At 69.9% G+C, this 56,261-nt stretch carries 53 protein-coding genes, 1 tRNA gene and 1 pseudogene (1 of these 55 running past the window's edge); 37 read left to right on the top strand and 18 right to left on the bottom strand.

From position 1 onward, the window contains the following. From B2K11_RS16900 to B2K11_RS16890, 3 genes are all read left to right on the top strand, one after another. Positions 1-696, top strand: partial view of a helix-turn-helix transcriptional regulator gene (locus tag B2K11_RS16900; protein WP_239526190.1) — the 3' portion only. 783 nt of this gene lie to the left of the window's left edge; 696 of the gene's 1,479 nt are visible here — the last part of the coding sequence; its start codon lies off the left edge, out of view; the stop codon is at positions 694-696. 145 nt (positions 697-841) lie between these two features. Beyond that, entirely contained in the window at positions 842-2,389 is a 1,548-nt protein-coding gene (locus B2K11_RS16895) for a glucoamylase family protein (protein ID WP_163619985.1), read from the top strand. A gap of 63 nt (positions 2,390-2,452) precedes the next feature. Continuing rightward, positions 2,453-3,076 (top strand): TetR/AcrR family transcriptional regulator, encoded by a 624-nt coding sequence (locus B2K11_RS16890; protein ID WP_163619983.1) that lies wholly within the window; start codon positions 2,453-2,455, stop codon positions 3,074-3,076. Between the two features lie 144 nt (positions 3,077-3,220). On the opposite strand, the gene B2K11_RS16885 is transcribed toward B2K11_RS16890, so the two are convergent. From B2K11_RS16885 to B2K11_RS16860, 6 genes are all read right to left on the bottom strand, one after another. Then, the gene (locus B2K11_RS16885) at positions 3,221-4,378 is read right to left on the bottom strand and encodes a family 1 glycosylhydrolase (protein WP_204260168.1); all 1,158 of its coding nucleotides are present in this window, start codon (positions 4,376-4,378) and stop codon (positions 3,221-3,223) included. A gap of 53 nt (positions 4,379-4,431) precedes the next feature. After that, positions 4,432-5,325 carry a carbohydrate ABC transporter permease gene (locus tag B2K11_RS16880; protein ID WP_163619981.1) on the bottom strand — a complete coding sequence of 298 codons (894 nt, stop codon included), beginning with the start codon at positions 5,323-5,325 and terminating at the stop codon, positions 4,432-4,434. A 1-nt stretch (position 5,326) separates the two neighbouring features. After that, positions 5,327-6,187 (bottom strand): sugar ABC transporter permease, encoded by an 861-nt coding sequence (locus B2K11_RS16875; protein ID WP_163620000.1) that lies wholly within the window; start codon positions 6,185-6,187, stop codon positions 5,327-5,329. 80 nt (positions 6,188-6,267) lie between these two features. Further along, the gene (locus B2K11_RS16870; protein ID WP_163619979.1) at positions 6,268-7,566 is read right to left on the bottom strand and encodes a sugar ABC transporter substrate-binding protein; all 1,299 of its coding nucleotides are present in this window, start codon (positions 7,564-7,566) and stop codon (positions 6,268-6,270) included. 300 nt (positions 7,567-7,866) lie between these two features. Beyond that, positions 7,867-9,306 (bottom strand): FAD-binding oxidoreductase, encoded by a 1,440-nt coding sequence (locus B2K11_RS16865; protein WP_204260167.1) that lies wholly within the window; start codon positions 9,304-9,306, stop codon positions 7,867-7,869. 145 nt (positions 9,307-9,451) lie between these two features. Then, the gene (locus tag B2K11_RS16860; RefSeq protein WP_163619977.1) at positions 9,452-10,987 is read right to left on the bottom strand and encodes a PucR family transcriptional regulator; all 1,536 of its coding nucleotides are present in this window, start codon (positions 10,985-10,987) and stop codon (positions 9,452-9,454) included. A gap of 93 nt (positions 10,988-11,080) precedes the next feature. Here B2K11_RS16860 and gabT point away from each other — a divergent pair, with 93 nt between their 5' ends. The 15 genes from gabT to B2K11_RS16785 all read left to right on the top strand — a co-directional run bounded on the left by gabT (position 11,081) and on the right by B2K11_RS16785 (position 25,324). Continuing rightward, the gene (gene gabT, locus B2K11_RS16855) at positions 11,081-12,442 is read left to right on the top strand and encodes a 4-aminobutyrate--2-oxoglutarate transaminase (protein WP_163619975.1); all 1,362 of its coding nucleotides are present in this window, start codon (positions 11,081-11,083) and stop codon (positions 12,440-12,442) included. A 199-nt stretch (positions 12,443-12,641) separates the two neighbouring features. Continuing rightward, positions 12,642-14,003 carry an NAD(P)/FAD-dependent oxidoreductase gene (locus B2K11_RS16850; RefSeq protein ID WP_163619973.1) on the top strand — a complete coding sequence of 454 codons (1,362 nt, stop codon included), beginning with the start codon at positions 12,642-12,644 and terminating at the stop codon, positions 14,001-14,003. Then, positions 14,000-14,920, top strand: coding sequence for a universal stress protein (locus B2K11_RS16845; protein ID WP_163619971.1), 921 nt, complete (start codon positions 14,000-14,002; stop codon positions 14,918-14,920). The genes B2K11_RS16850 and B2K11_RS16845 overlap by 4 nt, the downstream gene beginning before the upstream one ends. Continuing rightward, the gene (locus B2K11_RS16840; RefSeq protein ID WP_163619969.1) at positions 14,917-16,479 is read left to right on the top strand and encodes an APC family permease; all 1,563 of its coding nucleotides are present in this window, start codon (positions 14,917-14,919) and stop codon (positions 16,477-16,479) included. The genes B2K11_RS16845 and B2K11_RS16840 overlap by 4 nt, the downstream gene beginning before the upstream one ends. Before the next feature lie 40 nt (positions 16,480-16,519). Then, positions 16,520-17,881 carry an NAD-dependent succinate-semialdehyde dehydrogenase gene (locus B2K11_RS16835; RefSeq protein WP_163619967.1) on the top strand — a complete coding sequence of 454 codons (1,362 nt, stop codon included), beginning with the start codon at positions 16,520-16,522 and terminating at the stop codon, positions 17,879-17,881. Positions 17,882-18,083: 202 nt separating this feature from the next. Further along, on the top strand, positions 18,084-18,521 hold the full coding sequence (locus B2K11_RS16830; protein ID WP_163619965.1) for a pyridoxamine 5'-phosphate oxidase family protein: 438 nt from the start codon (positions 18,084-18,086) through the stop codon (positions 18,519-18,521). Between the two features lie 173 nt (positions 18,522-18,694). After that, positions 18,695-18,767: transfer RNA gene (locus B2K11_RS16825), tRNA-Trp, on the top strand. A gap of 82 nt (positions 18,768-18,849) precedes the next feature. Beyond that, the gene (gene secE / locus B2K11_RS16820; RefSeq protein ID WP_163619996.1) at positions 18,850-19,119 is read left to right on the top strand and encodes a preprotein translocase subunit SecE; all 270 of its coding nucleotides are present in this window, start codon (positions 18,850-18,852) and stop codon (positions 19,117-19,119) included. An 85-nt stretch (positions 19,120-19,204) separates the two neighbouring features. Continuing rightward, entirely contained in the window at positions 19,205-20,365 is a 1,161-nt protein-coding gene (gene nusG, locus B2K11_RS16815; protein WP_163619963.1) for a transcription termination/antitermination protein NusG, read from the top strand. A gap of 173 nt (positions 20,366-20,538) precedes the next feature. Continuing rightward, positions 20,539-20,970: a 50S ribosomal protein L11 gene (gene rplK, locus B2K11_RS16810; RefSeq protein WP_163619961.1), complete on the top strand. Its 432-nt coding sequence runs from the start codon at positions 20,539-20,541 to the stop codon at positions 20,968-20,970. A gap of 14 nt (positions 20,971-20,984) precedes the next feature. Continuing rightward, positions 20,985-21,677 (top strand): 50S ribosomal protein L1, encoded by a 693-nt coding sequence (gene rplA / locus B2K11_RS16805; RefSeq protein ID WP_163619959.1) that lies wholly within the window; start codon positions 20,985-20,987, stop codon positions 21,675-21,677. Between the two features lie 121 nt (positions 21,678-21,798). Further along, complete coding sequence (locus tag B2K11_RS16800) at positions 21,799-22,860, top strand: DUF561 domain-containing protein (RefSeq protein WP_163619957.1); 1,062 nt, start codon at positions 21,799-21,801, stop codon at positions 22,858-22,860. Between the two features lie 117 nt (positions 22,861-22,977). Continuing rightward, positions 22,978-23,778 carry an amino acid ABC transporter substrate-binding protein gene (locus B2K11_RS16795; RefSeq protein WP_163619955.1) on the top strand — a complete coding sequence of 267 codons (801 nt, stop codon included), beginning with the start codon at positions 22,978-22,980 and terminating at the stop codon, positions 23,776-23,778. A 72-nt stretch (positions 23,779-23,850) separates the two neighbouring features. After that, on the top strand, positions 23,851-24,522 hold the full coding sequence (locus tag B2K11_RS16790; RefSeq protein WP_163619953.1) for an amino acid ABC transporter permease: 672 nt from the start codon (positions 23,851-23,853) through the stop codon (positions 24,520-24,522). Beyond that, positions 24,509-25,324 (top strand): amino acid ABC transporter ATP-binding protein, encoded by an 816-nt coding sequence (locus tag B2K11_RS16785; protein ID WP_163619951.1) that lies wholly within the window; start codon positions 24,509-24,511, stop codon positions 25,322-25,324. The genes B2K11_RS16790 and B2K11_RS16785 overlap by 14 nt, the downstream gene beginning before the upstream one ends. Before the next feature lie 30 nt (positions 25,325-25,354). Here the strand turns inward: B2K11_RS16785 and B2K11_RS16780 are convergent, their stop codons facing one another. Further along, a complete protein-coding gene (locus tag B2K11_RS16780; RefSeq protein WP_163619949.1) occupies positions 25,355-25,630 on the bottom strand; it encodes an acylphosphatase in 276 nt (91 codons plus the stop codon). A gap of 59 nt (positions 25,631-25,689) precedes the next feature. On the opposite strand from B2K11_RS16780, the gene B2K11_RS16775 reads away from it, so the two are divergent. Next, entirely contained in the window at positions 25,690-26,043 is a 354-nt protein-coding gene (locus B2K11_RS16775; protein ID WP_163619947.1) for a DUF1801 domain-containing protein, read from the top strand. Positions 26,044-26,050: 7 nt separating this feature from the next. Here B2K11_RS16775 and lysE read toward each other — a convergent pair whose 3' ends face one another. Further along, complete coding sequence (lysE, locus tag B2K11_RS16770) at positions 26,051-26,812, bottom strand: L-lysine exporter (protein ID WP_239526182.1); 762 nt, start codon at positions 26,810-26,812, stop codon at positions 26,051-26,053. A 71-nt stretch (positions 26,813-26,883) separates the two neighbouring features. On the opposite strand from lysE, the gene B2K11_RS16765 reads away from it, so the two are divergent. Next, entirely contained in the window at positions 26,884-27,774 is an 891-nt protein-coding gene (locus B2K11_RS16765) for a LysR family transcriptional regulator ArgP (protein WP_163619943.1), read from the top strand. Between the two features lie 137 nt (positions 27,775-27,911). On the opposite strand, the gene B2K11_RS16760 is transcribed toward B2K11_RS16765, so the two are convergent. Both B2K11_RS16760 and B2K11_RS16755 read right to left on the bottom strand, forming a co-directional pair. Further along, positions 27,912-28,937: an NADP-dependent oxidoreductase gene (locus B2K11_RS16760; protein ID WP_163619941.1), complete on the bottom strand. Its 1,026-nt coding sequence runs from the start codon at positions 28,935-28,937 to the stop codon at positions 27,912-27,914. A gap of 234 nt (positions 28,938-29,171) precedes the next feature. After that, positions 29,172-30,365, bottom strand: coding sequence for an ROK family transcriptional regulator (locus B2K11_RS16755; protein ID WP_163619940.1), 1,194 nt, complete (start codon positions 30,363-30,365; stop codon positions 29,172-29,174). Positions 30,366-30,478: 113 nt separating this feature from the next. Between B2K11_RS16755 and B2K11_RS16750 the strand changes: the two genes are divergently transcribed. From B2K11_RS16750 to B2K11_RS16705, 10 genes are all read left to right on the top strand, one after another. Then, the gene (locus B2K11_RS16750) at positions 30,479-31,585 is read left to right on the top strand and encodes a Gfo/Idh/MocA family oxidoreductase (protein WP_163619938.1); all 1,107 of its coding nucleotides are present in this window, start codon (positions 30,479-30,481) and stop codon (positions 31,583-31,585) included. Beyond that, a complete protein-coding gene (locus B2K11_RS16745) occupies positions 31,582-33,159 on the top strand; it encodes a sugar ABC transporter ATP-binding protein (RefSeq protein ID WP_239526180.1) in 1,578 nt (525 codons plus the stop codon). The genes B2K11_RS16750 and B2K11_RS16745 overlap by 4 nt, the downstream gene beginning before the upstream one ends. Further along, positions 33,156-34,274 (top strand): ABC transporter permease, encoded by a 1,119-nt coding sequence (locus B2K11_RS16740; protein WP_163619936.1) that lies wholly within the window; start codon positions 33,156-33,158, stop codon positions 34,272-34,274. The genes B2K11_RS16745 and B2K11_RS16740 overlap by 4 nt, the downstream gene beginning before the upstream one ends. Next, on the top strand, positions 34,271-35,353 hold the full coding sequence (locus B2K11_RS16735) for an ABC transporter permease (protein WP_163619934.1): 1,083 nt from the start codon (positions 34,271-34,273) through the stop codon (positions 35,351-35,353). The genes B2K11_RS16740 and B2K11_RS16735 overlap by 4 nt, the downstream gene beginning before the upstream one ends. 2 nt (positions 35,354-35,355) lie before the next feature. Beyond that, on the top strand, positions 35,356-36,564 hold the full coding sequence (locus B2K11_RS16730; RefSeq protein WP_163619932.1) for a substrate-binding domain-containing protein: 1,209 nt from the start codon (positions 35,356-35,358) through the stop codon (positions 36,562-36,564). Positions 36,565-36,687: 123 nt separating this feature from the next. Continuing rightward, a complete protein-coding gene (locus B2K11_RS16725; protein WP_163619930.1) occupies positions 36,688-37,548 on the top strand; it encodes a sugar phosphate isomerase/epimerase in 861 nt (286 codons plus the stop codon). Positions 37,549-37,574: 26 nt separating this feature from the next. Beyond that, on the top strand, positions 37,575-38,582 hold the full coding sequence (locus tag B2K11_RS16720; RefSeq protein ID WP_163619929.1) for a sugar phosphate isomerase/epimerase: 1,008 nt from the start codon (positions 37,575-37,577) through the stop codon (positions 38,580-38,582). 55 nt (positions 38,583-38,637) lie between these two features. Then, positions 38,638-38,934, top strand: a complete 297-nt coding sequence (locus B2K11_RS16715) for a Dabb family protein (RefSeq protein WP_163619927.1) — start codon at positions 38,638-38,640, stop codon at positions 38,932-38,934. Positions 38,935-39,079: 145 nt separating this feature from the next. After that, positions 39,080-39,991, top strand: a complete 912-nt coding sequence (locus B2K11_RS16710) for a sugar phosphate isomerase/epimerase (RefSeq protein ID WP_163619924.1) — start codon at positions 39,080-39,082, stop codon at positions 39,989-39,991. 109 nt (positions 39,992-40,100) lie between these two features. Further along, positions 40,101-40,703: a TetR/AcrR family transcriptional regulator gene (locus B2K11_RS16705; protein ID WP_163619923.1), complete on the top strand. Its 603-nt coding sequence runs from the start codon at positions 40,101-40,103 to the stop codon at positions 40,701-40,703. Between the two features lie 40 nt (positions 40,704-40,743). Here B2K11_RS16705 and B2K11_RS16700 read toward each other — a convergent pair whose 3' ends face one another. The 3 genes from B2K11_RS16700 to B2K11_RS16690 all read right to left on the bottom strand — a co-directional run bounded on the left by B2K11_RS16700 (position 40,744) and on the right by B2K11_RS16690 (position 43,848). After that, positions 40,744-41,208, bottom strand: coding sequence for a MarR family transcriptional regulator (locus tag B2K11_RS16700; protein ID WP_163619921.1), 465 nt, complete (start codon positions 41,206-41,208; stop codon positions 40,744-40,746). A gap of 11 nt (positions 41,209-41,219) precedes the next feature. Beyond that, on the bottom strand, positions 41,220-43,001 hold the full coding sequence (locus B2K11_RS16695; RefSeq protein ID WP_163619919.1) for an MDR family MFS transporter: 1,782 nt from the start codon (positions 42,999-43,001) through the stop codon (positions 41,220-41,222). Between the two features lie 160 nt (positions 43,002-43,161). Continuing rightward, positions 43,162-43,848 (bottom strand): TetR family transcriptional regulator, encoded by a 687-nt coding sequence (locus B2K11_RS16690; RefSeq protein WP_163619917.1) that lies wholly within the window; start codon positions 43,846-43,848, stop codon positions 43,162-43,164. A 167-nt stretch (positions 43,849-44,015) separates the two neighbouring features. Between B2K11_RS16690 and B2K11_RS16685 the strand changes: the two genes are divergently transcribed. The 6 genes from B2K11_RS16685 to B2K11_RS16660 all read left to right on the top strand — a co-directional run bounded on the left by B2K11_RS16685 (position 44,016) and on the right by B2K11_RS16660 (position 51,940). Continuing rightward, complete coding sequence (locus tag B2K11_RS16685) at positions 44,016-45,800, top strand: amidohydrolase (RefSeq protein WP_204260166.1); 1,785 nt, start codon at positions 44,016-44,018, stop codon at positions 45,798-45,800. 63 nt (positions 45,801-45,863) lie between these two features. Next, the gene (locus tag B2K11_RS16680; RefSeq protein WP_163619916.1) at positions 45,864-47,528 is read left to right on the top strand and encodes an ABC transporter substrate-binding protein; all 1,665 of its coding nucleotides are present in this window, start codon (positions 45,864-45,866) and stop codon (positions 47,526-47,528) included. A 66-nt stretch (positions 47,529-47,594) separates the two neighbouring features. Next, on the top strand, positions 47,595-48,551 hold the full coding sequence (locus B2K11_RS16675; RefSeq protein ID WP_163619914.1) for an ABC transporter permease: 957 nt from the start codon (positions 47,595-47,597) through the stop codon (positions 48,549-48,551). Next, positions 48,548-49,465, top strand: a complete 918-nt coding sequence (locus B2K11_RS16670) for an ABC transporter permease (RefSeq protein ID WP_163619913.1) — start codon at positions 48,548-48,550, stop codon at positions 49,463-49,465. Before B2K11_RS16675 ends, B2K11_RS16670 begins: the two co-directional genes overlap by 4 nt. Beyond that, a complete protein-coding gene (locus B2K11_RS16665; protein WP_163619911.1) occupies positions 49,462-51,387 on the top strand; it encodes an ABC transporter ATP-binding protein in 1,926 nt (641 codons plus the stop codon). Before B2K11_RS16670 ends, B2K11_RS16665 begins: the two co-directional genes overlap by 4 nt. 49 nt (positions 51,388-51,436) lie before the next feature. Beyond that, a complete protein-coding gene (locus B2K11_RS16660) occupies positions 51,437-51,940 on the top strand; it encodes a 2'-5' RNA ligase family protein (RefSeq protein ID WP_163619909.1) in 504 nt (167 codons plus the stop codon). Between the two features lie 31 nt (positions 51,941-51,971). Here B2K11_RS16660 and B2K11_RS16655 read toward each other — a convergent pair whose 3' ends face one another. Both B2K11_RS16655 and B2K11_RS16650 read right to left on the bottom strand, forming a co-directional pair. Continuing rightward, positions 51,972-52,679, bottom strand: coding sequence for a YqaJ viral recombinase family protein (locus B2K11_RS16655; RefSeq protein WP_163619907.1), 708 nt, complete (start codon positions 52,677-52,679; stop codon positions 51,972-51,974). A 107-nt stretch (positions 52,680-52,786) separates the two neighbouring features. Continuing rightward, a complete protein-coding gene (locus B2K11_RS16650) occupies positions 52,787-53,353 on the bottom strand; it encodes a dihydrofolate reductase family protein (RefSeq protein ID WP_163619905.1) in 567 nt (188 codons plus the stop codon). A gap of 178 nt (positions 53,354-53,531) precedes the next feature. Here B2K11_RS16650 and B2K11_RS16645 point away from each other — a divergent pair, with 178 nt between their 5' ends. Beyond that, positions 53,532-54,167 (top strand): VOC family protein, encoded by a 636-nt coding sequence (locus tag B2K11_RS16645; RefSeq protein ID WP_163619903.1) that lies wholly within the window; start codon positions 53,532-53,534, stop codon positions 54,165-54,167. Between the two features lie 67 nt (positions 54,168-54,234). Here the strand turns inward: B2K11_RS16645 and B2K11_RS16640 are convergent, their stop codons facing one another. From B2K11_RS16640 to B2K11_RS16630, 3 genes and pseudogenes are all read right to left on the bottom strand, one after another. Further along, positions 54,235-54,633 carry a heme-binding protein gene (locus B2K11_RS16640; RefSeq protein WP_163619901.1) on the bottom strand — a complete coding sequence of 133 codons (399 nt, stop codon included), beginning with the start codon at positions 54,631-54,633 and terminating at the stop codon, positions 54,235-54,237. 55 nt (positions 54,634-54,688) lie between these two features. Continuing rightward, positions 54,689-55,909 (bottom strand): formaldehyde dehydrogenase, glutathione-independent, encoded by a 1,221-nt coding sequence (gene fdhA / locus B2K11_RS16635; protein ID WP_163619899.1) that lies wholly within the window; start codon positions 55,907-55,909, stop codon positions 54,689-54,691. A gap of 167 nt (positions 55,910-56,076) precedes the next feature. Continuing rightward, positions 56,077-56,261, bottom strand: a pseudogene (locus B2K11_RS16630) (aminopeptidase); the annotation flags it as partial.

The raw sequence follows: 56,261 nt of genomic DNA, 5'->3' as shown, positions 1-56,261 counted from the left end.
TTCCTGCGCCAGCGCGTGGAGACGAACTATCTGACGGGTGCCCTCCTGATCCCCGAGGCGCACGCGGTGCCGTTCCTGCAGGAGGCGAAGAAGGACCGCTCGATCTCGATCGAGGATCTCCGCGACGCCTACTCGGTGTCGTACGAGACCGCCGCGCACCGCTTCACGAACCTCGCGACCGTGCACCTGGGCCTGCCGGTGCACTTCCTCAAGGTGCACGAGTCGGGCGTCATCACGAAGGTGTACGAGAACGACGACGTCAACTTCCCGACCGACCGCCTGGGCGCGATCGAGGGGCAGATGTGCTGCCGCAAGTGGACCTCGCGCGTCGTCTTCGACGTCGACGACCACTTCAACCCGTACTACCAGTACACCGACACCGGCAACGGCACGTACTGGTGCACCGCGCGCGTCGAGCTGTCGAGCGAAGGCGCGCACTCGGTGAGCGTCGGCGTGCGGTTCGACGACACGAAGTGGTTCCTCGGCCGCGACACTCCCAACCGCGGCGTCTCGACCCACTCGGTGGAGGCGTGCTGCCGCCGCGCGCCGGCCGAGCTCGAGGCCGCCTGGCGCGAGCAGTCGTGGCCCAACGTGCGCACCCCGCGCACCCTCCTCGCGACCCTGCCGACCGGGTCGTTCCCCGGCGTGGACACGACCGACGTCTACGAGTTCCTCGAGGCGCACGCTCCGCGCTGAGACCGGTCCGGGCGCGGCGCAGCGGCATCCCGTGAGAAGCGCATGAGAGACCGGATGCCGGGGGTTCAGCCAATACCTGACGCGTGTTAGGTTTTGCGCACCGACGGTTCCGTCCGACGGAGCCGCTTTCGACGAGGAGAGCGCGATGAAGCGATGGGTGAGCACGGTGGCTGCGGCCGGACTGGTGGTCGCGGGACTGGCGGTCGGCGGATCGGCCCAGGCTGTCGGCGGTCATGGCAACGGCGGCGGCAGACCCGGCAACGAGACGCTGCAACGGTGGGCGGAAGACACCTGGGCATCTCTCGCCGCCATGACGGACCGTGCCACGGGGTTGCCCTCCGACAACGTCACGGGCGATCTGCAGACCGTTGGCGCCTACACGTCTCCCACCAACATCGGCGGCTACCTCTGGTCGGCCGTGACGGCGCGCGACCTCGGCATCATCGGCGCCGACGAGGCGCGCGACCGCATCGCGACGACTCTCGACACCCTCGAGACGCTGGAGCGAAACGACGCCAGCGGCATGTACTACAACTGGTACGACCCGGCAACGGGCGCCAAGCTCACCACGTGGCCGGACTCCGGCGATCCGGTGCACCCGTTCCTCAGCACCGTCGACAACGGCTGGCTCGCCTCGGCGCTGCGCATCGTGCGCGAGGCGGAGCCCTCGCTCGCGGCCCAGGCGGACGCGCTGTACCGGACGATGGACTTCTCGGCGTTCTTCAACCCCGAGGGCGCGCCCGCGCTGCCGGCCGGCACCAACCGCGGCGGGTTCTGGGAGGTGCCGCCCCCGGACTGCAGCGTCGCGGCGCCGATGTACAACGGCTCCGGCGAGACGGCGTACTACACCTGCCACCACTACGACACGACGGTGAGCGAGAGCCGCATCGCGACGTACCTCGGCATCGCCAACGGACAGATCCCGCCGACCGCGCTCTACGGCACGCACCGCACGATGCCGCCGGGCTGCGACTGGGACTGGCAGGAGCAGCTGCCCACGGGTGAGTACCGCACATACGACGGCTTCCAGGTGTGGGAGGGCGTGTATTCCTACGCCGGCATGTCGTTCGTGCCGGCCTGGGGCGGCAGCATGTTCGAGGCGCTCATGCCCGACCTGCTCGTGCCCGAGACGACCTGGGGTCCGCGCTCGTGGCGCCTCAACCACCCCATCACGGTTGCGGTACAGGAATACCACGGCCTGGAGGACGCGGGCTACGGCTATTGGGGCTTCTCGCCTGCGAGCAACCCGTTCGGCGGCTACTCCGAATACGGCGTGGACATCACCGGCATGCGCTCCGACGGGTACTTCTCGGATGTCGAGCACACCGACATCGACGTCGACCACCCCGGCTGCAGCACCGGCACGAACCCCGATCCGGAGTACGGCGACGGCGTCGTCACGCCGCACGCGGCGTTCCTCGCGCTGCCGTACGACCGGGAAGGGGCCATCGACAACCTCAGCCGGATCGAGACCGACCTCGGCGCGTACGGCCCCGGCGGCTTCTACGACGCCGTCGCGACGGGCACCGGCACGATCGCCGAGCGATACCTGTCGCTCGACCAGGCCATGGTCATGGCGGCGATCGGCAACGCCCTCACCGGGGATACGCTGAAGGACTACTTCGTGGATCGTGACATGGAGCGGCTCCTGCGGCCCGCGATGCGCCAGCAGGACTTCGGGTCGACGTGGTGAGCGGACGCCCGCGGCAGCGATGAGTGACCCGCCGGTGTGTGGCGCCGGCGCGGACGGGAGGCAATGGTGACCGCGGACGAGCAGGTCGACAAGGCGGCGCCGCGCGGCCCGCGCGGCAGCTATGCCAAGGGGCAGGCACGCCGGCAGGCCATCGTCGACGAGGCGCTGGCGGTGTTCTCCCGCACCGGGTTCCACAGCGGATCCCTGCGCGAGATCGCCAAGCGGGTAGGGCTCACGCCTGCCGGGCTGATGCACCACTTCGCCGACAAGGAGGAGCTGTTCGCCGAGGTGCTGCGCCAGCGCGACGAGAAGGTGCGTGCCGCCGCGGGCGACCCCGCCGAGCACACGCTCCTCCAGCAGGCCGAACGGGTGGTGGCGTACAACAAGACCACGCGCGGGCTCACCTCGCTGTACGCCATCGTGTCGGCCGAGGCCACCGACTCGGAGCATCCTTCGCACGAGCAATTCGCCGACCGGTATCGCTCAACGGCTCAGCGCGCGAGGGATCTCCTGCGCGCGGGCCAGGAGGCCGGCGAGGTGCGCGACGACGTCGACCCTGCCCTGGCGGCACGCCTGATCAGCGCCGTCATGGACGGCATCCAGCTGCAGTGGCTGCTCGACGAGTCCGTCGACATGGTGCCGCTCTTCGAGGAGTTCGTGCGCGGCTACCTCGTCCCACGCGACTGACGGTGCGGCCGGTCTGTACGCACCGCCGCAGGTGTTCGCAACTCAGGCAGCCGTAGGGCGCGGCGTCTCGGCCCCCGCAGCCGGGTGGCATCCTGCCTGAGCTGCGAACACCCGACCGCGCATCCCCGGGAGCGGGCTCGCGGGTCAGGCGGGCAGTCCGTTCGCGCGCGCCACCCGACCGAGCCACGCGAGGCTCGCCTTCGGCCGGCGCTCGAATGTCTCGGGGTCCCAGCCGATCAGCCCGAACGTCGGTCGGAAGCTGCCCCACTCATAGTTGTCGAGGGCGCTCCAGTGCAGATACCCCTGAACGTCGATGCCCTCGGCGATGCACTCCCGCACCGCCTCGAGCGCCCCGGTGGTGTAGTCGATGCGGCGGGCGTCGTCAGCCGTGGCGATGCCGTTCTCGGTGATGTACACCGGGGCTTTCGCCCGGGCCCAGGCGTTGCGGATGCCGTCGCCGACCGCCGGGGGGAAGTACTCCCACCCGGTGAGGGTGCGCTCCGCGTCGTCGGGGATCGGGAGCGGGCCGCCCTGCCCGATCTTCGTGCGCGTGTACGCCTGCACGCCGATCCAGTCGTCGCCCTCCGCGGCGTCGAGAAAGACGTCCTCGCGCGACCGGCCGTAGTCCGCCGCGACCTGCTCGGCGCCGGGCTCCGGCTGATAGGCCTGGGTCGCGACGGACCAGCCCGCCCGTGCACCCGCCGACCGGACGAGCTCGAGCGCGCCCCGATGCGCGGCGATCAGCCGGTCCGTCACGTCCGGAACGCCGGGCGGCAGGCCGATCGACGGGAAGCCCACCTCCGGGTCGGCCAGCACCGAGACCATGTTCGGCTCGTTGATGGTGCAGACGAGCTCGACGTCCTCGAGCACGGGAAGGGCGGCCTCGACATAGCGCCGGAACGCATCGACCGAAGCATCCGTCAGCCATCCGCCCTCCCGGGCGAGCCAGGCCGGATTGGTGAAGTGATGGAGGGTGATCACCGGCTCGAGGCCGAGGTCGCGTGCCGTCGCCACCATGCGGCGGTAGTGGTCGATCGCCGCGCGTGAGACCCAGCCCTTCTCCGGCTCGATCCGCGCCCACTCGATGCTGAAGCGGTAGGCGGCCAGGCCCGCGTCGGCGAGCAGCGCCATGTCCTCGGGGTAGCGGTGGTAGCTGTCGGCCGCGTCGCCCGACGGCGCCTCGACCGGTGGCCCCGGGAGGTGCCCCCACTCCCGCTGCCACCAGTCCGAGTTGACGTTGCCGCCCTCGATCTGGTGCGCCGCGGTCGACGCACCCCACAGGAACCCTTCGGGGAACTCCATCGTGTCGATGATCCTTTCTTTTCGAGACGACGGATGCCGCGGCATCCGTCAGCTCACTTGATGCCGGTGAGCGAGATGCCCTGCACGAAGTAGCGCTGCAGCGCGACGAACACGATCAGCACGGGCACGACGACCACGACGGCGCCCGCCATCATGAGGCCGTAGCGTGCGGCGTTCTGCCCCACCGAGTACAGCGCGAGCGCCACCGGGAGGGTGTACATGTCCTCGGTGGTGGCGACGACGAGCGGCCAGAGGAAGTTGTTCCAGCTCGCGAGGAACGTGAGGATCGTCAGCGTCGCGATCGCCGGCCCGCACAGCGGCATGATGACGCGCAGGAAGATGCGCCATTCGCTCGCCCCGTCGATGCGCGCCGCCTCGATCAGCTCATCGGGGAGCCCGAGCATGAACTGCCGCATGAGGAACACGCCGAGCGGGGTGATGAGGAACGGCAGGATGAGTCCGGGATACGAATTGACCAGACCAAGGTTCGCCGTGAGGACGAACAGCGGGACGAAGGTGACCACGCCCGGAACCATCAGCGTCGACAGCACGAGCGCGAACAGCAGCTTCTTGCCGCGGAACTCCAGCTTGGCCAGCGCGTAGCCCACCATCGAGCAGAAGACGATGTTGCCGAGCGTGACGAAGACGGCGACGACGACGCTGTTGAAGAAGAACGTCGCGAAGTCGAGGCGCGCGAACAGCGTCACGAAGTTGTCGAGCGTGGGCTCCTTGGGCCAGAAGTCCGTCGGGTACTGGCGGATCTCGGCATCGGTCTTGAACGCGCCGAGGATCATCCAGATGAACGGCATGATCATCGCCACGAGGCCGAGGCCGAGGACGATGTACAGCCACCAGCGGGTGCGCCCCTCGAGGCGGCGCCGGCGGCGTGCTGGCCTCGTCGGCTCGGAGTCGGGCGCCGCCACGGGCACGGGTGCGACCGCGGTCATGTCAGTCCCTCCTTCCGAGCAGGCGGAATTGGACCAGCGAGAGCAGCACGATCGCGAGGAACAGCACGTAGCTCGCGGCGGCTGCGTACGAGTAGTTGCCGAAGCCGAACTGCTGGTACGTGTACATCGCGGTAGACAGCGTCGCGTCGAGCGGTCCGCCGCGGGTCATGACGAACGGCTCCTCGAAGAACTGCAGGAACCCGATGCCGGTGATGACCGCCGCGAACAGCAGCGCCGGACGCATCTCGGGGATCGTGATGCTCCAGAAGCGCTGCCAGGCGTTCGCGCCGTCGACCATCGCCGCCTCGTGGTGCTCGCGCGGCACGCCCTGCAGGGCGGCCAGGAAGATCACCATCAGCGTGCCGATGTTGCGCCAGACCGCCATCATGATGAGCGACGGCAGCGCCCAGGTGGTCGACTGCAGCCAATCCGGACCCTGGATGCCGAACCAGGCGAGGAAGCCGTTCAGAAGGCCGTCCGGCTGGAGGATGAAGCGCCACACGATCGCGATCGCCACGATGCTGGTGACGACCGGCGTGTAGAAGCCCACCCGGAACACGGTGCGGAACTTGCGGATGCCCTTGTCGAGTGCCAGGGCGACGACCAGCGCCAGAGCGATGGTCAGCGGCACCGCCACGATCACGAAGGTCAGCGTGTTGCCCAGGGACCGCAGGAACCGCGGGTCCTGGAAGAGTCGCACGTAGTTGTCGAACCCGACGAGGTCGACCTGGAACGGCGTCTGCAGGTCGCGCGTCGTCATGTCGGTGAAGCTCATGCCGAGCGACGCGATGATCGGCCCCGCCATGAAGACGAGGAACAGCACGACGAACGGGGCGGCGAACAGCCACGCCGTGAGCGTCATGCGCCGGGCGCGCCGTGACGCCCCCGAAGGGGGAGCGCCACGGCGGGTGGCCGGCGGAGCGAGAGTGGCCACGCGCGGACCTACTCTCCGGTGCCGATCGACGACGCCTGCTGCTGGATCGCCGCCACGGCGTCGGCGGGTGTGGTCTCACCGCGTGTCGCCTTCTCGAGCTCCTGGTCGATCACGGCCGACACCTGCGCCCAGGTCGCGATCGCCGGCGGTGCCTTCGAGTCCTGCAGCTGCTCGCCGAACACACTAAGGTACGGGTCTTCGGCGAACGTCGCGTCGTCCCAGGCCGACTGGACGCTCGGGAGGTCGGTCGAGATGTCGTACCACTCGATCTGCGTCTCGGGCTCGCTCAGCCACCGGACGAACTTCCACGACGCATCGCGGTTGTCGGTCTCTTCGAACACCGCGAGGTTGCCGCCGCCGGTGAAGCTGGTACGGCTGTCGGCGCCCGGCACCATGGCGACCCCGAACTTGTCGGCGAACTCCTCGCCGCCCTGGTCGAGCAGCAGACTGACGTGGAACGGGCCGCTGTAGAAGGCGCCGACCTCGCCGTTGATGAAGGCCTGCTCGATCTCGCCGCCCTCGAGGCGACGCGGTTCGGCGATCCCCTCTTCGAAGAAGCTGGTGTAGAAGGCGAAGGCCTCCTCCCATTCCGGACTGTCGAGGGTGAACTCGGTGCCGTCGTCGTTGAGGATGTCGCCGCCCTGCTGCCAGGCCAGCGGCGTCACGTACTGCCACGAGTCGAATCCGCCCGGGGGCAGCGAGACGCCCCACTGGGCGCCGGCCGTCTGCAGGGCCTTCGTGAACTCCTTGTACTCGTCCCACGTCGTCGGCGGCTCGACACCCGCCTGCTCGGCGAAGTCGGTGCGGTAGTAGAGCACGCGCGTGTCGACGTACCACGGCACGCCGTAGGCGACGTCGTCGACGACGGCGGTGTCCCACGAGCCCTCGAAGAACGACGACTCGTCCACCAGTCCGTCGGGCGTCGGCTCGAAGGCGCCGGTCGCGGCGAACTCGCCGACCCAGGTGGTGCCCAGCATCGTGATGTCGGGGGTCTCGCCGCCGGCGATCGCGGTCGCGATGCGGTCGTGGGCGCTCTCCCACGGCACGGCCGTCACCTCGATCGTGACATCCGGGTTCTCCTCCTCGAACCGGGCGGCGAGCTCGTCGAGGACTTCGCCCTCGTTGCCCATCGCCCAGACCTCGACGGTGCCCGAAGCAGGGGAGTCGTCGATCGCCTCGCCGCCCCCGCCGTCTCCTCCGCCACCACCGTCGTCCGTGCGCCCGCAGCCTGCGAGCACCAATGCGCCCACGAGCGCGGTCGCTCCGACCGCCGCCCATCGTGAGGTCCTGCGTACTGATCGTGTCATCGGTCCTGACGCCTCCATCGGTCGTCGCCGCATCCGCGCGGCGTCCTTGCCTCCGCTGTGTCGGCGCACGCGGCGCCGCCCTCTGACGATAGCGCTAATACCTGACACATGAAAGGTATTAGGGATGAGAATCGCCTCATCAGGCAGGATGCCTCCGCCCGGCGCGCCGACGAACCGCCTGGCGCGGCAGGCACCGAGGTGCTAGCAGCGGCGCCCCGACGACCCGCCCGCAGCCGGGGGAGACCGCCAAAGCCTGTTCTGAGCGACGGATGTGGGGCGCCGCGCGGCGGCGCGCGCGCGTCAGTGGCGGCCGGCGACGACGTCTGCGACGTGGGCGGGCCAGGCGGTGCGCGCAGACGACCCAGCTGCCTCGAACCGGTCGGCCATCCGGTATGCGGTGTAGATCGCGTTGACGGCGGTCCAGCGCAGGGGCTCGATCTCCCAGCGCTTCGCTCGATGCCCGACCCACGGCAGCCGGGTGAGTTCGGTGTCGCGCTCGAGCACCAGGTCGGCGAGCGTGCGGCCGGCGAGGTTCGTCGCCGTCACGCCGGTGCCGACATAGCCGCCCGCCCAGCCGAGGCCGCTGGCTCGGTCGTGGACGACGGTCGCGGCCCAGTCGCGCGGCACTCCGAGCACCCCGGCCCAGGCGTGGGCGATCGGGAGGGAGGCGGCATCCGGGAAGAAAGCGCCCGCGGCCTGAGGAAAGAAAGCACCCGCGGCCTGAGGGAAGAAGCCGTGCAGCAGCGCCGCGAGCGACCGGATGGTGCGCTCCTGCGTCGCTCCGTCGGTGTCGACGCGCGAGCCGTAGCGGTACGGCACGCCCCGCCCGCCGAAGGCGATGCGGTCGTCGGCGGTGCGCTGCGCGTACATGTAGACGTGTGCGAAGTCGCCGAGGGTCTCGCGGCCGTTCCAGCCGACGGCCGCCCAGAACGCGGGCGGCAGCGGCTCGGTGACGATCATCGACGAGTTCATGGGCAGCCAGGTGCGATGCTCGCCGCGGAGGTCGGCCGTGAAGCCCTCGGTCGCCCGCAGCACGTGGGCCGCCCGGACCGTGCCCCGGTCGGTGACCGCCCTGCCCGCCGAGATCTCGCGCACCTGCGTCTGCTCGTAGATCGGCACGCCGAGCCGCTCGACCGCTTCGGCGAGCCCGCGCACGAGCTTGCCCGGGTGAACGCGCGCGCAATGCGGGTGCCAGGTGGCGCCGAGCGCGCCGGCGATGCGGATACGGGATGCCGCGGCCGCGGCATCCATCACCTCCACATCGGTATGGGGCCACGACTGCTCGGCTGCCGCGCTCGCCCGAAGCCGCGCGAGCTGTGCGGGCGTGCGGGCGACGCCGAATTCGCCGCCCTTGACGATGTCAGCGTCGATGCCCTCGCGGGCGGCGACGGCGATGACCTCGTCGACCGTCTCGTTGAGGGCGCGCTGCTGGGCGATCGCGGCGTCGCGACCATGGGTCTCGGCGTAGCGCTCACGCCCGCCGGTCACGGTGTTCGTGAGCCATCCGCCGTTGCGACCGGATGCCCCGAACCCGGCGAACCGCTGCTCGAGCACGACCACCCGCAGGGACGGCTGGGCGCGCTTGAGGTAGTACGCGGTCCAGAGGCCGGTGTAGCCGGCGCCCACGATCGCGACGTCGGCGTCGAGGGCGTCGGGCAGCGGTGGTCTCGACGCCGGCAGGCCGCCGAGGCTCCGCCACCACCACGACACGTCACCATTGCGCACGGGGCTCAGAGGCATGCGCCCATCCTCGCGCGTCCCGCCCGTGCGGCGTCCCGATGATCTGTCGCGAGTATCGGTCGGACCGCGACAGGCTGCCCCGATGTCCAGGACGAGTTCGCGCGATCTCGACGCGGAGCGAGAGCCGGCGACGACTCGAGCAGGGTCAGGCGTCGAGGGCGCGCAGGGCCGCCCACAGCTCGGCGCGGGTCGCGAACGACGAGAGGTCGCGGCCGAGCACCCGTTCGATGAGCGCGAGACGGGTGCGGACGGTGTGGCGGTGCACGCCGAGGGACTGAGCGGATGCCTCGTGCGAGCAGTCCGCGTCGAGCCAGACCTGCAGCGTCTGGACGAGGTGGGTCCCCTGTGCGGCGTCGTGGTCGTGCAGCGGCGCCAGCTCGGCGCGCGCGAGCGCCCGTGCGTCGTCGGTGAGGGCCGACAGCACGCCGCCGCGCGAGACCTCGGCGAATGCCGTGACGGCACCGACGCCGCGGTCGCGGGCGACGCGCGCCTGCCCGAGTGCGGCGGCGAAGGCGTCGTAGGCCGCGGGGTCCGACATCCCGATCCGGACGTCGAAGCGGTCGACGAGGTCGTGGAGGCTCGAGGGGTCGTCCGCCGGCACCACCAGCACGAGCCCGTCGTCCCCGCGCCCGAAGAACAGCGCACCGCGCTTCTCGTCGGCCCAGAGCTCGAGCAGCTCGGCGATGCCGTCGACACGGGCGGCTGCGGCATCCGTCACCGCCACGATGACCGGCGCGGCCGGAAGCGGCCCCCACAGCTCGCGCGACGTGCGCCGGGCGAGCCCCGGGTCGCCGCTGAGGAGCGACTGCACCAGGCCTGCGCGCAGCGCGCTGCGGGCACGGCCGAGGCCCTGCTGCTGCTCGAGGGCGAGGCCCGCCATCGCGATGACGGCGGTGACCACGACGCGCCCCTCCTGGTCGAGGTCGCCCGCGGCGATCGCGATCACGCCGCGGAGATGCCCGCCACGGCCCAGCGTCTGCAGCGTGAAGGGCGTCTCGCCGATGTGCAGCGACGACCCCGCCCGGGCTCCGCGATGCAGCACGCCGGTCACCTCCCGCTGCAGTGCGGCGGCCGTGTCGGCGTCGAGCGCGCCGGCGGGGTGCTCGCGCGCCAGTTCGCCGGCGGCGTCGAACATGCCCACCCACGTGTCGAGCTGCTTGGCGAGCTCGGCCACAGTCGCACCGAGGCCGTCGGGGCGGAGTGCCGCCAGCGCGATGGCGCGCTGCGCGGCGAGCGCCCAGCTGCGGCGGGCGTACGCCTCGGCGGCGATCGCCTCGGCATTGGCGCGGGCCACCGCGATGAACGGCGTGCGGTACGGCACCTCGAACAGCGGCATCTGCTCGTCCCGGCACGCGTCGACGAGGGCGGGCGGGATGCCGGCGCGCACCACCTCGGTGCCGAACCCGAGGCCGACCACGCCGCGGGCCGCGAGGCGGCCGACGTACGCGCGGTAGACGTCGGGCGCGTCGTCCCCGTGCGGGAACTGCGTGCCCGTGGTCAGCAGCACGAGCCCCTCCGAGAGGAACGGCGTCGGGTCGGCGAGATCCGAGCTGTGCACCCAGCGGATCGCCTTGTCCAGAGCGCTGTCGGGGGCGCTGGGCTCCAGGTCGTCGCCGGCAAGGGAGAGCCGCAGATCGCGCCGGGCGAGCAGGGCACGAAGAGTGGGGGCGTCGGCATCCATGATGATCCGAGTGTACGGTTCGTACAGCAAGGCGGACAGAATGTACAGCGGGGAGGGTGCGAGCGCTCCGCGGAGCGACATACGCTCCCCACCATGAGCAGCGCAGCCGACATCGTCACCGAAACGCCCCTCGGCGGTCCGACCCTTCCGCAGGAGCGTCGCCTGGTCACCAGCATCCCCGGTCCTCGCTCCCTCGAGCTGATCGACCGCAAGGCCGATGCCGTCGCCGCGGGCGTCGGCCACACGGCACCGGTGCACGCCGTCGCCGCCGGGGGCGGGGTGATCGTCGATGCCGACGGCAACTCGCTCATCGACCTCGGCTCGGGCATCGCCGTCACCACGATCGGCAACGCGCACCCGAAGGTCGTCAAGGCGGTGCAGGAGCAGGTGGCCCAGTTCACCCACACGTGCTTCATGATCGCGCCGTACGACTCGTACGTGTCGGTCGCCGAGGCCCTCAACCGCCTCACGCCGGGCGACCACGCCAAGAAGAGCGCCCTGTTCAACTCGGGAGCCGAAGCGGTGGAGAACGCCGTCAAGATCGCCCGCAAGTACACCGGCAAGCAGGCGGTCGTAGCGTTCGACCACGGCTACCACGGCCGCACCAACCTCACGATGGCGCTGACCGCGAAGGCCATGCCGTACAAGAGCGGGTTCGGGCCGTTCGCCTCAGAGATCTACCGGGCACCCCTGTCGTACCCGTACCGTGACGGGCTCACCGGCGCCGAGGCGGCGAAGAAGGCCATCTCCGTCATCGAGAAGCAGGTCGGCGCCGACAACCTCGCTGCCGTCGTCATCGAGCCCATCCAGGGCGAGGGCGGGTTCATCGTCCCCGCCGAGGGCTATCTCCCCGCCCTGGTCGACTGGTGCCGGGCCAACAACGTGGTCTTCATCGCCGACGAGATCCAGACCGGGTTCGCCCGCACCGGCCGCATGTTCGCGAGCGAGGTGTTCGGCATCGTCCCCGACCTCATCACCACCGCCAAGGGCATCGCCGGGGGCCTGCCGCTGGCGGCCGTGACCGGCCGTGCCGAGATCATGGATGCCTCCCACGCGGGGGGCCTCGGCGGCACCTACGGCGGCAACCCCATCGCCTGCGCCGCGGCGCTCGCGGCGATCGACGTGTTCGAGAATGACGGCATGCTCGAGCGGGCGCGCGAGATCGAGATGCTCCTCAAGGGACGCCTGCAGCAGCTGCAGGCCGCCGACCCGCGCGTCGGCGACGTGCGGGGCCACGGCGCGATGATCGCCGCAGAATTCGTCGACCCCGCGACGGGTGAGCCGGATGCCGCGCTCACCGCCGCGGTCGCGAAGGCGTCCATCGCACAGGGCGTCATCGTGCTCACCTGCGGCACCTATGGGAACGTGATCCGTTTCCTGCCGCCGCTGTCGATCACCGACGACCTGCTCCACGAGGGCCTGGATGTCGTCGCGGCAGCGCTCGCCGACAGCTGATTCCGATGCCGCGGCCGGTGCAGATCCGCCGGCCGCGGCATCCTTCCCCGCCCCGCTCTGGCACGATGTCCCGATTTCTCGCCCTCATGTCCCGGTTTCGCCCGAAACAGGGCCTCAGAGCGGTGGATTTCGGGACACGGATGCTGCACACCCCCGCTCTTGCGCTCACCCCGGCGCAGAACCTGACGAAGGAGCCCCAATGACCGAGCTGACCCGTGACGTCGTGATCGTCGGCGCCGGCGCCGCCGGCACCACCGCCGCCAACGAGCTGAAGAAGGCCGGCCTCTCCGTCGTCGTCCTCGAGGCGCGCGACCGCGTCGGGGGGCGCCTCTGGACCGACGTCATCGACGGCGCCATGCTCGAGGTCGGCGGGCAGTGGGTCTCGCCCGACCAGGACGCACTCAAGGAGACCCTCGCCGAACTGGGCCTCGAGACCTACAGCCGCTACCGCGAGGGTGACTCCGTCTACATCGGCCGCGACGGCGAGCTCCAGCGGTTCACGGGCGAGATCTTCCCGGTCGCGCCCGAGACCGAGAAGGAGATCGTGCGGCTCATCGACGTGCTCGACGGGCTCGTCGCGCAGGTCGACCCCGACAAGCCGTGGGAGCACCCGGATGCCGAGGCCCTGGACCGCATCTCGTTCGAGGCGTGGCTCGAGGAGCAGACCGACGACCAGGAGGCGCGCGACAACATCGCCCTCTTCATCGCCGGGGCCATGCTCACCAAGCCCGCGTACGCGTTCTCCGCGCTGCAGGCACTGCTCATGGCGGCCAGCGCCGGCAGCTTCTCGCACCTCGTCGACGCCGACTTCATCCTCGACGAGCGCGTCGTCGGCGGCCTGCAGCAGGTCCCGCTGCTCCTCGCCGAGCGCCTGGGCGAGGACGTCATCCTCGGCCAGCCGGTCACCGAGGTGCACTGGTCCGACGACGGGGTCCGGGTCGTCACCGACAACGGCCTCGCGGTGCGTGCGCGCTTCGTCATCCTGGCGCACGCGCCGATCCTCTATCCGTGGATCGAGTTCCAGCCCGCCCTCCCGCGTCTGAAGCAGCAGATGCACCAGCACATCTCGATGGGCTTCGTCATCAAGGTGCACGCCGTCTACGACCGCCCGTTCTGGCGCGAGCAGGGGCTGTCGGGCACAGCCTTCAGCCCGTACGAGATCTCGCACGAGGCGTATGACAACACCAACCACGGCGACGACCGTGGAACCCTCGTCGGCTTCGTCTCGGACCGCAACGCCGACGACCTGTTCCGCGTACCCGCCGAGGAGCGCAAGGAGCGCATCCTCGAGTCGCTGTCGCACTACTACGGCCCTGAGGCGAAGAACCCGCTGGTGTACTTCGAGAGCGACTGGGGCGCCGAGGAGTGGACGCGCGGCGCGTACGCCGCCAGCTTCGACCTCGGCGGTCTGGCCCGCTACGGCGCCGACCTTCGCACCCCCGTGGGCCGGATCCACTTCGCGTGCAGCGACATGGCCGGCGCCGGCTACCAGCACGTCGACGGCGCCATCCGCATGGGTCGCCTGGTCGCCGCCGACATCGTCGAAGCGGCGCGCCGATGACCGCGCGCATCGTCGTCGGCTACACCGCGACGGATGCCGGGGCCGACGCGGTCGCGCTGGGGGTGCGTCTCGCCGCCGCGACGTCGGCAGCGCTCGACGTGGTGCTCGTGCTGCCGGGGGAGGACCGCAGCGTCATCACCCCGCCGGACGCGAGCTACGACCGCTACCTCCAGGGGCAGGCCGAGACGTGGCTCGCCGAGGCGGCGGCGTCGATTCCGGATGCCGTGGCCCACAGCTCCCACGTGCGGTTCGGCGACTCGTTCGCCGAGGGCCTGATCGCCGCCGCGCACGAATTCGAGGCATCCCTCGTCGTCGTCGGCGCGGCGAACGGCGGACTCCGCGGCCGCCACCGGCTGGGGACCGTCGCCACCGAGCTGCTGCACTCCGCCGACGTCGCCGTCGCACTCGCACCCGAGGGCACACGCCGGACGCAGATCACCGGCGTCAGCCGCGTCACCGCCGCGATCGGCACACGCCCCGGCGCGAGCGCGCTGCTCGATGCCAGCGTCGCGATCGCCACGGCTACCGGCGCGCAGCTGCGGCTGCTGTCGCTCGTGTCGGTGGACCTGCCGGCCGGCGTCGACACCGGTGTGATCCGCATCGCCGGCGCCGCCCACGCCGACGACGTGCTGGGCAAGGCCCTCGACGCCCTTCCCGCCGGCCTGGACGCAGATGTGGTCGTCGCGCGCGGCGAGAGCATCGAAGACGCCGTCGCCCATCTCGCCTGGGAGCCTGGCGAGCTCGCCGTCGTCGGATCCAGCCGCCTCGCGCAGCACCGGCGCCTGTTCCTCGGCTCGACCGCGGCCAAGATGCTGCACGAGCTTCCCGTCCCGATGGTCGTGGTGCCGCGCACGTACGACAGGGAGAGCGCCCGCGCACTGTCGCGCGCCGGCGCCGAAGAAGGAGGACGCGCATGAGCACTTCCCAGCCCACTGGCGCCGTGGCGCCACCGGCATCGGGTGCGGGCGCCCGCGGACTGTCGAAGAAGGGTCTGAGCGCCGGCGCCGTCGGCGTCGTGGGTGCCGTCGTCATCGGCATCTCGACGATCGCCCCGGCCTACACGCTCACCGCCTCGCTCGGTCCGACGGTCGCGGTGGTCGGCACGCAGGTGCCCGCCATCATCCTCGTCGGCTTCATCCCGATGCTGCTGACGGCGTTCGGCTACCGCGAGCTCAACCGGGCGATGCCCGACTCCGGCACCTCCTTCACGTGGGGCGTGCGGGCCTTCGGCCCGTGGATCGGCTGGATGACGGGCTGGGGCCTCATCGCCGCCACCGTGATCGTGCTGTCCAACCTCGCCGGCATCGCTGTGGAGTTCCTGTTCCTGCTGATCTCGCAGCTCACGGGCAACCCCGACATCGCCGACCTCGCTTTCAACCCCTTCATCAACGTGGCCGTGTGCCTGCTGTTCATGCTCGGCGCGACGCTCGTCTCGTACCGCGACATGCAGACGACACAGAAGTTCCAGTACGTCCTGGTCAGCTTCCAGATCGTCGTGCTGGTGCTCTTCGCGGTCGTCGCGATCATCAAGGCGGTCGACGGTGAGGCGCCCGACCCCACCGCGTTCTCCTGGTCGTGGTTCAACCCGTTCGAGGTGCCGACGTTCAGCGCGTTCGCCGCCGGCCTGTCGCTCTCGATCTTCATCTTCTGGGGCTGGGACGTCGTCCTCACCATGAACGAGGAGACCAAGAACCCGGAGAAGACCCCCGGTCGAGCGGCGATGCTCACCGTCGTCATCGTGGTCTCGCTGTACCTCCTGCTCTCGATCGGCCTCATCATGTTCGCGGGCGTCGGCACGGGACCGCTGGGACTGGCGAACGAGGACATCTCGGCGAACGTGTTCTTCGCGCTCTCCGACCCGATCCTCGGCCCGCTGGCGTTCCTCGTGTCGCTCGCGGTGCTGTCGAGCTCGGCCGCCTCGCTGCAGTCGACGGCCGTCGGCCCGGCGCGGACGCTGCTGGCGATGGGCCACTACGGCGCACTGCCGAAGAAGTTCGCCCGGGTGAGCCCGCGGTTCTTCACCCCCGGCTACGCCACGGTGGTCTCGGCGGTCGTGGCGTCGGTGTTCTACGCCGTCATGCGCGTGGTGAGCGAGAACGTCCTCACCGACACCATCCTGTCGCTCGGCATGATGATCTGCTTCTACTACGGCCTCACCGCGTTCGCATGCGTCTGGTACTTCCGCAAGCAGTGGTTCGACTCGGTGCGCAGCTTCTTCTTCACCTTCCTGTTCCCGCTGGTGGGCGGGGCCATCCTCGCGGTGCTGTTCGTCACGACGCTCATCGACTCGATGGACCCGGCGTACGGCAGCGGATCGAGCATCTTCGGCCTCGGCCTGGTGTTCGTGCTCGGGGTGACCGTCATCCTGGTCGGCGTCGTGATCATGATCTGGCAGGCGATCAAGCGTCCGGCGTTCTTCCGCGGTGAGACACTCGGTATCGATGCCCCCGAAAGCCTTCGACGCGCCCGCCGCTGACGAGCAGACTGTCCACAATCCATCCGATCGGAGTGCAAGCATGACCGACTACGCCGTCGTCAACCCGGCCACGGGCGAGACCCTGGCCACGTATCCGACCATCACCGACGAGGCTCTCGAGACCGCGATCGCGCACGCGGATGCCGCCTACCGCACGTGGCGCGATCAGCCGGTCGCCGAGCGCGCAGCGCGCATCCGCAAGGTCGCCGACCTGCACCGTGAGCGCCGCGACGACCTCGCCGCGATCATCGTGCGCGAGATGGGCAAGCCGCTCGAGGCAGCACTCGGCGAGGTCGACTTCGCGGCCGACATCACCGAGTACTACGCCGACCACGCCGAGAAGATCACCGGCGACCAGCCGATCGACATCGACGGCGAGGGCACCGCGGTCATCCGCCGCACGCCTCTCGGCGTGCTGCTGGGCATCATGCCGTGGAACTTCCCGTACTACCAGGTCGCCCGCTTCGCGGCGCCCAACATCGTGGTGGGCAACACGATCCTCCTCAAGCACGCACCGCAGTGCCCCGAGTCGGCCGCTGCGATCGCGGCGATCTATGCCGACGCAGGGCTCGTGGGCGTGTACACGAACGTCTACGCGACGAACGACCAGGCTGCCACCGTCATCGCGGACCGCCGGGTGCAGGGCGTGTCCGTGACGGGCTCCGAGCGCGCCGGTGCGGCCGTCGCCGAGATCGCGGGGCGCAACCTCAAGAAGGTGGCGCTCGAGCTCGGCGGGTCGGACCCGTTCATCCTGCTCTCGACCGACGATCTCGACAGCGCGGTGGAGGCCGCGGTCGCCGCCCGCCTCGACAACACGGGGCAGTCGTGCAACGCGGCCAAGCGCTTCATCGTGGTCGACGGCCTGTACGACTCGTTCCTGGAGAAGTTCACGGCGGCGATGTCGGGTGCGAAGGTCGGCGACCCGTTCGCCGACGACACCGTGCTGGGTCCGCTGTCGTCGCTCACGGCCGCCGAGCGCCTGGCCGAGCAGGTCGACAAGGCGGTGTCGCAGGGCGCCACCCTCGTGACCGGCGGCACGCGCGACGGCGCGTTCTACCCCGGTACGGTCCTCGCCGACGTCACGAGCGACATGGACGCGTACCGCGAGGAGTTCTTCGGCCCCGTCGGCGTCGTCTACCGGGTCGCCGACGAGAACGCCGCCGTGGCGCTCGCCAACGACACCAGCTACGGCCTGGGGTCGTACGTCTTCACGACGGACGAGGAGCAGGCGAAGCGGGTCGCCGACAAGATCGACGCCGGCATGGTCTACGTCAACGTCGTGCTCGCCGACGAGCCGGGGCTGCCCTTCGGCGGCGTCAAGCGCTCCGGCACCGCGCGCGAGATGGGTCTGCTCGCCGCCGACGAGTTCGTCAACAAGAAGCTCATCCGCATCGGCGTCTGAGGTTCCTCGTCAGCTCGGCGCGTTTCGTCTCGCTCGCTGGCGCTCGCTCGCTCAACGACCGAATCCCGGTCGTTGAGCGAGCGAAGCGAGACGAAACGTGTCAGAGCCCCGCGCCCCGGCGAGAGCTTTGTCGGCGCCGCCTTCGCACGATGCCGCCTTCCCGGGGGTGTCGCGAGACACCCGGGCGCGCGAGGATGGAGTCATGGCAGACACACCGGATCCCGTCGTCGCCCTCTCCGATGAGCAGTGCTGGGAGCGCCTGCGCACGCAGGAGCTGGGGCGCCTCGTGACGCACGTCGGCGAGGTGCTCGACATCTTCCCCGTGAACTACGTCGTCGACGGCGAGAGCGTGCTGTTCCGCACGGCGCAAGGCAGCAAGCTGTTCGAGCTCACGGTCAACGACGAGGTGCTCTTCGAGGTCGACGACCACACCGACACCGACGCTTGGAGCGTGATCCTCCGTGGTCGCGCCCATCCGCTGGACCGCTCGGAGGAAGTCGAGCGCGCGGACGGACTGGGGCTCCGCCCCTGGATTCCGACGCTCAAGTACACGTATGTGCGCGTCGAACCGACCTCGCTGTCGGGCCGCGCGTTCGAGCGTGCGCCCGAGCCGGACCGCTACGGCGTGCAGCAGTACTGACCCCCGGACGCCCCGCCCGGGAGTGGCCTCGGTTCGCGGGTCCTGCGGGCATGCCGTACACTGGAACGTGCAGTTGAAGTCTGCATTCTTTCGCTGTGCCCGTTGTCGGGCGCGGATCCTCAAACCACGGTGAGAGGTGAAGAGTGCGGACTTCACGAGACCTCCGGGTCTCTAGGGCGGTAGCTCAATTGGCAGAGCAGCGGTCTCCAAAACCGCAGGTTGCAGGTTCGATTCCTGTCCGCCCTGCGCGTCAGCGCAACACATCCTGCGTTGATAACAAAATGTGGTCGACCCGTGTCGGCTCACGGAAGGTAATCAGGTGGCATCGATGGTTCAGGACGAGCCGAAGGGCGAGGTCGTCCCCGCTGAGGGAACGGCGGCACCCCGCGAGAAGAAGCCCAACGTCTTCGCTCGTATCGCCCTGTTCGTTCGTCAGGTCTTCGCCGAGCTCCGCAAGGTCGTCACCCCGACGCGCCAGGAGCTGCTGAAGTACACGGCGGTGGTGCTCGGCTTCGTCGTCGTCATGATGGCACTCGTCTACGGCCTGGACGTGCTGTTCGTGTGGATCACGACGTACGTCTTCGGAGTGCCCGCCTGATCCCCGAGCGCTTCGGCTTGACGCCAGGAGCCACGACACGGGCGGACCGCAGGTCCGGCAGCGGACGGAACGGAAGAGAACTCACGTGACTGAAAGATATGTCGACGACGCCGATTGGGCGACCGCCGCAGAGCAGTCCTCGGAGGACGACGAAGCCCAGGAGGGCAACGTCCTTGCCGAGGAAGAGCGCTCGGTCGAAGCGGCCGAGCACGTCGCGATCCACATCGTCGACGACGGTGATGACGAAGACGACTCCGACCTGGACGACATCGACATCGACGACCCGGAGGCGGACGCGATCGTGAACGACGCTCTCAATCTTGACGAGACGGCAGAGACCGAGGCAGCAGCCGAGGTGATCAACGACTCCCTCGCGGAGGAGGTCGCCGAGCGTGCGGCCGAGGCCGCCGACGAGGTGACCCCGTACGACGGTCCCGACGTGAACGGCGACGAGGACGAGCCCGAGCTGGACGAGGACTTCGTCGAAGAGGTGGATGCCGCAGCCGCCGTCGTGGACGAGGTCGAGGCGAGTGTCTCCCCGGCTGACGCAGCAGAGGCTCCCGAGCTCGAGGACGAGGCCGACGAGGACTCGGACGACGAGGGCTCGGACGACGACGAGGACGAGGACCCCTACGAGGCGTTCCGCGCCGAGCTGCGCACCCTCCCGGGCAAGTGGTACGTCATCCACTCCTACGCCGGCTTCGAGCGCAAGGTGAAGGCCAACATCGAGCAGCGGAAGTCGACGCTCGAGGTCGAGGACGACATCTACCAGATCGAGGTCCCCATGGAGGACGTCGTCGAGATCAAGAACGGTCAGCGCAAGATGGTCACGCGCGTCCGGATCCCCGGCTACGTGCTTGTGCGCATGGACCTGAACGAGGACACCTGGTCGGTCGTGCGTCACACGCCCGGCGTCACCGGCTTCGTCGGCAACGCCCACAACCCGACGCCGCTGCGCTTCGAAGAGGCCTTCAACATGCTGAAGAGCCTCGTGGAGGTCAAGGAGGTCGCCGGCGCCAAGGGCGGTGCGGCCAAGAAGGGCGCCGCCGCCGCGACCCGCGTCATCCCGGCCGAGGTCGACTTCGAGGTCGGCGAGACCATCACGATCAAGGAGGGCTCGTTCGCGGGCCTGCCCGGCACGATCAGCGAGATCAAGCCCGAGAGCGGCAAGCTCACGGTTCTCGTCTCGCTCTTCGAGCGCGAGACCCCGGTCGAGCTCAGCTTCGACCAGGTCACCAAGCTGTAGCGAAGCTACAAGGTTCAGCGAGGCCGCGAAGCGGCCGAGTCGAAACCCACAACACCAGACTTCCCGGGTCTCCCGGGGGAACCGCTGCTCGGAAACGCCGAGTGCGCGGGAGAACGGATGCTTCACAGGTCACTGAGCCTGTCGAAGTGCCGCTCGAATGAAAGGAAAGAAGAATGGCACCGAAGAAGAAGGTGACCGGCCTGATCAAGCTTCAGATCAACGCCGGCGCCGCCAACCCGGCGCCGCCGATCGGGCCCGCGCTCGGTCAGCATGGCGTCAACATCATGGAGTTCTGCAAGGCGTACAACGCCGCGACCGAGTCGCAGCGCGGCAACGTCATTCCCGTGGAGATCACCGTCTACGAGGACCGCAGCTTCACGTTTATCCTGAAGACCCCGCCGGCCGCTGAGCTCATCAAGAAGGCTGCGGGCGTCCAGCGCGGTTCGGCCACCCCTCACACGGTCAAGGTCGCCAAGCTCACCAAGGAGCAGGTGCGTCAGATCGCTGAGACGAAGCAGCCCGACCTGAACGCGAACGACATCGAGGCCGCCTCGAAGATCATCGCCGGCACCGCCCGTTCCATGGGCATCACGGTCGAGGACTGAGGGGAAGAGGAAACATGGCTACCAAGTCCAAGGCCTTCAAGGCCGCTGCTGCCAAGATCGAGGCAGACAAGTTCTACAGCCCCACCGAAGCCGTCGCGCTCGCGAAGCAGACCGGCTCGGCCAAGTTCGACTCGACCGTCGAGGTCGCGCTGAAGCTCTCGGTCGACCCCCGCAAGGCCGACCAGATGGTGCGCGGCACCGTCATCCTCCCGCACGGCACCGGCAAGACCGCCCGCGTCATCGTGTTCGCGACCGGTCCGGCCGCTGAGGCCGCGATCGCCGCGGGTGCGGACGAGGTCGGCGGCGCCGAGCTCATCGAGCGTGTCGCCGGTGGCTGGACCGCGTTCGACGCGGCCGTCTCGACGCCCGAGCTCATGGGCCAGGTCGGTCGACTGGGTAAGGTGCTCGGCCCCCGTGGCCTCATGCCGAACCCCAAGACCGGCACCGTGACCCCCAACCCGGCCAAGGCCGTGGAGGAGATCAAGGGCGGCAAGATCGAGTTCCGCGTCGACAAGCACGCCAACGTGCACTTCGTCGTCGGCAAGGCGTCCTTCTCGGAGGAGCAGCTCGACGAGAACCTGAAGGTCGCTCTCGAAGAGATCGTGCGCCTGAAGCCCTCGAGCTCGAAGGGTCGCTACATCCAGAAGGGCGCCGTGTCGACCACGTTCGGCCCCGGCATCCCGCTGGACGTCAACGCGATCGTCTGACGCTTCGTCGGATTCGCACGCAAGGGGCTCCACCTTCGGGTGGGGCCCCTTCGTCGTACCGCCCTTTCGTCGTGCCGCCCTAGGTGCCCGGCCACCCGGTCGGGCGGGGTAGCGTCGGGGCATGGCCAGGACGCTGCAGGACTTGTTCGGGATCGACGCGCCGATCGTGCTCGGCCCTTTCGGCGGGCTGTCGTCGGTCGAGCTGACGGCGGCGGTCAGCGATGCCGGAGGGCTCGGCTCGTACGGACTCTACGGCTACGACGCCGACCGCATCAGCGACACCATCGCCGCACTGCATTCGGCGACCTCGCGCCCGTTCGCCGTCAACCTCTGGCTGCCGACCGGCGATGAGGTCACCCCGGCGGAGGTCGACCTCGGCCCCGCGATCGAGGCGGTGGCGCCGCTCTTCGACGAGCTGGGACTCGCCCACCCCGCCCCGCCGCTCGAGTTCCTCCCCGACGTCGCCGCGCAGCTGACCGCAGTGCTGGATGCCGCGCCCGCGGCGCTGAGCGTCGTCTTCGGCGTCCCGTCCGAGCGTCTGGTGGCGGCAGCGCACAGCCGCGGCATCCGTGTCATCGGCACCGCGACCACCGTCGCCGAGGCGGTCGCGCTCGACGCCGCGGGCGTGGACGCGATCGTGGCCACAGGTGCTGAGGCGGGAGGTCATCGCGTCTCGTTCCTTCGCCCGGCGGAGCAGTCGCTCGTGGGCACCTTCGCCCTCGTGCCGCAGGTGGTCGACGCCGTCGGAGTTCCCGTGATCGCGGCCGGCGGGATCGCCGACCGCCGGGGCGTCGCCGCCGCGTTCGCACTCGGCGCGGCGGGGGTGCAGGTCGGCTCGGCGTTCCTCCGCACGCGCCAGTCGGCTGCGACCGACGCGCACCGCCAAGCGATCCAGGGCGCCGAGGACACCGCCACCGTTCTGACGCGGGCGATGAGCGGTCGGCTGGCTCGCGGCATCCCGAACCGCGCGATGCGCACGATCGAGACGTCGGGCGTCATCGCGCCGTTCCCTGCGCAGAACTGGCTCACCGGGCAGTTCCGTGCGGAGGCCGGGCGACGCGGCGACGGCGATCTCGTCTCGCTGTGGGCCGGCCAGGCTGCAGGCCTCTCGACGAGCGACGATGCGGCAGAGGTCTTCGCAGAGTTGGCGGAAGGCCTCCCGGGTGGCCCGGACCGGCGGTGAGACGCCCACAGGTCCAGCAACGGAGCGTCACACGGCCGCCCAGGGCGCCGCAGGCCGTGTTGTACTGGAACGTCCCCGCGGATCACCCTTCCGCCGCCACGACCCCAGGAACCACTCATGTCGCGTCGCCTCACCGCCCTCGTTCTCACAGCCACCGCCGCGCTTGCTCTCACGGCGTGCAGCGGCGGCTCCGCCGATCCCGCCTCGACCTCAGAAGGCGACGACCTCGGCCTCGTGACCGAGGGCACGTTGACGGTTGCCACCGAGGGCACCTACCGCCCGTTCACGTTCCACGACGAGTCGGGTGAGCTCGTCGGCTTCGACGTCGAGATCGCCGAGGCCGTCGCCGACAAGCTCGGGCTGGAGGTCGAGTTCCAGGAGACGCAGTGGGATGCGATCTTCGCGGGCCTCGACGCCGGGCGCTTCGACGTCATCGCGAATCAGGTGTCGATCAACCCCGAGCGCGAGGAGAAGTACCTGTTCAGCGAGCCGTACACCGTCTCGCCCGGCGTGATCGTCGTGCTCGAGGACGACGACTCGATCACGAGCTTCGCCGACCTCGAAGGCAAGACCACGGCCCAGTCGCTCCAGAGCAACTGGTACGAGCTCGCCCAGGAGAGCGGCGCCACCGTCGAAGCCGTCGAGGGGTGGGCTCAGGCCGTCGCTCTGCTGCAGCAGGGGCGCGTCGACGCGACGATCAACGACAACCTCACCTTCCTCGACTACGAGAAGAGTGAGGGTCCGACCGGTCTCAAGATCGCGGCTGAGACCGACGACCCCGCACACAACGCGTTCGCCTTCACCAAGGACAAGACGGCACTCGTCGACGCGGTGGATGAGGCGCTCGCCGAGCTGCGTGAGGAAGGCGTGCTCGCAGAGATCAGCGACAAGTACTTCGGGGCCGACGTCACTCAGTAGACCATCCGGCGTGAGCCGCCTGCCGTCGGATGCGGCCCGGACGGCGCGCCGACTGCGGGGAGGGGATCGTCCATGGATGACGCGAACACCTGGACGCTGGTCGTCGACTCGTTCCTGCCGCTGTTGGGGGCAGGTCTGACGGGCACGATCCCACTCGCGCTGGCCTCGTTCGCGATCGGACTCGTGCTGGCGCTCGCAGTGGCGCTCATGCGGCTGTCGTCGAACCCCGTCGTGTCGAGCATCGCCAGGTTCTACATCTCGGTGATCCGTGGGACGCCGCTGCTCGTGCAGCTCTTCGTGATCTTCTACGGGCTGCCGTCGGTCGGCATCGTCATCGATCCGTGGCCGGCCGCGATCATCGCCTTCTCGCTCAACGTCGGGGGATACGCGGCCGAGGTGATCCGCGCCGCGATCCTGTCGGTGCCCAAAGGGCAGTGGGAGGCCGGGCACACGGTGGGCTTCTCGCACGGTCGCACGCTCGCACGCATCGTGCTTCCGCAGGCGGCGCGCGTCTCGGTGCCACCCCTGTCGAACACCTTCATCTCCCTGGTGAAGGACAGCTCACTGGCATCGCTGATCCTGGTCTCGGAGCTGTTTCGTGAGGCGCAGCAGATCGCTGCGTTCACGTTCGAGTTCATGGTGATCTATCTGGAGGCCGCGTTCATCTACTGGATCTTCTGCCTGATCCTCTCGACCGGGCAGAGCGCCGTGGAGAGGAGGCTCGACCGATATGTCGCCCACTGAGTTCCCGGCCGATCCGCTCGCGCCGCCGGCGCCGGCCGACGATCGGCCTCTGCTGGAGGTCACCGGCCTCACGAAGAGCTTCGGCTCGAATCGCGTGCTCGACGGTGTCGACTTCTCCGTGAGGCGTGGCGAGGTCGTGGTGCTCATCGGCCCGAGCGGGTCGGGGAAGACCACCGTCCTGCGCTCGCTCAACGGCCTCGAGGCACCTGACGCGGGCGTCGTGAACTTCGACGGCGGCCCCTCGCTGGACTTCTCGACGCGAGTCTCGAGGGCCGACCGAGCGGCACTGCGCGACCGATCGGCGATGGTCTTCCAGCACCACAACCTCTTCCCGCACCGCACCGTGCTGCAGAACGTGATCGAAGGGCCGGTGCACGCCCATCGTGTGCCCAAGGCCGAGGCGATCGCGAGGGCCGAGGCACTCCTCGAGCGCGTCGGGCTGACGGAGAAGCGCGACGTCTTTCCGTTCCAGCTGTCGGGAGGTCAGCAGCAGCGGGTCGGAATCGTCCGCGCGCTCGCTCTGCGGCCGCAGCTGCTGCTCTTCGACGAGCCGACCAGTGCGCTGGATCCCGAACTCGTGGGCGAGGTGCTGGTCGTGCTCAAGGAGCTGGCAGACGAGGGCTGGACGATGGTGATCGTGACGCACGAGCTCGGATTCGCGCGCCAGGTCGCCGATGAGGTGCTGTTCTTCGACCACGGCGTGGTCGTCGAGCGCGGTGCCCCGAGGCAGCTCTTCACCAACCCGCAGGAGGAGCGCACGCGTCGTTTCGTCGACCGCATCCTCCACCCGCTCGACGACTGAAACCGTGCGGATGCGCGCCTCGGGTGCGTGTCAGCGGGTCGGCCGCACCTCGAAGCCGCGCTCCGCGGTGGGGTCGGCATCCGTCACCGTCGCGCTCTCGACGACCGACCCGGGCGGGCCCTCGGCCATCCAGGCGAGTACCTCGTCGACCTGCCCGGGCGTGCCCTCCAGCTCGGCCTCGACCGAGCCGTCGGCGCGATTGCGCACCCAGCCGGCAACCCCCGCGTCGCGCGCGATCATGCGCAGCGTGTAGCGGTAGCCCACCCCCTGCACTTCGCCGCGAACCGTCACGTGCACGCGTCTCATGCCCCCATCGTGCCGCGCGCAGGGTGTCGCGAGCGAGAGGGGAATGACAGGATGCCGGAATGGGAACCGTCGACGACCTCCTCGCAGAACTCGACCCGGCAGACCGGCCATCGATCGAGCAGATCTACGCGATCGCCCGCGACGTCGCGCCCGACGCCGAACAGGGACTCGGATACGGGATGCCGGCGCTGGTGTACCGCGGCAAGCCGCTGGTGTCGGTCATGCGCGCCAAGAAGCACATCGGCGTCTACCCGTTCAGCCCGGCGGCGGTGACGGCGGTGGCCGACGCGCTGGCGGAGCATCCCGGGATCGGGCTGGACAAGGGGACGATCCGCTATCAGCCGGAGCATCCGCTGCCCGACGAGGTCGTGCGCACCCTCGTGACCGCCCGCAAGGAGCAGATCGAGGCCTGACCCCCGATCAGCCCGCGGTCGGGAGCACGAGCGAGACGCCCAGTGCGATCATCACGACGGCGATCACCCCGTCGAGGATGCGCCATGCGCGGGGAGTCGACAGCCAGCGGCTCAGCAGTCGCGCGCCGAAGGCGAGGCCGAAGAACCAGATCAGGCTCGCGGCGATCGCCCCGGCGGCGAACAGCCAGCGCGCGTCGCCGTGCGTGCTGGCGACCGTGCCGAGCAGGAACACCGTGTCGAGGTACACGTGCGGGTTGAGCCAGGTGAGCGCGAGGCCGGTGAGGATCACCGAGAGCAGGGCTGTGCGGGCGGGAGTGGCTCGACGCGAGGACGCCCCCACGCTCGCGCCGTGCACCGGTTGTGCGTCGGGGGCACCGGCGGCGCTCGGCGAGGCAGCCGTGGCCGGCGCTCCCGAGCGAAGCGCGGGCTCGGGATCGACCTCGGTGCCGGCATCCGGCCCGTCCGACGCGCTGAGCGCGGCGCCGGTGGGCTTCCAGGCGCGCCGTGCGGCCAGCACGCCGTACGTCACCAGGAACAGTGCGCCGGCCCAGCGGACCACGTCGACCAGCCACGGCACCGCCTCCAGCACCAGGCCGATGCCCGAGACGCCCAGGGCGATGAGGATCGCGTCCGAGATCGCGCAGATCGCCGCCACGGCGAGCACGTGCTCGCGGCGCAGGCCCTGGCGCAGCACGAAGAGGTTCTGCGCGCCGATGGCGATGATGAGCGAGAAGCCGAGGCCGAGGCCGGACAGAACGGGGGTGAGCACTCTTCGACGGTACGAGCCGGGGCTTCCGTAGTCCAGCTCATGGATCTTCAGTACCATTAGCGAGACTGAAGATGCGCATTCCGTTCGAACTTGCCGAGACCCTGGCCCTCGTCGTCGACGAGGGCACGCTCGACGCGGCCGCCCGGCGCCTGCACGTCACACCGTCGGCGGTGAGCCAGCGGATCAAGGCCCTCGAGGAGCAGCTCGGGCGTCTCGTGCTGGTGCGCTCCAAGCCGGTGCGGCCGACGGAGGCGGGCATGTCGGTGATCCGCCTCGCCCGGCAGCTGGCGCTGCTCGAACACGACGCGCTCGCCGAGCTCGGCGCGGATGACGGCGAGACCGCGCTCACCAGCGTGCCGCTCGCGGTCAACGCCGACTCGCTCGCCACGTGGTTCCTCGAGCCGCTCGCACGGCTGGCGGAGCGGCATCCCGTCGTCTTCGATCTGCATCGCGACGACCAGGACTTCACCGCCGGACTGCTCGAATCGGGAACCGTGATGGGCGCGGTCACCTCGCGCGCCGCGCCGGTGGCAGGATGCCGCGCCTCGGTGCTCGGCGCCATGCGCTACGAGGCCGTCGCCACGCCGTCATACGTCGAGCGGTGGCTGGGAGGCGATCGCCGAGCGGCGCTGGCGGACGCGCCACTCGTGGACTTAGATCGCCGCGACGACCTGCAGAACGAGTGGCTCGCACAGCAGGGCGTCGATCCTGCGCACCCGCCACGGCACTACGTGCCGGCCTCCAACGACTTCGCCACGTCTGTGCGGCTCGGACTCGGCTGGGCCATGCTGCCGCGCTTCCAGTCCCACGACGCGCTCGACCGGGGCGAGCTCGTGCTGCTCGGCGGCGCGCCCGTGGACGTCGCGCTGCACTGGCAGCAGTGGAACCTGCGCTCTCCGCTCCTCGACGCGATCGCCGAGACGATCGTCGCCGAGGGCCGCCGTGTACTCACGCCCGCCTGAATCAGTTCACTTGCGCTGAACGTACGCCGAACGGGCGTTCTGGCGTGCATCCAGCGCAAGTGAACCGATTCAGCGAGACGACGGCCAACGGAACGACGGCGAGGGGCGAGGAGGCGAGGGGTGAGGGGGCGAGGGGGTCAGCCGTCGCTGACGCGGAGGACGACCTTGCCGCGGGTGTGGCCGGTCTCGATCGCGCGGTGCGCGTCGGGCGCCTCGGCGAGCTCGAAGACGCTCTCGATGTAGACCTGCACCGAGCCGGAGTCCAGCAGCCGGGCGATGGTCGCCAGCGCCCCTCCGTCGGGGATGACCTTGTACGACGTGGCGCGCACCCCCGCGTCGACCGCGGCGTCGGCGTAGCCCGGCCACGAGCCGGTCGGCACGAGCACGTACAGCCCGCCGGGTCGCAGCACGCTCAGCGAGCGGGTGCCGGTGTCGCCGCCGACGTTGCCGACCAGGTCGATGACGACATCCACCTCGCCGACCACCTCTTCGAACCTCGTCGTCGTGTAGTCGATGACGACCGAGGCTCCGAGCTCGCGAAGCCAGGGGGCGTTGCGCGCCGATGCGGTGACCGTGACGTGGGCGCCGAAGTAGGCGGCGAACTGCACGGCGAAGTGGCCCACGCCGCCGCCGCCGGCGTGGATCAGCATCCGCTGGCCCTCGTGCGCGTGCGCGGTCTCGACGACCAGCCCCCAGGCGGTGAGCGCGGCGAGCGGCACACCTGCCGCCTCGACGTGCGAGAGGGCCGCGGGCTTGCGCGCGACCGACAGCGACGGCGCCACGACGTACTCGGCGTACGTGCCGCCCGTACGCGGGAAAGACGCCATGCCGAACACCTCGGTGCCGGGCGGGAAGGGGTGCGACTCGTACGGGCTCTTCACCACGATGCCGCTGAAGTCGTAGCCCGGCGTCGCCGGGTAGGCGTCGATCGCGCCTGACACGCCCGCTCCGGCGCGCGTCTTGGCGTCGATCGGGTTGACCCCCGCGGCGACCACCCGCACAAGCAGTTCACTGAGCACGGGGGAGGGGACGGGAACGGATGCCGCGCGCAGCGCGTCCGGCTCGCCCGGGCCATCCACGACCATCGCCCGCATCGCGGCGGGCGGCTCAGCCACCGGCGCGAGCGGCGCATCGGGTGTCGATCGCAGCGGTCGGATCCTCATGACGCACTCCTTCCGCGGGCGTGCCGTCATCGGCACCAGAACGTGACCCGGTGAAGCCCAGTCAACCCTGCGTTCGTCTCGCCCGTGTTACGCCGGTGCTACCGTGCCGCGAACGCATCGACCGACACCCCACGCGCGAGGACGCGCCGCCGGGCGCGCTCCCGGACGAGCGTTGGCCGCGCGCCGACCCGGGACGCGGCATCCGTCCTCCGCCGGCTCGCCGGCGCGCCGGTGTCAGGCTCGCGGCGCCCGCCGCTCGACGGCCTCGGGCGAGAGCACCTGCTGCATCACCATGATCGCCGCGCCGAGCACGCCGGCGGTCTCGTCGGCCTGGGACTGCACGATGCCCAGATGCTGCGTCGCCAGCGGAATGGAGCGCCGGTACACGACTTCGCGGGCGCCGGCGAGCAGGTGCTCGCCCGCCCGGGCCACGCTGCCGCCGATGACGATCACCGACGGGTTGAGCATGTTGACGACCGTGGCGAGGACCTCGCCGACCTCGCGACCCGCCTGTCGTGTCGCCGTGATCGCCGCCGGGTGGCCGGCCCGCACGAGCGCCACGACGTCTGAGCTTCCGGCGGCGTCGATGCCCTGAGCGCGCAGGTCGGCCGCGATCGCCGTGCCGCTCGCGATCGCCTCCAGGTCGCGCTGGTCGCCCGGCGGCCGGGGGGAGTCGTGGCTGTAGGGCACCTGCACGTGCCCCATGTCGCCTGCGGAACCCTGGGCCCCGCGCTGCAGCGAACCGCCCGAGATGACGCCGGCGCCGATGCCGGTCGACACTTTCACGAAGATGAGGTCGGCGACCCCCGGCCAGCTGAGGGCCTGCTCGCCGAGGGCGAGGATGTTCACGTCGTTGTCGACGAGGACCGGCACGTCGAAGGTGCGCTGCACGTAGTGCGGCACATCGAACCGGTCCCAGCCGGGCATGATGGGCGGATTCGTCGGGCGGCCCGTGGAGTGCTCGACGGGGCCGGGGACCCCGATCCCGACGCCGACCACCTGCGACGCGACGATGCCGCGTGCCTCGAGCAGCGCGGCGCCCTCGGCGATCACCGTGTCGAGCACGGTCTCGGGTCCGTCGGCGATGTCCAGAGGATGCGTGTTGGTGGTGAGGATGTTCGCCGCGAGGTCGGCGAGTGCGACCGTGGCGTGCGTGGCGCCGAGGTCCACGGCGATCACGATGCCCGCCATCGGGTTGAAGGCGACACGGGCGGGCGGGCGTCCTCCGGTCGAGGCGGCTTCGCCTGCGGGCCGCACCAGACCGGCGGCCAGGAGGGTGTCGACGCGGCTCGAAACGGTGGAGCGGGCGAGGCCGGTGAGTGTCGCGAGCTCGGCCTTCGTGCGCGCACGGCCGTCGCGGAGGATCTGGAAGATCTCGCCCGCGCCGTTGCCGCCGGCGGCTCCGCTGCCGCGTACTGCGTCGACCATGGCGACAGTAAAGCACACGCTTCTGGTGCGAGCGCCAGTGACTTAACATCACGACCTGATCACTTTTGTCGAAGTGCTAGCAAAAGTCGACGTCCCCGTGACATGATCGCCGCATGACTACGGAAGTCATCGACATCGGTGTCGACACAGTGCGCACGGGGCTCGTGGGCGGCGGATTCATGGGGCGCGTTCACGCCGCCGCCGCGCGGCGGGCGGGTGCGCAGCTCACAGTCGTCGCGTCCTCGAGCCGGGGCCGCGCCGAGGCGGTGGCCCGAGAGCTCGGCGTCGCGCGGGTCGAAGACGACGCGGCCGGGGTCTTCGCAGCATCCGATGTCGACGTCGTGCACATCTGCACGCCCAACGCCACGCACGCGCCCCTGGCGGCAGCAGCACTCGCGGCGGGAAAGCACGTCGTGTGCGAGAAGCCCCTCGCGACCACCGTCGCCGACGCACGGGCGCTCGCACGCGCCGCGGAGGATGCCGGAGTCGTGGCGGCGGTGCCGTTCGTGTACCGCTACCACCCGATGGTGCGTGAGGCTCGCGCGCGCGTCGCCTCGGGGCGGATCGGCACGCTGCTGACGCTCGACGGCTCGTACCTGCAGGACTGGATGCTGCGGCAGAACGACGACGACTGGCGGGCGGATGCCGCGACCGGCGGTCCGTCGCGCGCGTTCGCCGACATCGGCTCGCACCTGTGCGACCTGGTCGAGTTCGTCGCCGGCGAGCGCATCGTGCGCCTCGCCGCGCGGACGCGCCGGATGTTCGACGAGCGGGCCGGCCGGAGCGTGGCCAACGAGGACATCGCCGCCCTCCTCATCGAGACCGAATCCGGTGCCCTCGGCACCCTGCTCGTCTCGCAGATGGCGCCGGGGCGCAAGAATGCGCTCGTCATCGAGCTGCACGGCAGCCGTCGCAGTCTCCGCTTCGATCAGGAGCGACCGGAGGAGCTGTGGATCGGCGCACGCAAGGGCTCCCGCCTCATGCTGCGCGACCCCGCCACCGCCGACCCCGACGCTGCGCGGCTCCAGCGTGTGCCCGCGGGGCATCCCATGGGGTACCAGGACGCCTTCGACGGCTTCGTCGCCGACGTGTACAGCGCGATCGCCGGCCAGGCGCCGGACGGTCTCCCCACCTTCGCCGACGGTCTGCGTGCCGCCGTGCTGACCGACGCCGTCCTCGAGGCGGCCCATTCACAGTCTTGGATCGAGGTGACCTCATGAGCGAGACCATGCTCGCCGATACCCCGGTGCCGCAGGGAGGGACCGACGTCGTGCTGCGTGCGCGCGGGATCTCGAAGAGCTTCTTCGGCGTGCCCGTGCTGACCGGCATCGACATGGATGTCCGTCGAGGCGAGGTGCACGGCCTCGTCGGCGAGAACGGCGCCGGCAAGTCGACCTTCATGAAGATCATCGCGGGCGTGCATCAGGCCGACGCCGGCACGGTGGAGTTCGAGGGCCGTGAGGTCGCCTACACGCACCCCCGCCAGGCGATGGACGCCGGACTCGTGACGGTGTTCCAGGAGTTCAACCTGCTGCCCGAGCGCACCGTCGCCCAGAACGTGTTCCTCGGTCGCGAGCCGCGCCGGGCGGGCTTCATCGACAAGAAGGCGATGGTGCGTCGCACCGGCGCCCTGCTCGAGGACCTCGGCGTCACGTTCATCGACCCGGCCGCGCGCGTGGGCTCCCTCACCGTCGCCGAGCAGCAGATCGTCGAGATCGTGAAGGCGCTGTCGTTCGACGCCCGCGTCATCTCGATGGACGAGCCGACGGCGGCGCTCAGCGACCACGAGGTCGAGCTGCTATACGCGATCATCCGACGACTGACGGCGCGCGGCGTGGCCGTGGTCTACGTCTCGCACCGCCTCAAAGAGATCTTCGACCTCTGCGACCGGATCACGATCCTGAAGGACGGCGCGCTGGTGTCGACGGATGACGCCGCCGACCTCACGAGCGCGGAGCTGGTGCGACGCATGGTCGGCCGCCCCATCCAGTCCTACTTCCCCGGCGCGGTCGAGGGCACCGTCGTCGGAGCCCCGCGGCTGGAGTTGCGCGGATGCGGCAACGCCTACGTGGACGGCGTCAGCTTGGTGCTGCGCAGCGGCGAGATCGTCGGCGTGGCGGGCCTGCAGGGTTCGGGTCGCACCGAGCTCGTCGAGGGCATCTTCGGCGTCGACACCTTCACGCGGGGCAGCATGATCCTGGACGACCGATCGCTGCGGCTGAAGAGCGCCCGTGCGGCGGTCAAGGCGGGCCTCGCTCTCGTCACCGAAGACCGCAAGGCGCAGGGCCTCGCGCTGTCGCAGTCCATGCTCGACAACGCACTGCTGGTCGTGCGCAGCGTCTTCACGCGGCGCACCGGAGCGGCGCGCAAGTCCGTGCCCGGCATCCTGAGCTCTCTCGAGGTGTCGTCCCGCGGACTCGACCAGGAGGTGCGCTTCCTCTCAGGCGGCAACCAGCAGAAGGTCGTGCTCGCGAAGTGGCTCGTGACCGACCCGCAGGTCGTCCTGTTCGACGAGCCGACCCGGGGCATCGACGTCGGCGCGAAGGTCGCCGTCTACGAGCTGATGCGCACGCTCGCCGCGGAGGGCAAGGCCGTGCTCATGGTGTCGAGCGAGCTGCCCGAGATCATCGGCATGAGCGACCGCATCCTCGTCATGCGCGACGGTGAGCTCGTCGCCGAGCTTCCCGCCGGCTCAGCCGAGCACGAGGTGCTCACCGCGGCCACCGGATCGCAGGAGACGCCGGACGACGTGATCGCCGATCCGCGCATCGAGACGGAAGGAGGTGCGCGATGAAGCGCGTCCGGGTCGACCAGACGGTCATCGTCCTCGGCATCCTCGTCGTCGTCATCATCGTGGGCGCGATCCTCGTCGCGACCGTCGGGCGCAGCTTCTTCAGCCCCGGCAACATCCGCGACATCCTCACCGGAATGAGCGTGCTGGGCCTCGTGGCGATCGGGCAGACGCTCGTCATCCTGGGCGCCTCACTCGACCTGTCGGTCACGTACGTCGTGAGCCTTGCGAGCCTCATCGGCGCCACGACCATGAACGGCAACCCGGCCAACATCCCCTGGGCGGTGGCGCTCACCCTGCTGATCTGCGCCGGCATCGGCCTGGCCAACGGCCTGATCGTCACGGTGCTCAAGGTCAACGGGTTCATTGCCACGCTCGGCGTCGGGCTGATCCTCCAGGGCGTCCTCAACACGAGCTTCGAGGGACGTGCGGGCTCGGTGCCGCCGCAGTTCCAGTTGATCGGCGCCAGCGGGATCGGCCCCGTGCCGGTCTCGACGATCATCATGCTCGCCCTCGCGGTGCTCGTATGGTTCCTGCTGGATCGCACCCGCACCGGCGCGCACCTGTTCGCCGTCGGCGGCGACCCCGAGGTGTCGCGCCTTTCGGGCCTGCGCACCCGCCCGCCGCTGATCGCCGCGCACGTGCTCTGTTCGGTGTTCGCAGGACTCGCGGGCCTGTTGCTGGCGAGCCGCCTCGGGGTCGGCAGCCCGACGGTCGGCCAGCAGGGCGGCTACGCGCTTCTCTCGATCGCCGCCGTCGTGCTCGGCGGCACGCTCCTGATGGGCGGCCGCGGGTCGATCTGGGGCACGATCGGCGGCGTCGCGATCTTCGCGGTGGTCGACAACGTGATGAGCGTCATGCAGGTCAACCCCTTCCTCAAGGACGTCGTCCGCGGCATCGTCATCGTCGCCGCGGTCGCGGTCTACAGCCGCCGGGCCATCGTGCGTCGCCGTACCCGCTTCGGACCCGGGGGCACGAGAACCGGAGGGGATGCCGCCGCCGAGGCCGCGGCGCCCGCCATGGCCGCGGCATCCGCGCACCTCGCCACCGAGGCGGCGCGCACGGATGCAGCCGGTTCCGATACGCCCGATTCGACGCCGGGAGGTGAGCTGCGATGAAGTTCGTGCGCACAGTGTTGAGCCCGCGCGGGGCAGTGTTCCTGCTGCTCGTGGTCCTGCTCGTCGCGGTCATGATCCTGAACCCCAACTTCGCCGAGCCCGGGCAGCTGATGCGGTTCGTCCAGCGGGTCGCCCCGATCGCCATCGTCGCGATCGGCCAGTACTTCGTCATCATCGCGGGGGAGTTCGATCTGTCGCAGGGATCGCTGATCACGGCCCAGGTGATCATCGCCGGCAACGTGGTCGGTCAGGACGACTCGCGCACCGTACCGGTGCTTCTGCTGATGATCGTCTTCGGCCTGGTCATCGGCTTCATCAACGGCATCATCACGACGCTGCTCAAGGTGCCGTCGTTCATCGTGACGCTCGGCATGATGCTCGCCCTCCTCGGACTGGTGCTGTGGTGGACGGGCGGCGCGGCAACGGGCAACCCGGCCGACAGCTTCCGCGAGATCGGGCGCGGCGGCGTCCGCGACATCCCCGTCATCGACTTCCTGCCGTGGTCGGTGCTCATCCTCGCCGGCTGGCTCGCACTGGGCATCTGGATCACCAAGCGCCCGCTGGGCAAGGTGCTCATCGCGCTCGGCGACAACGCCCGGACGGTGCGGTACTCCGGCGCGCGCGACTGGTGGGCGACGACGCAGGCGTTCATGATCTCGTCGCTGTCGGCGACGGTCACCGCCGTCCTCCTGGTCGGCTACGCCGGCGTCCACCCCTCGGTCGGGCGCGGCTACGAGTTCGTCGCGATCACCGCCGTGGTGCTCGGCGGGGTGGTGCTCGGTGGGGGTCGGGGCTGGATCGTCGCCGCCGTCGCCGGAGCCTTCGTGCTGGAGGCGCTGTTCCTGCTGCTGAACATCGCCGGGGTGCCGGCGACACTGCGCGATGCCGTCCAAGGCGTCATCATCATCGCCGCCGTCGCGTACTCGGGCGTCGCGTTCCGCGCACGCCGCCGCCCCGCGACCCCACCCGCTTCTCCCGACCAGGGGAAGGAGCCCGATGCGCCCGATGGCGCGGCGGCTCGAACGTCCGCATCACCTGCCCTCGCCGCTGAGGGTGTCGCAGAAACCAGAGGAGACTAGAAATGCGACGATCACTGAAGATCGCCACCACATCGGTGGCGCTCGTCGGCCTCATCGCCCTGGCCGGCTGTACGACCGACCCGAACGTGGTGGCCCCGGAAGCCTCGGAGGAGGCATCCGACCCCGCAGAGAACGAATGGTTCGACCAGGAGCTGTTCGACACCCAGATGGCACAGCGCGAAGTCGTGCCCGAAGGGCCGGAGGACGAGCCCTACCTGCAGCACATCGACGCCGAGATGGTCGACACGTCGCAGTACGCGAGCACCGGGCCGAAGAAGGCCTGCTTCGCCAACGCGTCGATCTCGAACCCGTGGCGCCAGACCGGCTGGATCACGATGAACCAGCAGCTGGAGGTGCTGCAGGAGGCCGGCGTCATCAGCGAGATGGAGACCCGCGACGCGCAGGACTCCGATGACACGCAGATCGCCGACATCGACTACTTCATCTCGGAGGGCAACTGCGACATCTTCCTCATCTCGCCGAACAGCACGGCGGCGATGACCCCTGCCGTCGAGCGCGCGTGTGAGACGGGCAAGCCCGTCGTCGTGTTCGACCGTGGTGTCGAGACCGACTGCGCGGTGACGTTCATCCACCCCATCGGCGGTTTCGCGTGGGGCATCGACACGGCAGAGTTCCTCATCGACAACCTCGAGGAGGGTGACAAGGTCGTCGCGTTGAGGATCCTGTCGGGCGTCGACGTGCTCGAGCACCGCTGGGCGGCGGCCGAGAAGCTGTTCGACGAGGCCGGGATCGAGGCGGTGGACTACTTCACCGGCGCGGACCCCGCCGAGATCAAGAGCATCATCAGCGACGAGCTCGCCAAGGGCGACGTGCACGGCATCTGGATGGATGCCGGTGACGGCGCCGTCGCAGCCATCGAGGCGTTCGAGGACGCCGGCGTGGACTACCCGGTCATGACCGGTGAGGACGAGATGAGCTTCCTGCGCAAGTGGAAGGAGACGGAGCTGACCGGTCTTGCACCGGTGTACTCGAACTTCCAGTGGCGCACGCCGCTCCTGGCGGCGCAGAAGATCTTCGCCGGCGAGGAGGTCCCGAAGGAGTGGGTGCTCCCGCAGGTGCCGATCGAGGCCGGCGAGCTCGATGAGTGGCTCGAGGCGAACGACGGCATGCCCGACGGTCACTACGCCAAGTTCGGCGGCGAGAACCTGCCGGGCTACCCCGACGTCTGGCAGGAGCGCCAGATCCCGTAACCCGCGGGTCTCCGTGTCCCACTTCCTGCCGATCATGTCCCGATGACACCGCTTTCCGGCTCGTCGGAACGACAGGAAGTGGGACACGGTCTCGCTGCCCACCGAATAAACGAAGAGGAGAGTATGCACCGCACGATCGGCGTCAACACGTGGGTGTGGACCTCGCCACTGACCGATGAGACCCTGGCCGAGCTCGCGCCGAAGATCGCGCGCATGGGCTTCGGGGCGATCGAGCTCCCGCTCGAGAACGCGGGGGACTGGGATGCCGGCCGCACCGGTGATCTGCTCGAGTCGCTGCAGCTGCGGCCCGTCGTGATCGGCGCGATGGGACCCGGCCGCTCGCTCGTGGATCGCGCGGGAAACGTCGCAGCCACTCAGGCCTACCTGCGCACCTGCCTCGCCGCAGCGCGCCGGGTGGGGGCATCCGTCGTCGCCGGTCCCTTCTATGCCCCGACGGGCGTGACCTGGCGCATGACCGGCGACGAGCGCACCGAGGTGGTCGCCCAGCTGCGGCGCAACATCGAGCCGCTGGTGGAAGAGGCCGCAGCGGCTGGGCTCGCGCTCGCCGTCGAGCCGTTGAACCGCTATGAGACGAGCGTGATCAACACCGTCGAGCAAGGGCTCGACGCGCTGGCGCCGCTGCTCGGCAGCGGACTCGGACTGGCGCTCGACACATACCACCTCAACATCGAGGAGAAGCGCCCGGAGGCTGCCATCCGGTCGGCCGCCGGCCGCATCGCACACGTGCAGGTGTGCGGGAGCGATCGCGGACCGGTGGGCGATGACCACACCGATTGGCCGGGGACGCTGGCGGCGCTGGACGAAGCCGGGTATGAAGGCATCCTGGGGCTGGAGAGCTTCACGGGCGAGAACGCCACGATCGCCGTGGCCGCGTCGGTCTGGCGCCCGCTCGCGTCGAGTCAGGACGACCTGGCGGAGCGGTCGCTCAGGTACCTCACGGCGCTCCAGGCACAGCAGCACTGACCGTCGCACGACTCGAGGAGGAGTCCATGGCCGAGCACCCCGTCACCCTGTTCACCGGGCAATGGGCCGACCTGCCGTTTGAGGAGGTGGCGCGGCTCGCGGCGTCGTGGGGGTACGACGGGCTCGAGATCGCGGCATCCGGCGATCATCTGGATCTGAAGCGCGCCGACGAGGATGACGCGTACGTCGCCTCGCGGCGGGAGATCCTCGACCGGTACGGTCTCAGGGCCTTTGCCATCTCGAACCACTTGGCAGGTCAGGCGGTGTGCGATGCCCCGATCGACTTCCGCCATCAGGCGATCCTGCGCGACTACGTGTGGGGCGACGGCGATGCCGAGGGCGTGCGACAGCGAGCCGCCGACGACATGAAGCGCGCCGCGCGGGTGGCGCGCAAACTCGGGATCGACGTGGTGGTCGGGTTCACCGGGTCGTCGATCTGGCCGTACCTCGCCATGTTCCCGCCGGTGCCGGCGGACGTGATCGAGCGCGGCTTCGAGGATTTCGCAGCCCGCTGGAACCCGATCCTGGACGTCTTCGACGCGGAGGGCGTGCGCTTCGCGCACGAGGTGCACCCCGGCGAGATCGCCTACGACTACTGGAGCTCGGTGCGCGCCCTCGAGGCGATCGGGCACCGCGAGGCGTTCGGCTTCAACTGGGACCCGTCGCACATGATGTGGCAGAACATCGATCCCGTGGGGTTCATCTGGGACTTCCAGGACCGCATCTATCACGTGGACTGCAAAGACACGCGGATGCGGCCGCGCAACGGCCGTGCGGGCGTGCTCGGCTCGCATCTGCCCTGGGGCGACCCGCGACGCGGCTGGGACTTCGTCTCGACCGGGCACGGCGATGTGCCGTGGGAGGATTCGTTCCGCGCGCTCGATGCGATCGGCTACACCGGCCCCATCTCGATCGAATGGGAGGACGCCGGCATGGACCGACTGCACGGGGCCGCGCAGGCGGTCGAGTTCGTGCGGTCGCTGCTGTGGAAGGCGCCGGACGCCTCGTTCGATGCCGCCTTCTCGAACCAATAGATTCTCAGCCACACAGGTCCTCAGCCACACAGGTCCTCACCACACAGGGGAGTACATGTCCATCGAGCACACCGTCGTCTTCCGGCTGGTCCACGCGCCCGGGTCCGAGGAGGAGCGGGAGTTCGTGGAAACCGGCCGGCGCACGCTGACCGCCATCCCCGGCGTCACCGAGTTCGCCGTGAACCGCCAGGTGAGCCCGAAGAGCGAGCTCACCCATCAGTTCACGATGGTGTTCGCCGACCAGGACGCCTACGACGCCTACAACACGCATCCGTCGCACGTCGACTTCGTCGAGAACCGGTGGGTGCCGGAGGTCGAGGCGTTCCAGGAGTACGACTTCATCCGGATCTGAACCGTCCGTCCTCTTGCGAGGAATCGCAGTACTAGCCAGTATGGTAATCATCGAGCAGGCGCAGGATCACGCTCGCCTGCTTGTGCACAGACCATACTGACCGGTCTGCGCCTCGTGCCGGCAACGTTGCCAGAGAGAGGTTCCCATGCCCGAGATCGGGATCGGCTTCCACACGGATGCCTTCAACTCCAGCCACAAGTCCTTCGAGCAGGCGCTCGTGTGGGCGCAGGAGAACGATGTGCACTACATCGAGCCGGGGGTGATCGAGGGGGCGTGCTGGATCCATGGCCTCGGGTACTTCCCCCACATCTCGCTGCTGGAGGACCCTGTGCTGCTGCGCCGCAAGATGGAGGGCTACGGCGTCGAGTTCTCGCAGATCGATGCGGCATATCCACTGTCGGGCCTCGACGGCATGAGCGTCGGTGTGCCGTACGTCCAGAAGGCGATCTCGTGGGCGTCGCTCGCGGGGTGTCCCCGTGTTGCGACCACCGACGGGCTCCACAAGCCCGAAGGGCTCACGGACCGCGAAGCGCTCGACCTCATGAAGCGCAGTTACGGCGAGATCATCCGCGTGGCAGAGGCTCATGAGGTGACCGTCACCATCGAGGTGCACGGCTACTTCACCACGAGGGCCGAATCGCTCGGCGAGATGCTCGACTTCTGCGGCGACAGCCCGTGGCTGCGACTCAACCTCGACACCGGCAACACGTTCATCGCCGGCAACGACCCGGTCGAGTTCGCCGGCCGCTTCCTCGACAAGATCCACCACGTTCACATCAAGGACGTCTCGGAGTCGCTGGCCGCCGCCGTGCGCGGCGGGGCGACCGGCATCGCCATCAGCCACGTCGCCGCCGGTGACGGGGTCAATGCCGACAACATCCGCGTGATCCTGCGGCAGCTCGCCGATCGGGGGTTCGACGGCGTCCTGAGCATCGAGTGCGAGGGGCAGGGAGGCCCGATGCTCGCCGACTCGCTCGCGTGGCTGCGCCGGGAGATCGCCCACGTGGGCTTCACCGAGCGCGTGCCGTTGTTCGCGTCGCCTGCCGCACTGGTGTGACGGTGCGGGAGGCCCGGCGCCGGCGCACACGCCTGGCCGCCGGCATCCGCCCCGGTCGTGACGGGCTGCGGTAGCTGTACCGGCCGGTATGGGTGGGTAGGGTGAGCACATGACCCCCGCCGCAGGCCTCGCGAAGCCCGAGGAGCTCGCCGTCGCCGCCCTGGACCTGTTCTCGGTGCACAGCATCGACCGCGTGAGCATGGACGACATCGCGGCGGCCGCCGGGGTGACCAAGGGAAGTCTCTACTGGCACTACTCGTCGAAGAAGGACGTCATCCTCGCGGCATGCCGCGCCTACTACGCCCGGTGGCGCGCTGACATGACGGCCGTCCGAGAGTCGGCCTCGACGCCGCTCGAGCAGCTGCGTGCGGCGGTCGGCTTCTCGGTGCACAGCTGTCTGTTCGATGCGGGCAACCGCGTCTTCACGACAGAGGTGGTCGCGCAGTCGATCGTCGACTCCGACGTGCGAGCAAGCTGGGCGGCGTTCCTCGACGAGACCGAGCGGCTGTTCCTCGGGCTCGTGCACCGAGCCGTCGGCGCCGGCGAGATCGCCTGCCACGACGTGGACGGCGCGGTCGCCCTGCTGCTGGCGGCGATGGAGGGACTGAAGCAGCTCGTGCTCTTCCGCCCGCACGAGGCGCTCCCCGAGTACGAGGCGCGGGCGGTCGAGCGACTGCTGTCGCTCGTCGGCGTCGTCATGACGGCGCCCTAGGGTCGACCGCACCCGGTGCGGACATCGGCGGCGAGCCGGTTCAGGAGGCCGGGCGCTCGCCCAGGGTGAGGGCGTGCAGCAAGCGCGTGAGATTCAGGATGTCGTCGACCGGCCACTCCTCGAGGGCATCGACGAGCAGGCTCTCCTGCGGCGCGCGCGCTTCGGCGAGGCGCTCCAGTCCGAACCGGGTGGGGGAGAGCAGGCTCGACCGGCCGTCATCGGGGTCGGGGGTGCGCTCGATCAGGCCGAGCTGCTCGAGCTCTCGCACCGTCCGGCTGATCTGGCCCTTGTCGGCCGTCAGCGCCTCCGCCAGCGCCGAGAGGTTGATGCCCTCGCGGCGCACGATCGTGGTGAACACCTTGTAGGCGCCGGGCAGCATGCCCGGGCTCACGCGGTTCGCATTCTCGGTGATGATCCGCCGGAAGCGGTTGATCAGCTCGCCGAACTCCGCCTCGAGGGCGCGCACCGCTTCGGTGCGCGCCGCTCGAGTGTCGGGGGAGGTCATCGTGTTCGACACTAGCGCCGGGTGGGCCGGGCCTCGTCGGCCGCGTGGCTCGCCTGCTCGGGCGTAGCGGATGCGGAGGACTCGGCCTGGGTCTTCACCGTCGCCGTGGCGGTCAGTGCGTCCATGCCCTCGGCGACCGAGACGGTCGCGAGGTCGGCCTCGCTGGCCTGCACGCGCTCGCTCGTCGTCATGCGGGTGAGCGGCTGGTTCGGCAGGAAGATGATCGCGATCAGGCTGATCACTGCGAGCGGCACGGCGATCAGGAACGAGTGGGCGATGGACTGGGCGTAGATGTCCTCGACGATCACGCGGATCGCCTCGGGCAGCGCCGACACCTGCGGGATGGTGCCCGACTGGAGCTGCGCAGCGATGGCGGCGCCCTTCTCTCCGAGCGTCATGATGGCCGCGCCGATCTCGTCCGTGCGCTGCGCGAACAGGTCGGTGGCGGATGTCGCCAATGCGGCTCCCATCACCGAGACGCCGATCGTGCCGCCCAGGCTGCGGAAGAACGTGACACCCGAGCTCGCGACGCCGATCTCGCTCGGCTTGGCGGTGTTCTGCACGATGAGCACGAGGTTCTGCATCGTCATGCCGACGCCCGCGCCGAGCAGGAACATGTACAGCGAGACCAGCACGAAGTTGGTGTCGTACTCGATCGTGGAGAGCAGGAACGACCCGGCGATGAGCAGCACGCCGCCGACGATCAGGTACGGCTTCCAGTGGCCGTGCTTGGTGACGAGGCCGCCGATCACGATCGACGCCAGCAGCAGTCCGCCGATCATCGGGATGGTCATCAGACCGGCCTCGGTCGGCGTGGCGCCGCGGGCGAGCTGCATGTACTGGCTGAGGAACACCGAGGTGCCGAACATCGCGATGCCGATCGAGATCGATGCGATGACCGCGAGCGTGAACGTGCGATTGCGGAACATCGTCAGGGGGATCAGCGGCTCCTTGGAGCGCAGCTCGACGATCACGAACACCACGGCGGCGAGGAGTGCCCCGCCGACCATGAGGATCGTCTCGATGCTCCACCAGTCGTAGTCCTTGCCGGCGTTGGTGACCCAGATGAGCAGCAGCGACACGGCGGTCGAGAGCAGCACGATGCCGAAGTAGTCGATGCGCGCCTTCACCTTCGGACGCGACGGCAGGTGCAGCGTGCGCTGCATCATGACGAGCGCGGCGACGGCGAACGGCAGTGCGATGAAGAAGTTCCAGCGCCAGTCGATGGTGTCGGTGATGAGGCCGCCGAGGAGCGGGCCGCCGACGGTGGCGACGGCCATCACCGCTCCGAACAGGCCCATGTATCGGCCGCGCTCGCGCGGGCTGATGATGTCGGCCATGATGACCTGGCTGAGCGCGGCGAGACCGCCGGCGCCGATGCCCTGCACGGCGCGGAAGGCGATGAGCGTGCCGGGGTCCTGCGAGAAGCCCGCGGCGGCGGTGGCCAGCACGAAGATCACGATGGCGATCTGGATCAGCAGCTTGCGGTTGAAGAGGTCGGCGAGCTTGCCCCAGACGGGTGTCGAGATGGCCGTGGTCAGCAGGGTCGCGGTGACGACCCAGGTGAACGCCGCCTGGTCGCCGCCCAGGTCGTGGACGATGACGGGCAGCGAGGTCGAGACGACGGTCGACGCGAGCATCGACACGAACATGCCGAGCAGCAGACCGGTGAGCGCCTGCAGCACCTGGCGGTGATGGCGCTTCTCGTCGGCATTCGTGCTGCCGGCGGCGGGGTCCGTGCTGCCGGCGGAGGCAGTGGCAACCGGCCCGGTCGCGGGGGTGGACGTAGCCATAGGAATCCTTCTCGCTGGTGTTGATTCGAGGATGTGCGGCGACGGCGGCGCAAGAGTGGTTGACGTAGGTCAACAGTTGATATGGGTCAACTATACGCCGATGGTTGACGTGCGTCAACTATCGGTGCGCGAGAAGGTCAGATGCGCATGCCGCCGAGGCTCAGGCGGAAATCGCGGAGCGTTCGGCGGAGCGGATGATCCACTCGACGCCGAGGGTGAAGAGCTCGCGATCCTCGAGAGCGAGCAGCTGTGGCGAGATCTGCGCGATGTGGGGGTGGTTGACGGGGTCGACCAGCAGAGGGCCCTCGAACCACGGGCTGGAGCTCGAGGGTGAGGGGGAGCCGCGCTCGGTCCGCGCCCGCGCAACGCCGGCGGCGGACGACAGGACGTGCGTCGCCATCAGGGCGTAATGCTGCACGAGGTCTTCATCCTCAAGGCCTGCCCGTGAGAAGGCGTCCAGCATGAACTCGATCGCATCGAGTTCGCCCGGCCCGTGCGTGGTGAGCACGATGGCCTCCTGGCCGACGGCCGGGTAGCGCGAGAGCTCGTTGAGCGTGGCGGATGCCAGCTGGCGCAGGCGGTCCTGCCAGTCTTCTGGCGGCGCGGTCACGGCGGCGAGGCTGCGCACCGTGAGCTCGTCGAGCAGTGCGCCCATCAGGTCGTCCTTGCTGCGGAAATGCCGGTAGACGGCGGTCGGATCGGTGCCGAGCTTGGCGCCCAGCTCCCGGATGGAGAGCGTCGTCGAGCCGGTGGTCTCGGCGAGCTCCAGCCCGGCCGCGATGATCATCGCTCGATCCAGGCGCCTGCCGCCGGACTTCTCGGACGTCGCTCCGCTGCGTGCCGCCATGATCCCCGCTTTCACCGTCGCCGTCCATCGTTCCACGGAGCCGCGGCTCGACGCCGTGACGCGCCCAGCATACCGGTGGTGTCATCAATGTGGTCAACAGCGTTGACATCGACGATGACGTCAGTCTATCGTCGAGCAACCCCGCTCAATGACGAAGGAGAGGTCCCGTGGCCGCTGCCGTTCCTGACGACGCACAGACGCCGTTCGCAGACACCGTGTTCACCGGAGGCGCGCTGTTCAGCTCCGACCTCGTGACTGCGGGCAGCCGCGAGGCGCTGACGGGTCTCGCCGTCGCGGTGCGCGACGGGCGCATCGCCGCGGTGTGCAGCGAGGAAGCGGCATCCGTCCTCATCGGTCCCGACACCGAGGTCGTCGACCTCGCCGGCGCATTGCTGGCGCCGGGCTTCCAGGACGCGCACATCCACCCGATGTCGGGCGGCGTCGAACTGCTGCAGTGCAACCTCACGGGCTCCGAGGACGCCGCCGATGCCCTTGCCACGATCGCCCGCTACGCCGCGGAGAATCCCGATGCCGAATGGATCGTCGGCGGCGGGTGGTCGATGGATCACTTCGCCAGCGGCGCACCGCTGCGGGGCGCGCTCGACGCCATCGTTCCCGACCGGCCTGTGCTGCTCGCGAGCCGCGACCACCATTCATCGTGGGCGAACACCGCGGCCATGCGCCTGGCAGGCATCGATGCCGCTACCGCCGACCCCGCCGACGGACGCATCGAGCGCGAGGCGGACGGGTTTCCTGCGGGCACCTTCCACGAGGGCGCCTCCGACCTCTTCGCCGCCGTGCGCCCGACCGTCTCCGAGGACCTCGCGTACGCCGGGCTGCTGCGGGCGCAGCGAGACCTGCTCGCACAGGGCATCACGGGATGGCAGGACGCGCTCGTCGGCGACTTCCCGGGAATCGCCGGCGGACTCGCGTCCTACCGGCGCGCGCTCGCCGAGGGCACGCTCAAGGCGCACGTCGTCGGCGCGCAGTGGTGGGAGCGGGCGGACGGCATCGGGCAGCTCGACGAGATGATCCACCTCCGCGATGAGATCGCCGCGCTCGGCCATGAGGATCGGCTCTCGCTCGGCTCCATCAAGTTCATGGTCGACGGCGTCGCCGAGAACCACACGGCCGCCATGCTCGAACCGTACCGCGACGGTCACGGGCACCACACCGAGAACCGCGGGCTGTCGTTCATCCCCGCCGAGAAGCTGCGCGAGTACGCGATCGCGGCTGATGCCGCCGGCTTCCAGCTGCACTTCCACGCCCTCGGCGACCGCGCCGTCCGAGAGGCGCTCGACGCGGTCGAGGCGGCGGCCGCGGCGAACGGCGACACAGACGGGCGTCACCACCTCGCGCACATCCAGGTCATCGACGAGACCGATGTACCGCGTTTCGCGGCGGTCGGGGCGGTCGCGAACATGCAGCCGCTGTGGGCATGTCACGAAGACCAGATGGACGACCTGACCCTGCCGTTCCTCGCCGAGTCGGCGGCATCCCGTCAGTACCCGTTCGGCGATCTGCGGCGCGCCGGCGTACGCCTCGCCGGCGGCAGCGACTGGCCCGTCTCGAGCGCCGATCCGCTCGCCGGTGTGCACATCGCCGTCAACCGGGTCGCGCCGCTGTCGGATGCCGAGCCGCTGGGCGGCGCGCACCAGCGGCTGGATCTCGCGACGGCGCTCGCCGCGTACACGTCCGGCACCGCCTACGTGAACCACCGCGACCACGACACCGGGTTGGTCCGCGCCGGCTACCTCGGGAACCTGGTCGTCGTCGAGCCCAACCCGTTCGCCGTCCCCGCCGAGGAGCTGTACGCGTGTCAGGTCGTCTCGACGTGGATCGACGGTGAGCGCGTCTACGCCCGCGACGAGGCGTCGCCGACCGCCGACAGCCCGGATGCCTCCGACCTGGGCAACCCCGCCATAGGGACGCCCGTCCCGAGCCTCCACTGACGGACGACGCGCCGTCCCCGATCGTTCTCCACCCGACACCGACGTCCGTACCCGAGGAGCACCATGATCCCCACTCGACGCACCACCCGTCGATCCGCCGTCCATCGCCTCGGCGCTCTGGCAGCCGCCGGTCTCGTGGGCGCGCTCGTCCTCTCGGCGTGCACCCCGGCCGAGGCCGAGCCCGATGCGACCGCCGCGCCCGAGTGGGAGCTCACCGCCCAGACGGCTGCGCCGTCCGGTGACATCGACTCGTTCACCTGGGTGAGCTATTCCGAGCCGTACTCCCTCGACTACGCCTACGCGTTCGACTACGCCGACAACCAGGTGCTCGCGAACGTGTGCGAGTCGCTGCTGCGCCTCAATCCCGACTACACGCTGTCGCCGGGCCTCGCGGAGTCGTTCGAGCATCCGACGCCCGAGACGTGGGTCTATACGATCCGTGAGGGCGTCACCTTCCACGACGGCACGCCGCTCACCGCCGCCGACGTCGTCACGTCGATGAGCCGCCACCTCGACCCGGAGGTCGGCTCGTCGTGGTACTCGGCGTACCAGAACGTCGCCGCGATCGAGCAGACCGGCGAGCGCGAGGTGACCGTGACGATGACACGGCCCGACTCCCAGTTCAACCTTGCGATGGGCGGCTCGGCCGGCGTCGTCGAGTCGGCCGCGTCGCTGGCCGAGAAGGGCGCCGACTACGGCAACTCCACCGGCCTCGTGAACTGCACCGGGCCCTTCGAGCTGACCGCCTGGAAGCCCGGCGAATCGGTGACGCTGACGCGGTACGACGACTACTGGGACGAGGCGCTGCGCGCCCGGGCGGGCGAGGTCGAGGTGCTCTTCATGACCGACCCCAACGCCCGGGTCAACGCCCTGAAATCCGGTGAGGTGGACGGCGGCTGGATGATCCCGCCCGACGCGATCGCGCAGCTGCAGGGCTCCGGCAAGGGCGACGTCTACTTCGGGCTCAACACGGCCGTCGGCAGTCTGATCGTGAGCGATCTCGAAGGCCCGCTCGGTGACGATCGCGTGCGCGAGGCCCTGCTCCTGGCGATGGACCGGCAGGGGATCCTGGATGCCGCGGTCCAGGGCTACGGCGAGGTCACGAACGCGCTCACCACCGAGTCGGTGTGGGTGGGTGCGAGCGGAGCGGCGTTGGTCGACGCGTTCGACGGGCTCGAGGAGTATCCGTACGACCTCGAAGCGGCGAAGAAGCTCATCGACGACGCGGGCGTGGCAGGTGAGGAGATCGTCATCGCGACGGCACCTCTGGGCAACGACTTCGCCGTGATCTCGCAGGGTGCGGCCGCGGCCGCGCAGGCGATCGGGCTGAAGGCGACGATCCAGACCGTGAGCCCGAGCGCCTACACCGCCCTGTTCTCGGACCCGGCCGCGCGCGACGGCGTCGACCTCTTCTACACCTCCTGGTATCTCTCGAGCCCCGACCCTCTCGAGATGTACGGCGTGCTGCGAACGGGGGAGTTCAGCAACTACGGCGGCTGGAGCGATCCGGACTTCGATGCGCTCGTCGACGAGGCCGTCGCGATCGACGACCCGGCGCAGCGCAGCGAGATCACGGCTCAGGCGCAGCGCATCGCGAACGAGCAGCTGCCCTGGCTGCCGCTGTTCGAGGGGCCGATGACCGTGTTCCTGAGCGACCGCGTGACCGGCGTGGCACCGTCGGTGGCGTTCCTCTACTACCCGTGGGCGGCGACCATTGGCTCGCGGTGACCTGAGCGGGGGCCTGGCGCTGGGTGCCAGGCCCCGTCCGGCCTCGTTCGCGGACGGCGTCGCATCATGACCGCCGTCCGCCGGATCGCCGGCAAGCTCGGAGGTCTGCTCCTCACGCTGTTCCTGGCATCCGTCCTCGTGTTCTTCTCGCGGTTCCTGGTGCCGGGCGACCCCGTCGCGTTCCTGCTGCGCGGGCGCAAGCCGAGCCCCGAGGCGGTGGCGCAGATCACCGCGCAGTACGGACTCGACCTGCCGCCGTGGCAGCAGTACCTGACGTGGGTGGGCGGGCTCCTGCACGGTGATCTCGGCCGCTCGCTGCAGTACCGGCAGGACGTCACCGTCGTGCTCGGCGAGCGCCTGCCGGTCACGCTCGGCCTCGTCGTCATGGCAGGCACGATGATCGCGGTCGTCGGACTGACCGCGGGCGCGCTCGCCGCACTCTCGCGGGGGCGGGTCGCCGACCGCTCGATCCTGATCGGGCTCACCGTGCTCGGCGCCGTCCCATCGTTCGTCGGCTCGATCGTGCTCATCGCGGTGTTCGCCGTGCAGCTCGGCTGGTTCCCCTCGTTCGGCTCGGGCGACGGCTTCTGGGACACGGTGTACCACCTGGTGCTGCCGTCCATCGCGCTCGCGATCGTGTTCGTCGTGCTCGTGGGCAAGGTGACCCGCTCGTCGATGATCGACCAGCTCGGCCGCGAGCACGTCGAGGTGGCGATCAGCCGCGGCATCAGACGCGGCACCGTGGTGCGTCGCCACGTCTTCCGCAACGCCGTCGGCCCGATTCTGACGGTGAGCGGGATGCTCGTGGCCGGCCTTCTCGTGTCGAGCTCCATCGTCGAAGCGGCCTTCGGCCTCGCTGGCATCGGCTCGCTGCTGGTGCAGTCGGTCGACCGCCTCGACTTCCCGGTCGTGCAGGCGATCGTCCTCCTCGTCGTCACCGCGTTCGTGCTCGTCAACGCCGTGATCGACGTCCTCGAACCCTGGATCGACCCTCGATCCGCTGCCGGAGCCGGTGCCCGATGACCTCCACGACCCCGCCGCCCGCGACCGGCGCGCCGAGCGCAGCGTCGAAGCGCACGAGCCCCGCGACACTCGCCGTCGGTGTGCTGCGAGCGCCTCGCCGGCGGCGCGCCGGCCTCACCCTGGCGATCGCGCTGGGCGTCGTCGCGGCGATGACGCTGGCCGCGATCTTCGCGCCTTTCCTCGCCCCGTACAACCCCGACGCCGTCGACTTCGCCGCGGTCAACGCCGGGCCGAGCGCCGCGCACTGGCTCGGCACCGACAGCCTGGGACGCGACACGCTCAGCCGCCTGATCTACGGTGCGCGCACGGCGCTGCTCGGGCCGCTCCTCGTGGTGATCGCGTCGACCGTGCTCGGCATCCTTCTCGGCCTGATCGCGGGCTGGCGCGGCGGCTGGATCGATGCCGCACTCGGCCGCGTGTTCGACGTGCTCTTCGCCTTCCCGTCGCTGCTCATCGCCATCATGGCCGTGGCGCTCTTCGGCAAGGGCCTGGTGGCGCCGGTCATCGCCATGAGCATCGCGTACGCGCCTTTCGTGGCACGCCTGACGCGGTCGCTCGTCGCTGCCGAGCGGACCCGGCCGTATGTCGCGGCCTACCGCGTGCAGGGGTTCTCCGGACCATGGATCGCACTGCGCCGTGTGCTGCCGAACGTCACCCCGATCGTCGGCGCGCAGTCGACGCTGAACTTCGGCTACGTCCTGGCGGAGCTCGCGGCGCTGTCGTTCCTCGGTCTCGGCGTGCAGCCGCCGACCGCCGACTGGGGCGCGATGATCAACGAGGCGCAGGCCGGGCTCATCGGCGGGCACTTCCTGCCCGCGATCGTGCCGGCGGTCGCCGTGGTCGTGGTCGTCGTGGCGGTCAACATCATCGGGGAAGAGGTCTCCGACCGCATCGGAGGGGAGATCCCGGCATGAACGCACACGATTCCGTCGCCGAGCCGGCCGCCACAGGTATCCCCGAAGCGCCTGCGGTGCACGGTGAGGCCCTGCTCGGCATCCGTGATCTGACGCTCGACCTCGCCGACGGCACGCGGCTGCTTCACGGCATCTCGCTCTCGGTCGCCGCGGGTGAGACGGTCGGGCTCGTCGGCGAGTCCGGCTCGGGCAAGTCGCTCACGGCCCGCACCGTGCTCGGGCTCCTTCCCCCGCGCGCCGTCACCACCGGCGACGTCGTGCTCGGCGGGGCGGGCGTGCTGACGGCCACCGCCCCCCAACTGCGGGGGCTCCGCCGGCACGGCGCCGCGATGATCTTCCAGGACCCGCGCGCCGGCATCAACCCGATGCGCACCATCGGCGACCACCTGACCGAGGCGCTGCGGCTGGCCGAGGGGTGGTCAGCGGATGCCGCGAGAGCACGCGCCGTCGAACTGCTCACCGCCGTGCGCCTGCCGCGCCCCGAGGAGCACCTGCGCCAGTATCCGCACGAGTTCTCAGGCGGCATGCTGCAGCGCGTCATGATCGCGGGTGCGCTCACCACGTCGCCGCGACTGCTGGTGTGCGATGAGCCCACCACCGCCCTGGACGTCACGACGCAGGCCGAGATCATCGGCGTGCTCAGCGAGCAGCGCGCACGCCGGGGCATGGGCATGCTGTTCATCACACACGACCTCAACCTCGCGTCCTCGCTCTGCGACAGCGTCTACGTGATGAGCGGCGGACACATCGTCGAGCAGGGGCGTGCACACGACGTGCTGCGCGACCCACAGGCGGAGTACACCCGCCGGCTCGTCGCCGCGACCCCGACGCTCTTCGGCAGCGCCCCGGTGTCTCGCGCGGCGGAGGGAACCGCGCCTCCGCGCGACGTGCCTGCCGCGACCGATGGACGGAGTCCGCTGCGGACGGACCCTTGGCCCCTCGGGGAGCGCTCCGACCACGTCCCGACTGCGCTGTCGGGGCCAACGGCGCCGGCCACGCCGATGCTCGCGGCGTTCGGGATCTCGAAGACGTATCACCGCCGCGGGAAGGAGCCGGTGCACGCGGTGATCGAGGCTTCGATCACCGTGCCGCGTGGCGGTGCACTCGGTGTGGTGGGGGAGTCGGGATCGGGCAAATCGACGCTGGCGCGCCTGGTCGTGGGCCTCGAGAGCGCCGACGGCGGCGACATCCGCATCGATGGCCGTGCACGGACGGCGGTCCCCCGCGGCCGCCGGGAGCGACTGGCGCACGCGCGCAGCGTGCAGATGGTGTTCCAGGACCCCTATCTGTCGCTGGATCCGCGCATCACGGCCGGCCGCGCGATCGAGGACGCCCTACGCCTGCACGGCGGCACCGGCAGCGAGAGGCGACTCAGCGCTTCCGAGTCTCGCACGCGTGTACGGGACCTGCTCGCGCAGGTGGGCCTGGGGGAGAAGCACGCCGCGGCGCGGCCGCGCACCCTCTCGGGAGGACAGCGGCAGCGCGTCGCGATCGCGCGCGCCCTCGCGATCGAGCCGGGCGTGCTGGTGATGGACGAGGCGACCAGCGCGCTTGACGTCTCGGTGCAGGCGCAGGTGCTCGACCTGGTCGACCACATTCGGCGGGAGCGCGGTCTGACGGTGCTGTTCATCAGCCACGACCTGGCCGTCGTCCGGAGGGTGTGCGATGAGACGGTCGTGATGCGCCGCGGCGAGATCGTCGAGCGGGGACGCACGGACGAACTGCTCGCCGACCCGCAGCACGAGTACACGCGGCTGCTCATCGACTCCGTGCCGAAGCCCGGCTGGGATCCGGAGCAGGCGGGCGCAGAGGTCGAGCATGCAGGCATCGATGCCCAGGGCTCGGACGGGGTCGCCGACGACGATGCGGAAGCCGCGTCGGTGGATGCGGCGAAGGTCGAGGCGTCGGGACAGGCACGGTGAGCGGCGGGCCGTCGTCGCGCGGCACGGTCGGTTCGAGGAGTATGGAGGCGTGTTCAGCGTCGAACTGAGTCCGGATGCCGAGCTCGACCGCGCGGTCCGGGATGACTGGGATCGACTGCTCGCGGCCGATCTGCCGAGCTCGGGGCGCAATCCCGCACCCAGCAACCGTCCGCACCTGACGCTCGCGGTGCGGGACCGGCTCGATCCATCGGCGTTCGACGGTATCGCTGACCTGCTCCCCATCACCCTGGAGCTCGCAGGAGTCGTGCTCCTCGGCCATCGGGACCGGTACGTGCTCGCGCGGCATGTCGTCGTGAGCGCGCCGCTCCTGGCGATCCACCGCGTCGTCGCAGAGATCGCCGGTCGACCCGAGCCGCGGTACTCGAACACCGGGATCGACCGGTGGACGCCGCACATCACTCTGGCGCGGGGGCTCACCGCCCCGCGACTGGCGACGGCGATGCGGTTGATGAAAGCGCCGAACTTCGTCGGGCAAGCGACAGGAGCGCGGATCTGGGACGCCGATGCGCGGCGTGTGACCACGCTGCGATGAGGAACCGGCTCAGCCGGGCACGGCAGCCGGATCAGTCGGCGAGGGCGAGCGCGCGGAACGGCTCACGCGGCGCGGCAGGCGGGTGCGGCATCCGTTCCGCCTGCTGTCGTGAGCGCGTCGTGCGCAGGTACAGCTCGTCGATGAGGGCGGTGGCGAGGCGCACGAGTTTCGCGATCTCGGCTTCGTCGCGATCGACCCACGCGCAGCGCGGCTCGTCGCCGACGGGCACGAAGCCGTCGTGCTGCTCCCAGGCGACGAGGGTGCGCTCGGCGCCGAGCACGTGCTGCTGCCACCACACCTGCCGCAGGTAGGAGCGCGGGATGCTGCGCCAGGCCTTGTTCGTCGTCTTGATCTCGGCGAGGATGATGCGCCCCGACGCGTCGACGGCGATGCCGTCGGGGGTCGCGAGGTGGCGCTTCTCGACGACGGCGTGGAAGAGCGCCGACGAGGGCTGGATGCCGTGGGTCGCGGCGACCCACCCGGCGATCTCGGGCTCACGCGCACGGCCGTGCGCGGTGTAGGCGTTGCCCGAGAAGCCCGAGCCGAGGAGCTTGGCGTCGGCGGCACGGCCGATGGCGCGGTCGGAGGTCAGGCTCGCAACGTCGGTCGCGGTGATGCCGCGCGACCGTGCGCGCACCCAGGCGACGCGATCCCGCGAGTCCGCAACGATGCGGGCGGCGACGTCCGGGGCGTGCGCCGCGAGCGCCGAAGTGCGTGCGGCGGCGTGCTCGGGGTTCACCCTCCGAGGCTACGCCGCCGACCCGACATCCGCCGCCTGCGACGCACCTGGAACGCCGGGTCGCCGACCGTCCGGCCGATGACGCGCGCCAGGCGCGCGAGAGCCTGTCAACGGCTGCGCTTCGGCCGGTATGTCCGTCCGAGGCTGCGTTCGGCGCCTTCGTAGATCTCGGCCAGCTCCCAGTCGTAGCGACGCCCGCCGGGGACATCGAAGATGCGGGTGCCGTCACCGAGGAACACCGGTGCGACGAACACCTGCAGTTCGTCGATGAGGTCGTGCTCGAGCGCCTGGCGGGCGATGTCCGCGCTGATGATCTGCACGTCCTTGTCGCCCGCGATCTCCTGCGCCCGGCGGATCGCCTCGACGACGCTGCAGTTCAACGCGACGACGGAGGCGTCGTCTGCGATCTCGTGAGGACGGTGCGTGAGGATGAACTCCGTCCCCGACCATGCGCCGCCGTAGGCCTCGGAGGTCATCTCGTCGCGCTCGCCCTGCTGGGCCTTCGCCGCGTCGTAGCCGTCTCTCCCGGCGATGATCACGCCGACCTCGGCCGCCATGCGCTCGGTCGCGCCCGGCGCCATCGGCTCCGCTGCCGACAACCAGCCCATGTCATGGTCGGGCCCGGCGATGAAACCGTCGAGCGAACAGGTGAATCCCCACGCGACTTTGCCCATATCGGAACCTCACGATGTCGGCAGCGAGAACTCCCGCCGCTCGGATGTCGACCAGCCTCCTCAGACCCTATCGAGCCGGTCCGCATCGCGCATGGGGCCCGCACGACGTGCCGCTCCTCGGCGCCGCCGGACCGCCACAGGGGTTGCGCTCGGCGGTGGCGGTGGCATCCTCGGGATCATGAGCACCATCACGTCAGACGAATTCCGCGCGTTCCCGGGTGTCGAGGACTGGCGTCCCCGCGTGACCGGCGCCTTCGCCCTGTTCCGCACCGGCAGCTTCGCGGCCGGGGCGCAGCTGTTCGCGGCGATCGCCGACCTCGCCGAGGCGGCCGACCACCATCCCGACGTCGACGTGCGCTTCGCCACCGTGCGCGTACGGCTGCTCACCCATTCGGCGGGCGGGCTGACGGCGAAGGATGCCGCGCTCGCCGCGCAGATCTCCCAGGCGGCCCGCGAGCTCGACATCCGCGCAGAGACCGAGCGGATGCAAGACCTGATGCTCGCGGTGGCGACACCCGATCCCCGTGCCGCGCTGGCGTTCTGGAAGGCCGCGACGGGCTTTCGCGAAGTGCGCGACGGCGTGCTGTTCGACGCCGACGGACGGGGTCCTCTGATCTGGTTCCAGCCCGTCGACAAGCCGCTGCGCGGCAGGTCCCACCTCGACGTGAACGCTCCCCGCGACGTGATCGAGAAGCGCCTCGAGGCTGCGCTCGCCGCCGGCGGAGTGATCGTCGACGACTCCCACGCGCCCGAGTGGTGGACCCTGGCGGATGCCGACGGCCACAAGGTCGACCTCTGCCCCTGGCGCGAGTAGCTGACGGCCACAGGTCGACGTGCCCCTGGCGCGAGCAGCGGCGGCGCGTCGGCAGCAGGAAGGTGCGTCAGAAGGCGGCGGCGCCTGCCTCCGCAACCGTCTGGTCCTGGTCGCCCGAGCCGCCGCTGACGCCCACCGCGCCCACGACGGCGCCGTCGCGGGAGAGGGGGACGCCGCCGGCGAAGATCGCGACCTTGCCGCCGTTGGTGGCGTGGATGCCGTAGAACTGCTGCGTCGGCTGAGAGTTGTCACCGAGGGTCTTCGTCTCGATGTCGAACGCACGTGAGGTCCAGGCCTTGTTGATCGAGATGTTCACGCTCCCGATCCATGCGCCGTCCTGACGGACGTGGGCGACCAGGTTGCCTCCCGCGTCGACCACGGCGATGTTCATGGGCTGGCCGATCTCGTCGGCGCGCTTCTCTGCGGCGGTGATGACGCGACGGGCGTCATCGAGGGTGACGGACATGGTGGTGTTCCTTTCGTCGGCGAGCGGATGCCTCGACCGAGGAATCCGCTCGTTGTCAGGTGGACTGGATGTACCCGTTGGGATTCAGCACGTACTTCTTGGCGGCGCCCTGGTCGAAATCGGCATACCCCTGCGGGGCGTCCTCGAGTCCGATGGCGGTGGCGCCGACGGCATCGGCGATCGCGACCTTGTCGTGGAGGATCGCCATCATGAGGCGGCGGTTGTAGCGCATGACAGGGCACTGGCCGGTGGTGAAGGAGAGCGACTTCGCCCAGCCGAGGCCGAGCCGCAGCGACAGCGACCCGACTTTCGCGGCCTCGTCGATGCCGCCGGGGTCGCCGGTGACGTACAGACCCGGGATGCCGAGCGCGCCGCCCGCCGCGGTCAGGTCCATGAGCGAGTTGAGCACCGTGGCGGGTGCTTCGTGCGTGGCATCCGCTCCGTGTCCGCGCGCTTCGAACCCGACGGCGTCGACGCCGCTGTCGACCTCGGGCACACCGAGGATCTGCTCGATCTGATCCTTCGGGTCGCCCTTCGACACGTCGACGGTCTCGCACCCGAACGAGCGCGCACGGGCAAGGCGGTCCTCGTTCAGATCGCCCACGATGACCACCGCCGCACCCAGCAGCTGTGCTCCCACCGCAGCGGCGAGGCCGACGGGTCCGGCGCCCGCAATATAGACGGTCGATCCCGGGCCGACGCCGGCGGTGTACGCGCCGTGGAACCCGGTGGGGAAGATGTCGGAGAGCATGGTGAGGTCGAGGATCTTCTCGAGAGCCTGGTCGCGGTCGGGGAAGACCAGCAGATTCCAGTCGGCGTACGGTACGAGCACGTACTCCGCCTGGCCGCCGACCCAACCGCCCATATCGACGTAGCCGTAGGCGCTCCCCGGACGGTCGGGGTTGACGTTGAGGCAGATGCCGGTCTTGCCCTCCTTGCAGTTGCGGCAGCGGCCGCATGCGATGTTGAAGGGCACCGAGACGATGTCGCCGACCTTGACGAACTCGACGTCGGGGCCGACTTCGACGACCTCACCGGTGATCTCATGGCCGAGCACGAGCCCTGCAGGTGCCGTCGTGCGGCCGCGCACCATGTGCTGGTCCGAACCGCAGATGTTCGTGCTCACGGTCTTGAGGATCGCGCCGTGCGGCACCTTCCTGCCGACGTTCGCCGGGTTGACGCCCGGCCCGTCCTTCAGCTCGAACTCCGGGTAATCCGTGTCGATGACCTCGACCTCGCCGGGGCCCTTGTAGGCGACGGCCCTGTTGCTGGACATCTTCGTCCTCTCCGTCGTGCGACGGACATCGTCGTGCGACTCTGTCGTGCTGGGGCTCGCGTCCGAGCTTCGTCCTCCCGAAGAGTCAGCGCAATGGGTCCGCTGAGAGGGCGCAGACGAAGGCGGGGATGCCGGTACGGCACCCCCGCCTCGCTCAGCGCATCGACTCAGTCGACGTCGCCGTGCTCGTGGTCATGGTCAGGCGCAAGGCCGCCGCCACCGGGAAGGTTGACGGTGCCCTCAGGCCCGGCCGGAGCCGGGAACGCGAAGTTCCCGGGCACCTTCGCGCCGACGACGCCGTTCACCGTCTCGGTGGAGTAGGCATAGGTCAGCACGGCCGCCGCGATCGCGT

Source organism: Microbacterium sp. B35-30 (assembly GCF_010634855.1).
Classification (GTDB): Bacteria; Actinomycetota; Actinomycetes; order Actinomycetales; family Microbacteriaceae; genus Microbacterium.
The sequence above is the reverse complement of the archived record's forward strand: the minus strand, read 5'-3'. Positions and strand labels throughout refer to the sequence as shown.

Coding starts and splice junctions, on each gene's coding strand:
- B2K11_RS16725 (WP_163619930.1), top strand. CDS start 36,688: ATGCACCGCACGATCGGCGTCAACACGTGGGTGTGGACCTCGCCACTG.
- B2K11_RS16880 (WP_163619981.1), bottom strand. CDS start 5,325: ATGACCGCGGTCGCACCCGTGCCCGTGGCGGCGCCCGACTCCGAGCCG.
- B2K11_RS16870 (WP_163619979.1), bottom strand. CDS start 7,566: ATGACACGATCAGTACGCAGGACCTCACGATGGGCGGCGGTCGGAGCG.
- rplA (WP_163619959.1), top strand. CDS start 20,985: ATGGCTACCAAGTCCAAGGCCTTCAAGGCCGCTGCTGCCAAGATCGAG.
- B2K11_RS16860 (WP_163619977.1), bottom strand. CDS start 10,987: ATGGATGCCGACGCCCCCACTCTTCGTGCCCTGCTCGCCCGGCGCGAT.
- B2K11_RS16835 (WP_163619967.1), top strand. CDS start 16,520: ATGACCGACTACGCCGTCGTCAACCCGGCCACGGGCGAGACCCTGGCC.
- B2K11_RS16765 (WP_163619943.1), top strand. CDS start 26,884: ATGCGCATTCCGTTCGAACTTGCCGAGACCCTGGCCCTCGTCGTCGAC.
- B2K11_RS16775 (WP_163619947.1), top strand. CDS start 25,690: ATGGGAACCGTCGACGACCTCCTCGCAGAACTCGACCCGGCAGACCGG.
- gabT (WP_163619975.1), top strand. CDS start 11,081: ATGAGCAGCGCAGCCGACATCGTCACCGAAACGCCCCTCGGCGGTCCG.
- B2K11_RS16730 (WP_163619932.1), top strand. CDS start 35,356: ATGCGACGATCACTGAAGATCGCCACCACATCGGTGGCGCTCGTCGGC.
- B2K11_RS16705 (WP_163619923.1), top strand. CDS start 40,101: ATGACCCCCGCCGCAGGCCTCGCGAAGCCCGAGGAGCTCGCCGTCGCC.
- B2K11_RS16720 (WP_163619929.1), top strand. CDS start 37,575: ATGGCCGAGCACCCCGTCACCCTGTTCACCGGGCAATGGGCCGACCTG.
- B2K11_RS16745 (WP_239526180.1), top strand. CDS start 31,582: ATGAGCGAGACCATGCTCGCCGATACCCCGGTGCCGCAGGGAGGGACC.
- B2K11_RS16700 (WP_163619921.1), bottom strand. CDS start 41,208: ATGACCTCCCCCGACACTCGAGCGGCGCGCACCGAAGCGGTGCGCGCC.
- B2K11_RS16715 (WP_163619927.1), top strand. CDS start 38,638: ATGTCCATCGAGCACACCGTCGTCTTCCGGCTGGTCCACGCGCCCGGG.
- B2K11_RS16830 (WP_163619965.1), top strand. CDS start 18,084: ATGGCAGACACACCGGATCCCGTCGTCGCCCTCTCCGATGAGCAGTGC.
- B2K11_RS16750 (WP_163619938.1), top strand. CDS start 30,479: ATGACTACGGAAGTCATCGACATCGGTGTCGACACAGTGCGCACGGGG.
- B2K11_RS16790 (WP_163619953.1), top strand. CDS start 23,851: ATGGATGACGCGAACACCTGGACGCTGGTCGTCGACTCGTTCCTGCCG.
- B2K11_RS16780 (WP_163619949.1), bottom strand. CDS start 25,630: ATGAGACGCGTGCACGTGACGGTTCGCGGCGAAGTGCAGGGGGTGGGC.
- B2K11_RS16865 (WP_204260167.1), bottom strand. CDS start 9,306: ATGCCTCTGAGCCCCGTGCGCAATGGTGACGTGTCGTGGTGGTGGCGG.
- B2K11_RS16850 (WP_163619973.1), top strand. CDS start 12,642: ATGACCGAGCTGACCCGTGACGTCGTGATCGTCGGCGCCGGCGCCGCC.
- B2K11_RS16795 (WP_163619955.1), top strand. CDS start 22,978: ATGTCGCGTCGCCTCACCGCCCTCGTTCTCACAGCCACCGCCGCGCTT.
- B2K11_RS16735 (WP_163619934.1), top strand. CDS start 34,271: ATGAAGTTCGTGCGCACAGTGTTGAGCCCGCGCGGGGCAGTGTTCCTG.
- B2K11_RS16665 (WP_163619911.1), top strand. CDS start 49,462: ATGAACGCACACGATTCCGTCGCCGAGCCGGCCGCCACAGGTATCCCC.
- rplK (WP_163619961.1), top strand. CDS start 20,539: ATGGCACCGAAGAAGAAGGTGACCGGCCTGATCAAGCTTCAGATCAAC.
- fdhA (WP_163619899.1), bottom strand. CDS start 55,909: ATGTCCAGCAACAGGGCCGTCGCCTACAAGGGCCCCGGCGAGGTCGAG.
- B2K11_RS16885 (WP_204260168.1), bottom strand. CDS start 4,378: ATGGAGTTCCCCGAAGGGTTCCTGTGGGGTGCGTCGACCGCGGCGCAC.
- B2K11_RS16650 (WP_163619905.1), bottom strand. CDS start 53,353: ATGGGCAAAGTCGCGTGGGGATTCACCTGTTCGCTCGACGGTTTCATC.
- B2K11_RS16695 (WP_163619919.1), bottom strand. CDS start 43,001: ATGGCTACGTCCACCCCCGCGACCGGGCCGGTTGCCACTGCCTCCGCC.
- B2K11_RS16670 (WP_163619913.1), top strand. CDS start 48,548: ATGACCTCCACGACCCCGCCGCCCGCGACCGGCGCGCCGAGCGCAGCG.
- B2K11_RS16895 (WP_163619985.1), top strand. CDS start 842: ATGAAGCGATGGGTGAGCACGGTGGCTGCGGCCGGACTGGTGGTCGCG.
- B2K11_RS16890 (WP_163619983.1), top strand. CDS start 2,453: ATGGTGACCGCGGACGAGCAGGTCGACAAGGCGGCGCCGCGCGGCCCG.
- B2K11_RS16845 (WP_163619971.1), top strand. CDS start 14,000: ATGACCGCGCGCATCGTCGTCGGCTACACCGCGACGGATGCCGGGGCC.
- B2K11_RS16690 (WP_163619917.1), bottom strand. CDS start 43,848: ATGGCGGCACGCAGCGGAGCGACGTCCGAGAAGTCCGGCGGCAGGCGC.
- B2K11_RS16785 (WP_163619951.1), top strand. CDS start 24,509: ATGTCGCCCACTGAGTTCCCGGCCGATCCGCTCGCGCCGCCGGCGCCG.
- B2K11_RS16710 (WP_163619924.1), top strand. CDS start 39,080: ATGCCCGAGATCGGGATCGGCTTCCACACGGATGCCTTCAACTCCAGC.
- B2K11_RS16760 (WP_163619941.1), bottom strand. CDS start 28,937: ATGAGGATCCGACCGCTGCGATCGACACCCGATGCGCCGCTCGCGCCG.
- B2K11_RS16840 (WP_163619969.1), top strand. CDS start 14,917: ATGAGCACTTCCCAGCCCACTGGCGCCGTGGCGCCACCGGCATCGGGT.
- B2K11_RS16740 (WP_163619936.1), top strand. CDS start 33,156: ATGAAGCGCGTCCGGGTCGACCAGACGGTCATCGTCCTCGGCATCCTC.
- B2K11_RS16755 (WP_163619940.1), bottom strand. CDS start 30,365: ATGGTCGACGCAGTACGCGGCAGCGGAGCCGCCGGCGGCAACGGCGCG.
- secE (WP_163619996.1), top strand. CDS start 18,850: ATGGTTCAGGACGAGCCGAAGGGCGAGGTCGTCCCCGCTGAGGGAACG.
- B2K11_RS16640 (WP_163619901.1), bottom strand. CDS start 54,633: ATGTCCGTCACCCTCGATGACGCCCGTCGCGTCATCACCGCCGCAGAG.
- B2K11_RS16645 (WP_163619903.1), top strand. CDS start 53,532: ATGAGCACCATCACGTCAGACGAATTCCGCGCGTTCCCGGGTGTCGAG.
- B2K11_RS16675 (WP_163619914.1), top strand. CDS start 47,595: ATGACCGCCGTCCGCCGGATCGCCGGCAAGCTCGGAGGTCTGCTCCTC.
- B2K11_RS16875 (WP_163620000.1), bottom strand. CDS start 6,187: ATGACGCTCACGGCGTGGCTGTTCGCCGCCCCGTTCGTCGTGCTGTTC.
- B2K11_RS16680 (WP_163619916.1), top strand. CDS start 45,864: ATGATCCCCACTCGACGCACCACCCGTCGATCCGCCGTCCATCGCCTC.
- B2K11_RS16800 (WP_163619957.1), top strand. CDS start 21,799: ATGGCCAGGACGCTGCAGGACTTGTTCGGGATCGACGCGCCGATCGTG.